61 protein-coding genes, 3 tRNA genes and 1 pseudogene are annotated in these 55,602 nt (G+C 50.9%); 37 read left to right on the top strand and 28 right to left on the bottom strand.

Annotation, left to right across the window (positions count from 1 at the left end; all coding sequences use genetic code 11):
• Nucleotides 1–216: 216 nt before the first annotated feature.
• The 4 genes from N7387_RS15025 to N7387_RS15010 form a co-directional block, all read right to left on the bottom strand.
• Nucleotides 217–292 (bottom strand) — tRNA-Asn (locus tag N7387_RS15025).
• A 241-nt stretch (nt 293–533) separates the two neighbouring features.
• Nucleotides 534–609, bottom strand: a tRNA-Asn gene (locus tag N7387_RS15020).
• 248 nt (nt 610–857) lie between these two features.
• Nucleotides 858–933: transfer RNA gene (locus tag N7387_RS15015), tRNA-Asn, on the bottom strand.
• 129 nt (nt 934–1,062) lie between these two features.
• A complete protein-coding gene (locus N7387_RS15010; protein ID WP_279800011.1) occupies nt 1,063–1,572 on the bottom strand; it encodes a YlaC family protein in 510 nt (169 codons plus the stop codon).
• Nucleotides 1,573–2,032: 460 nt separating this feature from the next.
• Between N7387_RS15010 and cspE the strand changes: the two genes are divergently transcribed.
• From cspE to N7387_RS14935, 15 genes are all read left to right on the top strand, one after another.
• A complete protein-coding gene (cspE, locus tag N7387_RS15005) occupies nt 2,033–2,245 on the top strand; it encodes a transcription antiterminator/RNA stability regulator CspE (RefSeq protein WP_004240014.1) in 213 nt (70 codons plus the stop codon).
• Between the two features lie 103 nt (nt 2,246–2,348).
• The gene (gene dsrB, locus N7387_RS15000; RefSeq protein WP_025152166.1) at nt 2,349–2,543 is read left to right on the top strand and encodes a protein DsrB; all 195 of its coding nucleotides are present in this window, start codon (nt 2,349–2,351) and stop codon (nt 2,541–2,543) included.
• A 348-nt stretch (nt 2,544–2,891) separates the two neighbouring features.
• The gene (locus N7387_RS14995) at nt 2,892–3,587 is read left to right on the top strand and encodes an MgtC family protein (RefSeq protein ID WP_025152167.1); all 696 of its coding nucleotides are present in this window, start codon (nt 2,892–2,894) and stop codon (nt 3,585–3,587) included.
• Between the two features lie 1,714 nt (nt 3,588–5,301).
• Nucleotides 5,302–5,655, top strand: a complete 354-nt coding sequence (gene flhD, locus N7387_RS14990) for a flagellar transcriptional regulator FlhD (RefSeq protein ID WP_025152168.1) — start codon at nt 5,302–5,304, stop codon at nt 5,653–5,655.
• Nucleotides 5,656–5,660: 5 nt separating this feature from the next.
• Entirely contained in the window at nt 5,661–6,242 is a 582-nt protein-coding gene (gene flhC, locus N7387_RS14985; protein WP_025152169.1) for a flagellar transcriptional regulator FlhC, read from the top strand.
• A gap of 99 nt (nt 6,243–6,341) precedes the next feature.
• On the top strand, nt 6,342–7,229 hold the full coding sequence (gene motA, locus N7387_RS14980; RefSeq protein ID WP_107679415.1) for a flagellar motor stator protein MotA: 888 nt from the start codon (nt 6,342–6,344) through the stop codon (nt 7,227–7,229).
• A 7-nt stretch (nt 7,230–7,236) separates the two neighbouring features.
• A complete protein-coding gene (motB, locus tag N7387_RS14975) occupies nt 7,237–8,238 on the top strand; it encodes a flagellar motor protein MotB (RefSeq protein ID WP_279800004.1) in 1,002 nt (333 codons plus the stop codon).
• Nucleotides 8,239–8,314: 76 nt separating this feature from the next.
• Nucleotides 8,315–10,387, top strand: a complete 2,073-nt coding sequence (gene cheA / locus N7387_RS14970) for a chemotaxis protein CheA (RefSeq protein WP_279800002.1) — start codon at nt 8,315–8,317, stop codon at nt 10,385–10,387.
• Nucleotides 10,388–10,403: 16 nt separating this feature from the next.
• The gene (gene cheW / locus N7387_RS14965) at nt 10,404–10,901 is read left to right on the top strand and encodes a chemotaxis protein CheW (protein WP_025152172.1); all 498 of its coding nucleotides are present in this window, start codon (nt 10,404–10,406) and stop codon (nt 10,899–10,901) included.
• Between the two features lie 95 nt (nt 10,902–10,996).
• Nucleotides 10,997–12,682 carry a methyl-accepting chemotaxis protein gene (locus tag N7387_RS14960; RefSeq protein ID WP_279799999.1) on the top strand — a complete coding sequence of 562 codons (1,686 nt, stop codon included), beginning with the start codon at nt 10,997–10,999 and terminating at the stop codon, nt 12,680–12,682.
• Between the two features lie 111 nt (nt 12,683–12,793).
• Entirely contained in the window at nt 12,794–14,368 is a 1,575-nt protein-coding gene (locus N7387_RS14955) for a methyl-accepting chemotaxis protein (protein ID WP_262858761.1), read from the top strand.
• A gap of 117 nt (nt 14,369–14,485) precedes the next feature.
• Nucleotides 14,486–15,349 (top strand): CheR family methyltransferase, encoded by an 864-nt coding sequence (locus N7387_RS14950; RefSeq protein ID WP_262858760.1) that lies wholly within the window; start codon nt 14,486–14,488, stop codon nt 15,347–15,349.
• Nucleotides 15,321–16,388 carry a chemotaxis response regulator protein-glutamate methylesterase gene (locus tag N7387_RS14945; protein ID WP_279799996.1) on the top strand — a complete coding sequence of 356 codons (1,068 nt, stop codon included), beginning with the start codon at nt 15,321–15,323 and terminating at the stop codon, nt 16,386–16,388. The genes N7387_RS14950 and N7387_RS14945 overlap by 29 nt, the downstream gene beginning before the upstream one ends.
• Before the next feature lie 41 nt (nt 16,389–16,429).
• The gene (cheY, locus tag N7387_RS14940; RefSeq protein WP_004236857.1) at nt 16,430–16,822 is read left to right on the top strand and encodes a chemotaxis response regulator CheY; all 393 of its coding nucleotides are present in this window, start codon (nt 16,430–16,432) and stop codon (nt 16,820–16,822) included.
• 25 nt (nt 16,823–16,847) lie between these two features.
• Nucleotides 16,848–17,486 carry a protein phosphatase CheZ gene (locus N7387_RS14935; protein WP_262858758.1) on the top strand — a complete coding sequence of 213 codons (639 nt, stop codon included), beginning with the start codon at nt 16,848–16,850 and terminating at the stop codon, nt 17,484–17,486.
• Between the two features lie 59 nt (nt 17,487–17,545).
• Here the strand turns inward: N7387_RS14935 and N7387_RS14930 are convergent, their stop codons facing one another.
• Nucleotides 17,546–17,869 carry a DUF5339 family protein gene (locus N7387_RS14930; RefSeq protein ID WP_262858757.1) on the bottom strand — a complete coding sequence of 108 codons (324 nt, stop codon included), beginning with the start codon at nt 17,867–17,869 and terminating at the stop codon, nt 17,546–17,548.
• A gap of 323 nt (nt 17,870–18,192) precedes the next feature.
• Here N7387_RS14930 and flhB point away from each other — a divergent pair, with 323 nt between their 5' ends.
• On the top strand, nt 18,193–19,344 hold the full coding sequence (gene flhB / locus N7387_RS14925; RefSeq protein ID WP_279799991.1) for a flagellar biosynthesis protein FlhB: 1,152 nt from the start codon (nt 18,193–18,195) through the stop codon (nt 19,342–19,344).
• The gene (gene flhA / locus N7387_RS14920; protein ID WP_262858755.1) at nt 19,337–21,433 is read left to right on the top strand and encodes a flagellar biosynthesis protein FlhA; all 2,097 of its coding nucleotides are present in this window, start codon (nt 19,337–19,339) and stop codon (nt 21,431–21,433) included. Before flhB ends, flhA begins: the two co-directional genes overlap by 8 nt.
• A 356-nt stretch (nt 21,434–21,789) precedes the next feature.
• On the opposite strand, the gene flgN is transcribed toward flhA, so the two are convergent.
• The 3 genes from flgN to flgA form a co-directional block, all read right to left on the bottom strand.
• Nucleotides 21,790–22,230 (bottom strand): flagellar export chaperone FlgN, encoded by a 441-nt coding sequence (gene flgN, locus N7387_RS14915; protein ID WP_025152180.1) that lies wholly within the window; start codon nt 22,228–22,230, stop codon nt 21,790–21,792.
• Nucleotides 22,223–22,543 carry a flagellar biosynthesis anti-sigma factor FlgM gene (flgM, locus tag N7387_RS14910; protein ID WP_262858753.1) on the bottom strand — a complete coding sequence of 107 codons (321 nt, stop codon included), beginning with the start codon at nt 22,541–22,543 and terminating at the stop codon, nt 22,223–22,225. The genes flgN and flgM overlap by 8 nt, the downstream gene beginning before the upstream one ends.
• Before the next feature lie 114 nt (nt 22,544–22,657).
• Nucleotides 22,658–23,314: a flagellar basal body P-ring formation chaperone FlgA gene (flgA, locus tag N7387_RS14905; protein ID WP_279799987.1), complete on the bottom strand. Its 657-nt coding sequence runs from the start codon at nt 23,312–23,314 to the stop codon at nt 22,658–22,660.
• Between the two features lie 190 nt (nt 23,315–23,504).
• Here flgA and flgB point away from each other — a divergent pair, with 190 nt between their 5' ends.
• From flgB to flgL, 11 genes are all read left to right on the top strand, one after another.
• On the top strand, nt 23,505–23,921 hold the full coding sequence (flgB, locus tag N7387_RS14900; RefSeq protein WP_032098796.1) for a flagellar basal body rod protein FlgB: 417 nt from the start codon (nt 23,505–23,507) through the stop codon (nt 23,919–23,921).
• A 6-nt stretch (nt 23,922–23,927) separates the two neighbouring features.
• Nucleotides 23,928–24,332, top strand: coding sequence for a flagellar basal body rod protein FlgC (flgC, locus tag N7387_RS14895; protein ID WP_004236840.1), 405 nt, complete (start codon nt 23,928–23,930; stop codon nt 24,330–24,332).
• Between the two features lie 11 nt (nt 24,333–24,343).
• Nucleotides 24,344–25,153, top strand: a complete 810-nt coding sequence (locus tag N7387_RS14890) for a flagellar hook capping FlgD N-terminal domain-containing protein (protein ID WP_279799982.1) — start codon at nt 24,344–24,346, stop codon at nt 25,151–25,153.
• 35 nt (nt 25,154–25,188) lie between these two features.
• Entirely contained in the window at nt 25,189–26,400 is a 1,212-nt protein-coding gene (flgE, locus tag N7387_RS14885) for a flagellar hook protein FlgE (RefSeq protein ID WP_279799980.1), read from the top strand.
• Nucleotides 26,401–26,421: 21 nt separating this feature from the next.
• Nucleotides 26,422–27,177, top strand: a complete 756-nt coding sequence (locus N7387_RS14880; RefSeq protein ID WP_004240029.1) for a flagellar basal body rod protein FlgF — start codon at nt 26,422–26,424, stop codon at nt 27,175–27,177.
• Nucleotides 27,178–27,196: 19 nt separating this feature from the next.
• Nucleotides 27,197–27,979, top strand: a complete 783-nt coding sequence (flgG, locus tag N7387_RS14875; protein ID WP_004236835.1) for a flagellar basal-body rod protein FlgG — start codon at nt 27,197–27,199, stop codon at nt 27,977–27,979.
• A gap of 75 nt (nt 27,980–28,054) precedes the next feature.
• Nucleotides 28,055–28,804 carry a flagellar basal body L-ring protein FlgH gene (locus N7387_RS14870; RefSeq protein WP_072871785.1) on the top strand — a complete coding sequence of 250 codons (750 nt, stop codon included), beginning with the start codon at nt 28,055–28,057 and terminating at the stop codon, nt 28,802–28,804.
• 17 nt (nt 28,805–28,821) lie between these two features.
• Nucleotides 28,822–29,928, top strand: a complete 1,107-nt coding sequence (locus N7387_RS14865; RefSeq protein WP_279799973.1) for a flagellar basal body P-ring protein FlgI — start codon at nt 28,822–28,824, stop codon at nt 29,926–29,928.
• Nucleotides 29,928–30,905, top strand: a complete 978-nt coding sequence (flgJ, locus tag N7387_RS14860; protein ID WP_279799971.1) for a flagellar assembly peptidoglycan hydrolase FlgJ — start codon at nt 29,928–29,930, stop codon at nt 30,903–30,905. The genes N7387_RS14865 and flgJ overlap by 1 nt, the downstream gene beginning before the upstream one ends.
• A 149-nt stretch (nt 30,906–31,054) precedes the next feature.
• Complete coding sequence (gene flgK, locus N7387_RS14855) at nt 31,055–32,695, top strand: flagellar hook-associated protein FlgK (protein ID WP_279799969.1); 1,641 nt, start codon at nt 31,055–31,057, stop codon at nt 32,693–32,695.
• A 24-nt stretch (nt 32,696–32,719) separates the two neighbouring features.
• On the top strand, nt 32,720–33,667 hold the full coding sequence (gene flgL, locus N7387_RS14850) for a flagellar hook-associated protein FlgL (RefSeq protein ID WP_279799967.1): 948 nt from the start codon (nt 32,720–32,722) through the stop codon (nt 33,665–33,667).
• A gap of 69 nt (nt 33,668–33,736) precedes the next feature.
• Here the strand turns inward: flgL and N7387_RS14845 are convergent, their stop codons facing one another.
• Nucleotides 33,737–34,690: a LysR family transcriptional regulator gene (locus N7387_RS14845; RefSeq protein WP_279799965.1), complete on the bottom strand. Its 954-nt coding sequence runs from the start codon at nt 34,688–34,690 to the stop codon at nt 33,737–33,739.
• 112 nt (nt 34,691–34,802) lie between these two features.
• Here N7387_RS14845 and N7387_RS14840 point away from each other — a divergent pair, with 112 nt between their 5' ends.
• The gene (locus N7387_RS14840; protein WP_279799963.1) at nt 34,803–35,540 is read left to right on the top strand and encodes an SDR family NAD(P)-dependent oxidoreductase; all 738 of its coding nucleotides are present in this window, start codon (nt 34,803–34,805) and stop codon (nt 35,538–35,540) included.
• Between the two features lie 130 nt (nt 35,541–35,670).
• On the opposite strand, the gene fliR is transcribed toward N7387_RS14840, so the two are convergent.
• The 13 genes from fliR to fliF all read right to left on the bottom strand — a co-directional run bounded on the left by fliR (nt 35,671) and on the right by fliF (nt 46,642).
• Entirely contained in the window at nt 35,671–36,456 is a 786-nt protein-coding gene (gene fliR, locus N7387_RS14835) for a flagellar biosynthetic protein FliR (RefSeq protein ID WP_004236824.1), read from the bottom strand.
• A 3-nt stretch (nt 36,457–36,459) separates the two neighbouring features.
• Nucleotides 36,460–36,729 (bottom strand): flagellar biosynthesis protein FliQ, encoded by a 270-nt coding sequence (gene fliQ / locus N7387_RS14830; protein WP_262858740.1) that lies wholly within the window; start codon nt 36,727–36,729, stop codon nt 36,460–36,462.
• A gap of 29 nt (nt 36,730–36,758) precedes the next feature.
• The gene (fliP, locus tag N7387_RS14825; protein WP_262858739.1) at nt 36,759–37,499 is read right to left on the bottom strand and encodes a flagellar type III secretion system pore protein FliP; all 741 of its coding nucleotides are present in this window, start codon (nt 37,497–37,499) and stop codon (nt 36,759–36,761) included.
• An 8-nt stretch (nt 37,500–37,507) separates the two neighbouring features.
• Nucleotides 37,508–37,975 (bottom strand): flagellar biosynthetic protein FliO, encoded by a 468-nt coding sequence (gene fliO / locus N7387_RS14820; protein WP_279799957.1) that lies wholly within the window; start codon nt 37,973–37,975, stop codon nt 37,508–37,510.
• A 1-nt stretch (nt 37,976) separates the two neighbouring features.
• The gene (gene fliN / locus N7387_RS14815) at nt 37,977–38,387 is read right to left on the bottom strand and encodes a flagellar motor switch protein FliN (protein WP_025152197.1); all 411 of its coding nucleotides are present in this window, start codon (nt 38,385–38,387) and stop codon (nt 37,977–37,979) included.
• Entirely contained in the window at nt 38,380–39,393 is a 1,014-nt protein-coding gene (fliM, locus tag N7387_RS14810) for a flagellar motor switch protein FliM (protein WP_262882988.1), read from the bottom strand. The genes fliN and fliM overlap by 8 nt, the downstream gene beginning before the upstream one ends.
• A 5-nt stretch (nt 39,394–39,398) precedes the next feature.
• Complete coding sequence (fliL, locus tag N7387_RS14805) at nt 39,399–39,884, bottom strand: flagellar basal body-associated protein FliL (RefSeq protein WP_262858737.1); 486 nt, start codon at nt 39,882–39,884, stop codon at nt 39,399–39,401.
• 164 nt (nt 39,885–40,048) lie between these two features.
• Nucleotides 40,049–41,428, bottom strand: coding sequence for a flagellar hook-length control protein FliK (locus N7387_RS14800; RefSeq protein ID WP_279799954.1), 1,380 nt, complete (start codon nt 41,426–41,428; stop codon nt 40,049–40,051).
• Nucleotides 41,413–41,856, bottom strand: coding sequence for a flagellar export protein FliJ (fliJ, locus tag N7387_RS14795; RefSeq protein WP_262858735.1), 444 nt, complete (start codon nt 41,854–41,856; stop codon nt 41,413–41,415). The genes N7387_RS14800 and fliJ overlap by 16 nt, the downstream gene beginning before the upstream one ends.
• Nucleotides 41,857–41,867: 11 nt before the next feature.
• Nucleotides 41,868–43,232 carry a flagellar protein export ATPase FliI gene (fliI, locus tag N7387_RS14790; RefSeq protein ID WP_279799952.1) on the bottom strand — a complete coding sequence of 455 codons (1,365 nt, stop codon included), beginning with the start codon at nt 43,230–43,232 and terminating at the stop codon, nt 41,868–41,870.
• A complete protein-coding gene (gene fliH / locus N7387_RS14785) occupies nt 43,229–43,960 on the bottom strand; it encodes a flagellar assembly protein FliH (protein WP_262858842.1) in 732 nt (243 codons plus the stop codon). The genes fliI and fliH overlap by 4 nt, the downstream gene beginning before the upstream one ends.
• Nucleotides 43,953–44,945 carry a flagellar motor switch protein FliG gene (fliG, locus tag N7387_RS14780; protein ID WP_024473852.1) on the bottom strand — a complete coding sequence of 331 codons (993 nt, stop codon included), beginning with the start codon at nt 44,943–44,945 and terminating at the stop codon, nt 43,953–43,955. The genes fliH and fliG overlap by 8 nt, the downstream gene beginning before the upstream one ends.
• On the bottom strand, nt 44,942–46,642 hold the full coding sequence (gene fliF, locus N7387_RS14775) for a flagellar basal-body MS-ring/collar protein FliF (RefSeq protein ID WP_279799949.1): 1,701 nt from the start codon (nt 46,640–46,642) through the stop codon (nt 44,942–44,944). Before fliF ends, fliG begins: the two co-directional genes overlap by 4 nt.
• Nucleotides 46,643–46,916: 274 nt before the next feature.
• On the opposite strand from fliF, the gene fliE reads away from it, so the two are divergent.
• Nucleotides 46,917–47,228, top strand: a complete 312-nt coding sequence (fliE, locus tag N7387_RS14770) for a flagellar hook-basal body complex protein FliE (protein ID WP_274369095.1) — start codon at nt 46,917–46,919, stop codon at nt 47,226–47,228.
• Nucleotides 47,229–47,490: 262 nt separating this feature from the next.
• Here the strand turns inward: fliE and N7387_RS14765 are convergent, their stop codons facing one another.
• Nucleotides 47,491–48,549, bottom strand: coding sequence for a hypothetical protein (locus N7387_RS14765; protein ID WP_279799945.1), 1,059 nt, complete (start codon nt 48,547–48,549; stop codon nt 47,491–47,493).
• Here N7387_RS14765 and N7387_RS14760 point away from each other — a divergent pair.
• A complete protein-coding gene (locus tag N7387_RS14760; protein ID WP_279799943.1) occupies nt 48,548–48,880 on the top strand; it encodes a hypothetical protein in 333 nt (110 codons plus the stop codon). The genes N7387_RS14765 and N7387_RS14760 overlap by 2 nt on opposite strands.
• Nucleotides 48,844–49,569: a hypothetical protein gene (locus N7387_RS14755; RefSeq protein WP_279799941.1), complete on the top strand. Its 726-nt coding sequence runs from the start codon at nt 48,844–48,846 to the stop codon at nt 49,567–49,569. Before N7387_RS14760 ends, N7387_RS14755 begins: the two co-directional genes overlap by 37 nt.
• A gap of 84 nt (nt 49,570–49,653) precedes the next feature.
• On the opposite strand, the pseudogene N7387_RS14750 reads toward N7387_RS14755, so the two are convergent.
• A pseudogene (locus N7387_RS14750) lies at nt 49,654–49,818 on the bottom strand (cytochrome b/b6 domain-containing protein); the annotation flags it as partial.
• An 8-nt stretch (nt 49,819–49,826) separates the two neighbouring features.
• Here N7387_RS14750 and N7387_RS14745 point away from each other — a divergent pair.
• Nucleotides 49,827–50,018: an MliC family protein gene (locus N7387_RS14745; RefSeq protein ID WP_279799939.1), complete on the top strand. Its 192-nt coding sequence runs from the start codon at nt 49,827–49,829 to the stop codon at nt 50,016–50,018.
• Between the two features lie 62 nt (nt 50,019–50,080).
• Here the strand turns inward: N7387_RS14745 and N7387_RS14740 are convergent, their stop codons facing one another.
• On the bottom strand, nt 50,081–50,581 hold the full coding sequence (locus tag N7387_RS14740) for a DUF4377 domain-containing protein (protein ID WP_279799937.1): 501 nt from the start codon (nt 50,579–50,581) through the stop codon (nt 50,081–50,083).
• A 171-nt stretch (nt 50,582–50,752) separates the two neighbouring features.
• On the opposite strand from N7387_RS14740, the gene N7387_RS14735 reads away from it, so the two are divergent.
• From N7387_RS14735 to N7387_RS14725, 3 genes are all read left to right on the top strand, one after another.
• On the top strand, nt 50,753–51,046 hold the full coding sequence (locus N7387_RS14735) for a hypothetical protein (protein WP_279799935.1): 294 nt from the start codon (nt 50,753–50,755) through the stop codon (nt 51,044–51,046).
• Between the two features lie 162 nt (nt 51,047–51,208).
• The gene (gene crcB / locus N7387_RS14730; RefSeq protein WP_279799933.1) at nt 51,209–51,589 is read left to right on the top strand and encodes a fluoride efflux transporter CrcB; all 381 of its coding nucleotides are present in this window, start codon (nt 51,209–51,211) and stop codon (nt 51,587–51,589) included.
• 10 nt (nt 51,590–51,599) lie between these two features.
• Nucleotides 51,600–51,998, top strand: a complete 399-nt coding sequence (locus N7387_RS14725; RefSeq protein ID WP_279799932.1) for a CrcB family protein — start codon at nt 51,600–51,602, stop codon at nt 51,996–51,998.
• Between the two features lie 94 nt (nt 51,999–52,092).
• On the opposite strand, the gene fliT is transcribed toward N7387_RS14725, so the two are convergent.
• From fliT to fliD, 3 genes are read right to left on the bottom strand one after another with little or no spacing between them, the layout of a single operon-like run.
• Nucleotides 52,093–52,482 (bottom strand): flagellar protein FliT, encoded by a 390-nt coding sequence (gene fliT / locus N7387_RS14720; protein WP_025152211.1) that lies wholly within the window; start codon nt 52,480–52,482, stop codon nt 52,093–52,095.
• Nucleotides 52,472–52,870, bottom strand: a complete 399-nt coding sequence (fliS, locus tag N7387_RS14715) for a flagellar export chaperone FliS (protein WP_262858727.1) — start codon at nt 52,868–52,870, stop codon at nt 52,472–52,474. Before fliS ends, fliT begins: the two co-directional genes overlap by 11 nt.
• A gap of 5 nt (nt 52,871–52,875) precedes the next feature.
• Entirely contained in the window at nt 52,876–54,297 is a 1,422-nt protein-coding gene (gene fliD, locus N7387_RS14710; protein ID WP_279799928.1) for a flagellar filament capping protein FliD, read from the bottom strand.
• A 330-nt stretch (nt 54,298–54,627) separates the two neighbouring features.
• Between fliD and N7387_RS14705 the strand changes: the two genes are divergently transcribed.
• Nucleotides 54,628–55,602 (top strand): flagellin (locus tag N7387_RS14705; protein ID WP_279799926.1); only part of this gene is annotated, 975 nt, incomplete at its 3' end.

Here is a 55,602-nt window from a genome sequence, read left to right as displayed (position 1 = left end):
CGCGGGGTGCATAGTAGTGCGGCGGGGCGTGTTTGTCAAAATGAAAAATGACTTTTTGAATCGTTCGCTTTGTTTGTGATCACTTTGCGGAAAATAGCAGCGAAAAAGTTTAATTTTTCCTGTAAATCAGTCAGTCAGAAAAAATAAAAACGGGCAAACAGAAATTGCCGTCTGGCAGAAACGAAAAAGCCCGCTCAGTGAGCGGGCTCTTAAATATGGCTCCTCCAGCTGGACTTGAACCAGCGACATACGGATTAACAGTCCGCCGTTCTACCGACTGAACTATGGAGGAAGCGTGTTCTCTGTGAGAACGGGATGCATAGTAATGTGGTCAGAACGGATTGTCAAAGCGAAAATCAGTGATTGTGATCTGTTTGCCGCACTTATGAGCACATCGGCGGAATAATCATCAAAATCACAGGGTTAACAGATATAATCCGGTTTTTTTATTCGCCGGACGATAAAAAGGGCAGTACGGAAGAATGAAACAGCGGAAATGAAAAAAGCCTGCTCAGTGAGCAGGCTTTTAAATTTGGCTCCTCCAGCTGGACTTGAACCAGCGACATACGGATTAACAGTCCGCCGTTCTACCGACTGAACTATGGAGGAATTGCGTTCTCGTGAGAACGGGGTGAATCATAGCTATCCTGCGGCAGCTTGTAAAGGGCAAAATGCAAAAAAATGACTGACTGGCGAAGGCTTGAGCAATTGCGGCTGAAACAGTATGGATTCTGCTGTTCTGTAAGTCGTGTCCGGTGCTGTCTGAATAGTTTAATGGCTTTCGTGCAGGAAGGGGCGGTTCCGGTTTCCGGCGGGCAGAAACGAAAAAGCCCGCTCAGTGAGCGGGCTCTTGAATCTGGCTCCTCCAGCTGGACTTGAACCAGCGACATACGGATTAACAGTCCGCCGTTCTACCGACTGAACTATGGAGGAAGCGAGTTCCCGTGGGAACGAGGCACATATTAACGGGGTGCCCCGGTTGTGTCAACGGGAAAAAGATAATTTTATCCTGTTTGCTCAGCAAGTAACCCGGATGAATAAAAAACAGGCATAAACAGTGGCTTAAGCCGCGCCTTTCATCCAGTGAGAGCGTGGTTTCTCCGGATGTGCTTCCGGATACGCCATCAGATGCAGATCATAAAATGACACGGTACCTTTTGTTTCTGTCATATGGCGGACATCCTGTTTCAGTGATTCACTGACCTGCGGGTGGTCAAGTAATACCGCCAGGGTTTCCGGAGGCACTGCTTCACTGACAAACCATTCGCCGTTATAGCACACCCGCAAATCCAGGACACCTATATCCGAAAAGCGGTAAACCGGTTTGACCTCAAACAGCAGAACCGCCGCCATTACCAGAAACAGGGCACTGAAACCGATCAGCCAGTAAAAACCGAAGTAGGGTGCGTAATAAATAAGAACACCCAGCACAAGATAGGACACCACCATCGCCAGACATAAATAAGGATAGGTGCGGATAAAATGACTGCTGAAGCGGGGTTTTCCGTCCCGTTTCTCACGCTGATTAATATTATCAAGGGCGCCGGTAATAAGTGTTCTGACGACATCCATATAAATGACCTCCGCAGGTCTGCTGACTGTTCTGATACATTATATTAACATGTCAGGCATACAACCGCGCAGAACAGTTACAGGGTTTGTGAGGGGGAACTGTTATGGTGCAGGGGTTATTAAGAATAGTCTTATTCGGCTTAAGGCAGGTGTGTTTATCCGTTCAATACGCTGAAATTGCAGGCAATCAGACAAACAAAAATGCATAAATATGAGCGCTTTCACTTTTTTTAAAATTCACGGTAATAAATCAGTTGCTATTCATCCCTACTCATGAGTTAATGTTTGCGGCCCTAAAAAGAGCAGCTTTATGTATGACAACTGAGTTTGAGCGTTTAAGTTGAGTGTTATCCAGGATAGCCTTTGACCGTTTCATATGCTGTGTGCCTCCATTTAGTTTTTGCTTCCGGCCAGTACCTGCCAAAATGGCAATGCATTTATTTATATATAGGAAAGTCACATGTCTGACAAAATGAAAGGTCAAGTTAAGTGGTTCAACGAATCTAAAGGCTTTGGTTTCATCACTCCAGCTGATGGCAGCAAAGATGTTTTCGTTCACTTCTCTGCCATTCAGGGCGCAGGTTTCAAAACCCTGGGCGAAGGCCAGCAAGTAGAATTCACCATCGAGAATGGTGCTAAAGGCCCGGCTGCAGCTAACGTAACTCCGCTGTAAGATATAGCCAAACCGAATTCCAAGCCTGCCGCGTAAGTGGCGGGCTTTTTTTATATCTGATATTTATGCTTATCACCTTATTGTGATCACCGGGAGCGGGTTTATGCAGATTAACGACACGGTTTATGTTAAAACGGATGCAGAAGAGCCCCGCGAAGGCCGGATATTACTGATCGAACCGTTTAGTGAAGGGGTGATGTACCTGGTGGCATTGCCGGAATATCCGGAGGGGATTTGGTTTTTTAATGAAAAAGAGGGCGGGGACGGGGTATTTATCACGCCGAAAAATGATTTCTGACTTTACATATTTTCGCGGACATCCTATACTCCGCGCATCTTTTCTGAACAGAGGACCCGGATTTGGACAGTCACAGTTATAACTCAATTAACTGATCCGGCACACCTTTCTCTTCTGAAACTGTCTGCCGGAATGATAATGGCGGGCAGCACCTCTCTGCGGTACTGCACTTTTTGATTGATACAGATGATCCACCGGTTCCCGGTCGTATCACTGCAACAGGTATGCAGTATGTTTATTGTTTCTCACGCACTCTTTCCTCCCGGTTACTGAGCAGAATTTTCAGTTATTTTTACGTTTTCTGCTGTTAACACCTGACGCCATGGCGTCTTTCGGGTGGAGGTTACTATGTTTGCAATTCCTTATTTACTCAATTTACTGGCGGCGCTGGCTCTTGGCGCACTGATCGGCGCTGAGCGTCAGTGGCGTCAGCGGATGGCCGGTCTGCGTACCAATGCGCTGGTAGCCGTTGGTGCCGCTGTATTTATATTAAGTTCAGTGACCACATCACCGGATAGCCCGGGGCGCATTGCCGCACAGGTGGTTTCCGGGATCGGTTTTCTCGGAGCCGGGGTGATTATGCGTGAAGGCATGAATATCCGCGGACTGAATACCGCTGCAACGTTATGGTGCTCAGCCGGTATTGGTGTGTTGTGCGGGCTGGGCGAATTCGGTCCGGCAGTGACGGCGGCACTGGTTATCTTATGTGCCAATATTTTGCTGCGGGAAGCGGCGCAGCGCATCAATGCCCGGCCGGTTATTCACGCCACGGATCTGGTGCAGGACTATAAAATCCGTGCCGTCTGCAATGAAAAAGATGAGATTCTGGTCAGAACGGTGATCCTCCAGGCGCTGAATGGTTCACATGTCAGGTTGCATTCACTCAGCAGTGCGGATACGTCCGGCGGAAAGCTGGAAGTGTGTGCGGAAGTCCGGGCCACACCGGCGGAGCAAAAGGAGATAGAAGGTATTGTCTGCCGGGTCAGTCTGGAAAGAAGTGTCAGTGCGGTCAACTGGATGATTGCGTCTGAACTGCCCGTCTGAGGATTTTCTGTACGCTGTTCAGCGAACAGCAGCATTATTTTAATAAAGTCTTAAGGTTTGTGCCGGTGGCTCATCCACCGGCTTTATTCTGGGTATCAACAGAATATTTATATTTAGTGATATTTTTTGATGGGAAAGATGAGATGTTTTTTACTCATTTTAAGAATAAAGCACCAAATTCTCAGTTTTCCGCGTGATGGAAAGTGCCTTTTCCGTGTCACACTACAACGAATTTTTTATGGTCGTAAAGCGGGCTCCCGGGGTGGAGAGCATGATTACTGTTATCAGTATCGGCCCGGATTTAAGAAAGTTTTCAGAAAAAGAGCAATTAAACGTGATGGCAGTCACAATCCGGCAACATTCCTGCTATCAGCCGGTGTCAGTATAAAAAGCGCGAAATCGCAAATTTTGATCTGCTTACCGGTCTTCAGCGCCGGGGAATAAAATGCACTGTTCTGCCGGGCAGGATAGCCTGAAATGATTACTCAAAATTCGTACTCAGCCACAGTACACTTCTAATTTGTAAAAAAAAAAGTATATAGTAACTATAAGTTACTATATTTGGGGGTATTACTTCACACATGACCGCCCGAAGCAATGCTACATTTAATTAACGACTGTGCTAATAGGAAAATACCGGGATTGTGATGGCATGATGTCATTTTGGTGACAGCAGGGTATCAATGCGTTTTTCAGAACAGTAACCAGCGTATCAGAGAGGTCGCTGAGTTTATAAAAGTACCCGCGGACGTATATACATAACCTTATCCGCTCCGTAAAGACAAATAAGTGAGCATATAAAAAGAAAGAGACATTATTTTTAATAAGCAATAAAGAGGAGCGAGAATAGAAAATCAGAAAAATAAATTAAATTCATTTAATCTTCAGTTGTTTTCCTGCTGAATAAATAACCTGCCTCAACATTAGATAATTTTATGTTTCCCTGTTCTGAATGGCTATTTTTTATTAAAAATAACTAAACATTGATCCGCAGGGGTATCATGTCATACCCGTCGTTACACTTTGTTATATCCTTATCATAAACCGTGCAAAAAAGGACTAAATCGCACGTTATATCACCATCACGGTGGAAAAAAAGTGTTTTATACCGCTATTTTTGCCATGTATTCTCATTCTGAATGGTGCAGGACGGAGTTTCCTAATAAAACACATTGATCCGGATCAATATATGTCCTCACATTATGTGATTGGTGCAATGGACTTGAGACACACACATTTTGAGTCATATTTACCTGAAGATTATTGGCATTTAGCTTATGGGAGTTATAAGTGCGGTGAGTATTTGGGATATGGTGAGACAAAATATAATTAATAGTAAAATTGTACTAATGCATGCGGGGATGTTTGTCTTTATCAGCCAAAAACAAACATCAGTGGCTTGAATAGTTAAATTTGTGGTGCATAATAAATAACGTCTATAAATGATATAAGATGATTCAGACATTAAATAAGCTGATGCTGATTTTAATCGTTACTTTTATTGTTTACAGGTATTCCTGATATGCATTTAATTTAAGTTTACTTTTGTGTGTTTCGCACGCATGCCGGATATTTATATGGATTGGCAGTAAACAATGGAATGAGCTTCTCCGGTATTTATAACATTACGTAAAACAGGATCTCCGGTATCACACAGCGCCGGAGATAGTTTCTGCTGTACTTTGATGCTGCTGATATTCGGAAAGGAAAAAAAATGAGCCAGACGACTGATTTTCTGAAGCATATTTATGATATTAACCTCTCATACCTGCTGTTAGCCCAAAAACTTATTGCTCAGGAAAAAGCTTCTGCCATGTTCCGCTTAGGCATTAACGATGCAATGGCAACTACGTTAGCAAATCTCACGCTCTCTCAATTGGTCAAATTAGCGGAAACCAACCAGCTAATCTGTCAGTTCAGATTTGAAAGCAGCGATACCATTGAAAAACTCACACGTGATTCCCGCGTGGATGAATTACAACAGGTTCATACCGGAATTTTACTGTCAACCCGCCTGCTGCAAACACACGGCGCGGCTGGCACTGACTCACACGCAAGAAAAAGATAAGTATCATGGCCGAAAAAAGTATCATCAAAGAGGCTCAGGATATCCGTCTCGCGATGGAATTAATCTCTCTGGGTGCTCGTCTTCAGATGTTGGAAAGTGAAACACAAATCAGCCGCGGACGCCTGATCCGTCTGTACAAAGAGCTGCGCGGATGCCCGCCCCCGAAAGGCATGCTGCCGTTTTCCACCGACTGGTTTATGACATGGGAGCAAAATATTCATGCCTCCATGTTTTATAACGCTTACGAGTTTCTGATGAACAGCGGACAGTGCTCCGGTGTTGATGTGATAGTAAAGGCGTACCGGCTCTACCTGGAGCAGTGTCCGCCGGTTCCCGGTGAAGAGCCGCTGCTGGCACTGACCCGTGCCTGGACGCTGGTGCGTTTTGTGGAGAGCGGTATGCTGCAGCGTTCTGTCTGCAGTTGCTGCAGCGGGTCATTTATCACCTACGCCCATATCCCCGAAAACAGCTTTACCTGCAGTTTGTGCCAGCCGCCGTCACGGGCAATAAAAAAACGTAAACTTTCCGCGCTTCCCGCCGATATTACGCTATATCGAGAGGATGGCATTGCCAAAGCGGTAATGTGACCGGATTGAGTTGGTAAACAGGCAAACCCGTTTTGCCTGTCTTTCCTTAAAATTCCCTTTGACAGCCATCCGATACCTAACTGAGTTAAAGGGAATAGTGTGTTAATACTCATCGGATACATCATTGTTACGGGCACGGTCATCGGCGGCTATCTGATGGTTGGCGGCCATATGGGCGCACTTTATCAACCCGCTGAATTTGTTATTATTTTAGGTGCCGGTTTTGGTGCATTTGTCGTCGGTAACAGCGGGAAATCCATTGTTGCCCTGGGTAAAGTGCTGCCGCGTCTGTTCCGGCGCTCCTCCTACAACAAAGCGATGTCAATGGATTTGATGGCGCTGTTGTTCCAGCTTCTTAATAAATCCCGCCAGCAGGGGCTGCTTGCCCTGGAAAAAGATATCGAAAATCCGCAGGAGAGCGATATTTTTTCCCAGTACCCGCGCATTCTTAAAGATCAGACCGCACTGATGTTCCTGGTGGATTATCTGCGTCTGATGATCACCAGTAACCTGCAAAGCCATGAAATCGAAGCCCTGATGGATGAAGAGCTGGAAACCTTCCGCCAGGAGAGCGAAGTGCCTGCTTCCGGCCTGAATATGGTCGGGGATTCCATGCCGGCATTCGGTATTGTTGCCGCCGTTCTCGGGGTGGTGAATGCGCTGGGTTCCGCTGACCGTCCGGCCGGTGAGCTGGGGGCGCTGATTGCCCATGCCATGGTCGGGACATTCCTCGGTATTCTCGTTGCATACGGCTTTATTCTGCCGCTGGCGTCACTGATCCGCCTGCGCAGCGGTGAACAGCTGAAAATGCTGGAATGCATCAAAGTCACTTTCCTTTCCTCTTTACAGGGTTATCCGCCGCAAATTGCGGTTGAATTCGGGCGTAAAGTCCTGTTCAGCGCCGATCGTCCGTCCTTTACCGAGCTGGAAGACAAAGTCCGTGAAGTAAAAGTCAGCCACCGTACCGAAGCACAGGACGGGGAGTAAACCGACAATGAAACCGGGCAATACGCATGTTATCCGCGTCAAAAAGCGGGGCGGTCACGGGCACGGCGGCGGACACGGCGGGTCATGGAAGATTGCTTACGCTGACTTTATGACCGCCATGATGGCGTTCTTCCTGGTGATGTGGCTGATTTCTATCTCCAGCCCGCAGGAGCTGACGCAGATCGCGGAATATTTCCGCACGCCGCTGAAAACCGCCATTAATCCGGGAACAAAAACCGGGGATGCCACCAACCCGATTCCGGGCGGTGGCAAAGATATCATTTATAAAGACGGTGATACCCTGCCGGACCCGGACAGCATGCAGGAGGAGCAGGGACAGGATGAAGCCGGTCGTTTTGAGAAACTGAAACAGGATCTGGAGCAGGCCATTCTCAAAGACCCGCGTCTGAATGAACTGAAACCGCATCTGCTGATTGATACCACCGATGACGGGCTGCGCATCCAGATTGTCGACAGTGCCAACCGCCCGATGTTTATGGTCGGCTCCACCCATGTTGAGCCGTATATGCGGGACATTCTGCGCGCTATCGCACCGATCCTCAATGACGTACCGAACCGTATCAGTATTTCCGGACACACTGATGACCTGCCGTATGCCAACGGCGGCAATTACAGCAACTGGGAGCTGTCTGCTGAACGCGCCAATGCCTCGCGCCGTGAACTGGTACGCGGTGGTATGGCCGAAGATAAAATTCTGCGGGTGGTCGGCATGGCATCCTCTATCCATCTGGATAAAAACGACGGGCTTGCGCCGGTGAACCGCCGCATAAGCATCATCGTTCTGAATGAGTCAGAGATGGAAAATATTCTTCATGAGTATGAGGGGGCTGTTCCCATTACCGATTTACAGCAGCTGAAGCAGCTACCGGCACCGCATACCGGGATACCGGCTCCGCCGGCGATCCCGCCGGAAAGGGTGCCGGAACCGGCGGTACCGGATCAGACACCGCCGCAGAACAGCGCTGCGGCGGCAGAGACAACACAATAAACAGGATGGACAGATACTGCCGGATTGCCGGCAGTATCTGTCAGCCGTAACACAAGAAAAAAATTGGATAACCGCGATGGATATAACCGAGTTTTATCAAACGTTCTTCGATGAAGCCGACGAGCTGCTCCGGGATATGGAACAGCACCTGCTGGAGCTTGATCCCCGGGATCCGGACAGTGAACAGCTCAATGCTATCTTCCGCAGCGCGCACTCCATTAAAGGTGGTGCGGCAACATTCGGATTCACGCTGTTGCAGAAAACCACACACACCCTGGAAAACCTGCTTGATAAAGCCCGCCATGATGAGCTGACGCTGACGCCGGATATCATTGATGTCTTCCTTGATACCAAAGATGTGATGGGCTCACAGCTGGATGCCTATAAGAGTGACACACTGCCGGATGAAGAAAGTTTTAACCGTATCTGTGAAGTGCTGGGGCATGTGGAGCAGAGTGTGGCGGATGCCGCTGTTGTCACGGAAACCACGGCACCGGAACCGGTCAGTGAAACTGCAGAAATTACTGCCGCGTCAGAAGAGAACAGCACAGCACCGGAAACCGGTTTTTCACATCATTTCACGTTTACACTCAGTAAGTTAAAGGAGAGCGAGGTCGCTCTGCTGGCTGATGAGTTGTCACTGTTCGGCACGGTATATAAAACCGAACAGGGCACCGATACACTGAAAGTCTGGCTGGGCACCAATACCGCAATTGATGATATCAGCGGCGTGCTCTGCTTTGTGGTGGATGAATCGCAGATTGCGTATGAGGAAACCCCGGCAGCAGAATTAAGCGCCATGCTGGCAGCAGACAGCACCCCGGCAGAGCCGGCAGCGGAAACGGTCAGTACGACGGTTTCCGCACCGGTACCGGCAGCCGCGCCGTCATCTGCCCCGGCAACCCGTAAAGCACCGGCAGCGGCGGTGAAAAACAAAGGTGACAGCGGCAGTATCCGTGTGGCGGTGGAGAAGGTGGATCAGCTGATCAACCTCGTTGGTGAACTGGTGATTATTCAGTCAATGCTGACCCAGCACAGTCAGCAGGTGGATCAGACCGAATATGCGGATCTGCTCAGTTCGATTGTCCAGCTGGAGCGTAACTCGCGGGCGTTGCAGGAATCTGTCATGTCTATCCGTATGATGCCGATGGATTATGTCTTCAGCCGCTTCCCGCGCATGGTGCGCGATATCGCCTCAAAACTGAATAAGAAAATCGAGCTGAAAGTGGAAGGCAGTTCGACAGAACTCGATAAGAGCCTGATCGAGCGGATTATCGACCCGCTGACCCACCTGGTGCGTAACAGTCTCGATCACGGTATTGAGAAACCGGACGTCCGTGCCGCAAACGGCAAACCGGAATCCGGAACACTGACGCTGGCGGCGGAACATCAGAGCGGCAATATCTGCATTGAAGTGCGGGATGACGGGGCCGGTCTGAACCGGGAACGGATCCTGGCCAAGGCACGCCAGCAGGGCATGGATGTGCACGACAACATGACCAACGATGAAATCGCGATGCTGATTATGGCGCCGGGTTTCTCCACCGCCGAAGTGATCACCGATGTGTCAGGACGTGGTGTGGGTATGGATGTGGTGAAACGTAACATTCAGGACATGGGCGGTCGTATTCAGATTGGTTTCACCGAAGGGCGCGGTACCGTGACCCGGATCCTGCTGCCGCTGACCCTGGCTATTCTCGACGGTATGTCCGTCAAAGTGGCGGATGATGTCTTTATTGTTCCGCTCAGTGCCATTATCAGCACACTTCAGCCGCGCCAGGAAGACATTTACCGCCTTGCCGGTGAGGAAAAAATGCTGCTGGTGCGGGGAGAATATCTGCCGCTGGTGGAAATGCATCAGGTCTTCGGCATTGAAGAGGCGGAGCGTGATCTGGCGAAAAGTATCGCCCTGATTGTACAGAACGCCGGTAACCGTTACGCCCTGCTGGTGGACAGACTGATCGGACAGCAGCAGGTGGTGGTGAAAAATGTGGAAAGTAATTACCGCAAAATCCCGGGGATCTCTGCCGCCACCATTATGGGCGATGGTTCTGTTGCACTGATTATTGATGTGGCGGAATTACAGCGGATGAACAACGAAATTTTGTGCCAAAAGAAACTGAACACGTCACACGTTGTGATGCAATAAACAAAGGTAAATAACCATGTCGATGATGGATGAAGATTTAAACAAACTCGATGAAGAGAAAAACGGCGAAGGGTATCTGATTTTTACCCTGGGCGAAGAAGAGTACGGCATTGAGATCCTGAAAGTACAGGAAATCCGTGGTTATGAGCAGGTCACCCGTATCGCGAATACTCCGGATTTTATCAAGGGTGTCACCAACTTACGCGGCGTGATTATCCCGATTATTGATCTGCGCGTGAAGTTCTCCCATCAGAACGTTACATACAACGACAACACCGTGGTGATTGTGGTCAATCTGAAAGATCGCGTGGTGGGAATTGTGGTGGACGGCGTGTCTGACGTACTGGTACTCAAAGATGAGCAGATTGCCCCGGCGCCGGATTTCGCAGTCACGTTATCGACCCGTTACCTGACCGGCCTGGGCACTATCGGTGACCGGATGCTGATTCTGGTGGATATCGAAAAGCTGCTTTCCAGCGAGGAAATGGCACTCATCGACAGCATGGCTGAATGATAATTCAGCCAAATGGTTTTGGTTAATCCATCACTAAAGTTTTTTGTCGTGTGACCGATATCAAAAATACAATAACACTATGCCAGTAGAAAATTATGTATAGCAGAATTAAAATTGTATCAGGGCTTTTATCCGTTATTCTTATATTTGTACTGTTACAGCTGGCATCCAGCGGGCTGATGTTCAGCAAACTGGGTGAAAACCGCGACAGTATTCACTTTCTGGACTCACTTCAGAGCCAGCGGCAGGTGCTTACCCAAAGCTGGGTTAACCTGATCCAGGCCCGTGCCAATCTGAACCGGGCGGCAAACGGCTTTTTGCTCAGAGAACACACCTTTAAAGACGATGCCACCCCGGATGAGCTGATCAAACAGGCCACCCGTCAGTTAGCGGATGCAGATGCCGCGTATGCCCGCTATATGAAAATGATGGAGGGCACCAGTTACGACAAGGCGAAGTTTGAAAAGCTGCTCTCCACCTATGAAACCTACCGTAATGCACTGACCAGGCTGATGTCCTATGTCCGGGAAGATCAGCTGGAACAGTTCTACACCTATGCCACATCCGGCTATCAGATGAAGTTCGAAGAGCAGTTTAATTCATATTTCGACAGCATTTCGGTGGCGTTCCGCGGGGAAGTGCAGAATGCGGAAGATAACTTCAGTGAATCCCTGTATATGCTGATTATTCTGGCTGTTATCCTCGCGCTGATCAGTCTTATCAGTTACCGCTATGTACAGCGCGGCATTATTCATCCTCTCAATGGCTTGATTGACCGTATCAGAATCTTTGCTGCCGGTGACCTGACCCCGACAGTGACAGTGAACGGTAATAATGAAATCGCTGATCTGGGCCGGGGTGTGCAGCACATGCAGCAGGAGCTGATTAATACGGTGCGCGGTGTGCGTGACGGCAGCGAAAACATCTATCAGGGTACCAGTGAAATCGCCGCCGGTAACAATGATCTGTCTGCCCGTACCCAGGAGCAGGTTGCCTGCCTGGAAGAAACCGCTGCCAGCATGGAAGAGCTGACCGCAACGGTGAAACAGAACACCGAATATGCCCATCAGGCCAGTGAATTCGCCGGTCAGGCGTCCGAGATTGCCCGTGAAGGCGGCAAAGTGGTCTCCAATGTGGTGAATACCATGCTGAATATCGCTGACAGTTCACAGAAAATTTCTGATATCACTGCCGTTATCGACAGCATTGCGTTCCAGACCAACATTCTGGCTCTGAATGCGGCGGTTGAGGCTGCCCGTGCCGGTGAACACGGCCGTGGTTTCGCCGTGGTGGCGGATGAAGTCCGTAACCTGGCACAGCGCAGCGCCGATGCGGCAAAAGAGATCAAAATCCTCATCGAAGACTCGGTATCCCGTACCGGAACCGGTGCCCGTCAGGCAGAAGATGCCGGTGAAACCATGACCAAAATCGTGGAATCCGTTACCCGCGTTACCGACATTATGGCTCATATTGCCACCGCATCCGATGAGCAGAGCAAAGGTATTTCACAGGTCAGTATTGCAGTTGCTGAAATGGACAAGGTGACGCAGCAGAACGCTTCACTGGTTGAGCAGTCTGCGGTGGCGGCAAATGTGCTGGAAGAACAGGTGGCAAAACTGTCACAACTGATAGCTATTTTCCGCTTACCGGCCCTGAAACACAAGGACGATAAACACACTGAACCGGCGGCAAGAACGATTTCCAATGTCGTGAAAACCCCGGATCTCAGCAAAATATCATCGAAGAATCATCAAGATGATGACAATTGGGAAACTTTTTAACGACGCGTCTTCGCCTTGCGCTGTCAGGGAAACCTGACAGCGCTTTTGTGCATCACAGCGATAACAATAACCGAAGCAGGTGAGCCCGGCCGGACGCAGTGGGGATAGCATATGTTTGGTAAGAGAATACGGATTTCTGTCAGTTTATATCTGTTGCTTATTTTCTTTTGCGGCATGCAGATAGTGTCCAGCGGATTATCGCTGGGGATTGTTTCATCTGAATTATCGTCACTGGAACGGGTCGAACTCGGCTCAAAAAAACGGGCATTGCTGGTGTCTTCCTATGAAGATCTGATGCAGGCCCGTAACCTGCTTACCCAGGTTGTTGTTCATATTAAAGTCGGTTCTGAAGAGAGCGATATCCGCCAGGTTAAAGCGGCATTTGATTTGCTGCTGGAGAAAGCGGCGGAAGATTACAGCAATTTCAAATCTCAGCCGGTCCTCAGTGACAAAGAGGATTTTGCCGGTATTGAGGAGCAGTACCAGTCTTACCTTGGTGTGATCAAAGAACTGCGCGGTTACATTGATCACGCCAATATCCCGGCGTATGTGGAACACCCGACCCAAATGTATCAGGACAGAATGGGCGCGGTGGTGAATGACTATCTGGCCCTGCTGGATGAAGAGAGCCGCAGTGCGATTGAGTCCGGCACCTTCTATAACCGGCTGGCGTGGATCATGTTCTTCGCGGTGACCGCCACCATTCTGCTGATTTCCGGCCTCGCACATTTCTGGATGCGTCACAAAGTGATCAATCCGCTCATCAGCATGAGTGAGCATTTTATGCAGGTGGCACAGGGCAAACTGAACCAGAAGATAGAAGTGACCACCCGCGACGAAATCGGCGTGGTATTCGGCCAGCTTAAGCTGATGCAGGAATCACTGGCAGAATCTGTCTCAAACGTTCGCCTGAATACAGACCAGATGTATACCGGAATTCGCGAGATTGCCCTGGGTAATAATAATTTATCATCGCGGACAGAACAGCAGGCTGCATCACTGGAAGAAACCGCCGCCAGCATGGAAGAGCTGACCGCAACGGTGAAACAGAACGCTGATAACGCCCGTCAGGCCAGTGAGCTGGCAGTGACGGCCTCGAAAACCGCGAGCCGCGGTGGTCAGATCACCGACAGCGTGATCGAAACCATGACCTCGATTGCCAACAGTTCGCAGAAGATCAGCGCCATTATCAGTGTTATCGACGGTATTGCCTTCCAGACTAACATTCTGGCACTGAATGCCGCCGTGGAAGCCGCCCGTGCCGGTGAGCAGGGACGCGGATTCTCAGTGGTCGCCGGTGAGGTGCGTGCGCTGGCACAGCGCAGTGCGGAAGCCGCGAAAGAGATTAAGTCCCTGATTGATGAGTCGGTTGACCGCGTCGGTCAGGGAACGCAACTGGTGGACAGCGCCGGTAAAACAATGGAAGAACTGGTCACCGCCGTGAACCAGGTGACGGAACTGATGAGTGAAATCGCGTCTGCCTCCAACGAGCAGAGCCGTGGTATCGAGCAGGTGGCAACCGCCGTCAGCCAGATGGATCTGGTGACCCAGCAGAACGCCGCACTGGTTGAGCAGTCAACGGGTGCAACAGCCGCACTGGAAGATCAGGCGAATAACCTCGTCGATACGGTCGCTTTCTTTGAGCTGCCGGATAACAGGGGCACTCAGTCCGGCTTTGCCGGCTGACAGTCCCGATCATCGCCTGCCGCCGGCCCGTATCGCAGAGCCGGTGGCGGGGGGTAACTGATCGGTTTGTATTGAAATTGTCACTGAATCGTTTTTACCGAAAGGACAACAAGTACGATGCTTTTTGCGCCACAGATAGAACCACTCACAGATGATGAGTTTGGTCGGGTGTGCCGGTTTATTCATAAAAAGTCAGGCATCGTCCTTAGCATGAATAAAAAGAATATGGTCTACAACCGCCTGTTAAAGCGGCTCAGAGACTGCAATATGAGCACATTCGCCGAATACCTGCGTTTGCTGGACCGGGAGCCGCTGCATCCGGAATGGCAGGCATTTATTAACGCAATGACCACCAATTTAACCGCATTTTTCCGGGAGCCTCATCACTTTCAGACACTGACTGACTTTATCCGTCCCCGACGTAACCAGCCGGTCACTATCTGGTGCGCGGCGGCGGCGACAGGGGAAGAACCGTATTCGATCGCCATGACACTCAGTGATGTTCTCGGCGCTAACGCCATGAATGCCAAAGTGATCGCCAGTGATATCGATACCGACGTTCTGGAGAAGGCCCGTAAGGGGGTCTACCGTATCGAAGAGCTGAAAAATCTCAACGCCCTTCAGCGTCAGCGCTATTTTATGAAGGGGGTAGGGGAATATGAAGGCTATGCCCGGGTGAAACCGGCGCTCGGCCGGATGATTGATTTCCGTTATCTGAATCTGACGGACAACGACTGGCAGTTTCAGGGGCAGTTCGATGCCATATTTTGTCGTAATGTCATGATTTATTTCGATAAGGATATGCAGAAACAACTACTGGAACGTTTTGTTCCGCTACTGAAGCCTGACGGGCTGCTGTTTATCGGGCACTCGGAGAACTTATCACAGTTATCTTCGCGTTATGTCATCAGAGGACAGACCGTTTACAGCATTCAGGCGGCCGGGAGAAGTGATGAAAAAAATAAAAGTGCTTTGCGTTGATGACTCGGCGCTGATGCGCCAGTTAATGCGTGAAATTATTAACAGCCATCCGGATATGACCGTGGTGGATGTGGCGCCGGATCCGTATGTTGCGCGTGATCTGATTAAACAGCATGAACCGGATGTGGTGACGCTGGATGTGGAAATGCCGCGGATGGACGGTATCGATTTTCTGGAAAAACTGATGCGGCTGCACCCGGTACCGGTGGTGATGGTCTCCACACTGACGTCCAAAGGCTCGGAAGTGACGCTGAAAGCGCTGGAACTGGGCGCGGTGGATTTTGTCACCAAACCGCAGATCGGGATCCGCGAAACCATGATGAGTTACCGCGATCTTATCGGTGAAAAAATCCGTGCGGCGGCGATGTCAAAAGTCACGCAGAGTAACCGCTTCCGCCGTCAGGAAAAAGTGACGACCACACCGGCGGCGCTCAGCAAACCACTGTCATCGTACGTTTGCCATAACCGCCTGATTGCGGTCGGGGCATCGACCGGCGGTACCGAGGCTATCCGTCAGTTTCTGGAGATGCTGCCGCCGGCGTGTCCGCCGGTGGTGATCACCCAGCATATGCCGGCCGGGTTTACCCGTTCATTTGCCGAGCGCCTGAACAAGCTCTGTGCGCTGACGGTAAAAGAGGCGGAACACGGTGATGTGCTGCTCAAAGGGCATGCCTACATTGCGCCGGGTGATGCCCATATGCTGATCGCGGATAAAGGCCAGGGTTACCAGGTGGTGCTTCAGCAGACACCGCCGGTCAACCGTCACCGTCCGTCTGTCGATGTGCTGTTTGACTCCGTGGCTGAGTGTGCCGCCCGCAAATGTATCGCGGTCCTGCTGACCGGAATGGGGATGGACGGTGCGCGCGGCATGCTGAATCTGCGGCAGAAAGGTGCGGTCACCTATGCCCAGGATGAGCGCAGTTGTGTGGTTTTCGGTATGCCGAGAGCGGCGATTGAACTGAATGCGGTCGATGAAATTCAGGATCTCGTCAAAATTGCCCCCAGTGTGCTGGGCAGACTTGCTGCCGTTTCCGCCTGACGGAACCGGCAATTATTCATTGTATTGTTGCAGGAGTGGTTATGGCCGCTAAAGATTTGAATTTTCTGGTAGTTGATGATTTTTCCACCATGCGCCGTATTGTGCGTAATCTCTTAAAAGAGTTGGGCTACAACAAAATTGAAGAGGCGGAAGACGGTGTGGATGCGCTGGAGAAAATCCGTGCGGGTCAGATTGATTTCGTGGTGGCGGACTGGAACATGCCGAACATGGACGGGCTGGAGCTGCTGAAAACCATCCGTGCGGATGACGCGCTCAAACACATCCCGGTCATGATGGTGACTGCCGAAGCGAAAAAAGAAAATATTATTGCCGCCGCTCAGGCCGGTGCCAGCGGTTATGTTGTCAAACCGTTCACCGCCGCGATCCTCGAGGAAAAACTGAATAAAGTCTTCGAAAAGATGGGTCTGAACTGAGGGGCTTCAGCAGAAGGAAAGCAGGATGACGGAAAATAAATCAACGGACAGAAACAAAAACAGTGATGATGACTTAAAACAGATCATCACCCGGGTTGGTTTTTTAACGAGGATGTTAAGAGAAAGCATGCGTGAACTGGGATTAGAAAAGGGCGTGCAGCAGGCGGTCGCGACAATTCCGGACGGAAAAGACAGACTGCGTTACATCGCTCAGATGACCGCACAGGCGGCGGAAAAGACGCTCAACGGTATCGATACTATCAAGCCGTTACAGGTAAAAATGCATGAGGATGCGCTGGATTTACAGGCGCGCTGGCAATCCTGTCCGTCAGCGGAGGTCGATCCGGCTCTGCAGGAATCCACCCTGGCCTTTATCCGCCGGGTGATTGACGGCAGCGCGGTGACCAAAAGTGAGCTGCTGGAAATTATGATGGCACAGGATTTCCAGGATCTGACCGGTCAGGTTGTGAAAAAAATGATGGAAGTGGTGGAAGAAACAGAGAAACAGCTGCTGTTTCTGCTGATGGAAAACACCCCGGCAGACATCCGTGCAAAACATCCGGCCGACAGTCTGAAAAACGGACCGCAGATTGATCCGAAAGGGACAAACGTGATGGCATCACAGTCACAGGTTGATGATCTGCTCGACGAGCTCGGTTTCTGACATAAAAAACCGCAGCAGGGACGCCGCGGTTCAGATCTGTCAGTCCGTCACAACGGAAATCAGAGACCCATTGCCTGCTTAACCTGAGCCATTGCGTCGCTGCCGGCTTTACATGCGGCATCCTGCTGGTCAGCAGGCATTGCGGCGATTTGTTTTTTCGCATCTTCATACTGCTTGATCATCGGTTCTAACTGCGCTTTAACCGATTCGTTATTACCGGCTTTTTCGGTTGCTTTCTTCATTAAATCATCGACTTCAGCAAAGTATTTGTTACAGGTTTCAGTTGCACCCGGAACAGATGATGCTGATTTTTCTTCGCCGGAACAGGCTGTCAGAGCCAGAGCCATTAAACCCAGAGAGCAGGCTAAAATAGTTTTTTTCATCAGTGAGTACCTTGTGATTATCGTGGAATAAAACAGTGGCAAATTATAAAGTACGGGTAATACCTGCCTATCGGAATTGTTCCTAATTTAACACGCCGTGCGAAATACGGGCTTTCATCAGGTTCAGCGGCGTTATTTGACGATATTGCGTTGCGGACCACTGTCCGCAGGTGCCACTGAGTGATTTTCTGCTGATAAATCCGCCACTCCTGCTTTAATCAGGGAATTACACCGTTAAGACCGGTCATTTTCCACCATTGAATTTTCCGCACTCTGTCATGCTATAGCCATAAGCAAAATCCCGGCAGACGGCGGAGGCGTGTGTGTCTGATGAAAGTGATGTAGAAAAAACAGAAGAACCCACCCCCCATAAAAAACAGAAAGCCAAAGAAGACGGACAGATTGTCCGCTCCAAAGAACTCAGTTCACTGATGATGATGCTGGCGGGTGTCAGCCTGCTGTGGTTAAGCGGCGGTCATCTGGCGGAACAGTTGCGCGGTATTTTTCGTCAGGGATTTATCTTCGATAACTTTTATCTGCAGAACCCGGGGCTGATGCTGAGTTTTCTCGGCAAAGTGCTTGGTGAATCGTTGTTTGCCCTGCTGCCGGTTGTCGGCGGACTGGCGCTGGTGGGTATTTCCGCCTCGGCGCTGGTCGGCGGGCTGGCGTTTAACACCAAATCCATCAAGTTTGACCTGACAAAACTGAGCCCGCTGAAGGGCTTTAAACGCATTTTTTCCATGAATGTGCTGGCCGAACTCTTCAAGGCGATTCTTAAATCCCTGCTGATTGGTCTGGGCGCATGGATTTTTTTATGGCAGGCGTGGCCGTCATTGCTGCATCTGGCGATGGAATCGCCGGCAACGGCAATGACGAATGCCATGCAGAAAGTGATTTTTGCCGGTTATCTGATCATCTTTATGCTGATCCCGATGGTGGCGTTTGATGTGTTCTGGCAGCTCCGTTCGCACCTGAAAAAGCTGCGGATGAGCCGTCAGGAAATCAAGGATGAATTTAAACAGCAGGAGGGTGACCCGCAGATAAAAGCCAAAATCCGTCAGCAGCAGCGCGCCATGGCGCGTAACCGCATGATGGCGGATGTGCCGCAGGCGGATGTGATTGTGACCAACCCGACTCACTACGCCGTTGCCCTGAAGTATGACGATAAAAAAATGACCGCGCCGAGAGTGCTGGCCAAAGGTGCCGGGGTGCTGGCACAGCGGATCAAAGAGATAGGTGCGGAAAACCGCATTCTGCTGCTGGAGGCTCCGCCGCTGGCACGGGCACTTTACCGCCATGCCGAAGTGGGGCAGTCAATTCCGGCTGCACTCTATGCTGCGGTGGCGGAAGTGCTGGCATGGGTGTTTCAGCTGCGCCGCTGGCGGCGTGAAGGCGGCCTGAAACCGAAAAAACCGAAGAATTTACCGGTGCCGAAGGCACTTGATTTTGTTGGAGAAAATACCCGAAATGGCTAATCTGGCTGCACTTCTGAGATTACCGAAAACGATGCAGGGAGCACAATGGCAGTTACTTGCCGGGCCGGTCCTCATCCTGATGATCCTGTCAATGATGGTACTGCCGCTGCCGGCGTTTGTGCTGGATTTGCTGTTTACCTTTAATATTGCGCTGTCCATTATGGTGCTGCTGGTGGCAATGTTCACCCGGCGTACCCTCGATTTTGCCGCCTTCCCGACTATCCTGCTGTTCTCCACCTTACTGCGTCTGTCACTGAACGTGGCCTCCACCCGTATCATCCTGATGGACGGTCACACCGGTCCCGCCGCAGCGGGCCGGGTGGTGGAGGCATTCGGGCACTTCCTCGTCGGCGGTAACTTTGCCATCGGGATTGTGGTCTTTATCATTCTGGTATTAATCAACTTCATGGTTATCACCAAGGGTGCGGGACGTATCGCTGAAGTTGGTGCGCGCTTTGTACTCGACGGAATGCCGGGTAAACAGATGGCGATTGATGCGGATTTAAATGCCGGGATCATCAATGATGAAGAAGCCAAACGCCGCCGTGCGGAAGTGACTCAGGAATCCGATTTCTACGGCTCAATGGACGGGGCCAGTAAGTTTGTCCGCGGTGATGCTATCGCCGGGATTATGATCATGGTGATTAACGTGATCGGCGGCCTGATTGTCGGTGTGGCTCAGCACCATATGCCGCTGGGCGATGCGGCCAGCACGTATACCCTGCTGACCATTGGTGATGGTCTGGTGGCGCAGATCCCGGCACTGATTATCTCAACCGCAGCCGGTGTGATTGTCACCCGCGTGGCAACCGATGAAGATGCCGGGGAGCAGATGGTCACCCAACTGTTCAATAACCCGCGCGTGATGTGGCTGAGTGCCGGGGTTCTCGGTCTGCTGGGGCTTATCCCGGGCATGCCGAACTTTGTGTTCCTGTTATTCACGGTGGCACTGGCCTCACTCGGCTGGTATCTGGTGAAAAAAAGCAAGGAGCCGGTCAAAGAAACCGACACAAATATCCAGGCACAGCAGTTCCGTGAGGCCAATAAAGTCACGGAAGCGACCTGGGATGATGTGGTAGCGGAAGATCTGCTGGCGATGGAAGTCGGTTACCGGCTGATCCCGCTGGTGGATAACGACCAGCAGGGCGAATTACTCGGGCGTATCCGCGGACTGCGCAAAAAATTTGCCGGAGAAGTCGGCTATCTGCCGCCGGTGGTGCATATCTGTGACAACCTTGAGCTGGCACCGACCGCCTACCGTATCCTGATCAAAGGGGCGGAAGTCGGACGCGGCGAAGCTCAGCCCGGCCGCTGGCTGGCGATTGATCCGGGTAATGCGGCGGGCTCTCTGGAAGGGGATGCCACACAGGAACCGGCATTTGGTTTACCGGCGGTATGGATTGATGATGACCTGCGTGAACAGGCACAGATTCAGGGTTACACGGTAGTCTCAGCCAGTACCGCAGTGGCGACTCACTTTAATCAGATCCTGCTGGAATACGCCAGTGATCTGTTTGGTCGTCAGGAAGCGCAGATGCTGTATGACCGCGTGAAAAAAGAGATGCCGAAGCTGGCGGATGACCTGATCCCGGAGACGTTATCACTGACAGTTTTCCACCGCGTGCTGCAAAACCTGCTGACTGAAAATGTCATGATCCGCGATATCCGGACTATTATTGAAACCCTGGCAGAGCAGGTTGGTGAAAATGGTGAGCAGAAAGATACCGATGTTCTGACCTCGCAGGTGCGGATAGCACTGGGCCGTGCCATCACCCAGCAGTGGTTTGGTTCGTCCGGTGAAATTCAGGTTATCGGGCTTGATGCGGGTCTGGAACAGATTCTGTTACAGGCCGCGAAAAGCGGCGGTGGTCTGGAGCCGAACCTGGCGCAGAATATCGAAATGCAGGCAATGAATGCCGTTCAGCACCAGGAGGCCATGGGGGCACCAACGGTATTGCTGGTCAATCATTCACTGCGTCTGATTTTGTCCCGCTTCCTGCGCCGCAGTCTGCCGCAATTGGCGGTAATGTCCAACCTTGAACTGAATGATCGCCGCCAGATACGGATGACCTCCATGATTGGCGGCTGAGGCCGGACAAGATAATCACGATAAGAGGAACCCGCGCAAGCCGGTTCCTTTTTTTTATGTTCAGTGATCCGTTTTTGTCCCCGGGTGTGAATCTCAGGTAAAAGACCGTTACGCCCCGTGATATCCGCAGCCTCTGTCAATGGGCTGAGCGGCACATTATCAGTAAAATCTTACCGCATTGTGCCCCGGAGAGTCGTGTTTCCCCGGATAGCGCGGCGTTACCGGAAAATAAAGACATGATGTGAACAAATTCCGGTCTGAGTGATATCAGCAGGATACCGTGCAGTAACGCAGGATGATAAAACAGGAGAATGTTATGCAGAGGGGATTAACTGCCGGAGAAGGGCAGTTAATGATCAGACAGAGATTTTTTTACCGAGTACCGGTGTGCGGGATTCCTGACCATCAGCGCCGTAAGTCGCCTGGTTATTATGTTTTTTCATAAAATCCAGCTGTTCCTGATTAAACTGCATATGCAGCTTCAGCATCTGATGATTGCGGTAATTCATCTCTTTCAGCGTGAGGATAAGGTCTTTAATCGCAGTCCAGACAGTGTGCATGGTTTCATTATTGTCATAGGGCGCACACAGACCGCTTTCCTGCTCAAGTGCCAGACGGCGGGTTTCATTATGGCCGATAGCGGCAACCAGAAACCGTTTTTGTTCCGTGGCTTCCTGAAACGGAGACTGCGGAACACGCGGGTAGCCGAGTAACAACTCTTCATTTTTCATCACCTGATGCAGTGACTGTAAATGAGAGAGTTGTTGATCCAGCAGCGGCAGAAGTTGATCAGTCATTTTTATCGGCGCTGTTCATGGATAACATACATTCATGTGCATCACGCAGCAGGCCGTCAGCGACTTTACCGGCATCCATCCGTAATGTGCCGTCTTTCAGTGCCTGTTTGATTTCTGCCACTCTTGCAGCATTCATGTCGTTTTTACCCGGTGCAAGCAGCTGCTTCTGAAGCTCGCTCGGCGAAAATGCGCTTTCACGGACAGTCTCTTCGGCCTGAACTTTTTTATCGCGCACCGGTGCGGTCAGCTCTTTCGGGTCGCGGTTAGTCACTTTGGTCAGTGCTGAAATCGCGGATGTTTGCTCAATTGCCATATCTGTTTTCCTTTTCCCGATCTGTATGAGATGGAGGGGTGCCTCCCTTATGCTCATTATTTATCGGCAATCTTATCTGAAACTTTATAACTAAATTTATCACTCAGCATATTACTACAGTGACACTTTCACACTGCCGTTTTCAAGGGCTTCACCGCTGACCACCTGACCATTTACCAGCCGGACCCGGATAGTGGTGCCGGCGGCGGCATTATTAATGGCACGGCCTTCATATTTTACCGAGAAATTATCACCGCCCGCCATAACAAACACACTTTGTCCGGCTTTTATAGCCCAGGCTTTGCGGGTCATGGCGGCGGCATAGGTCTGTCCGGCCTCAATATTGCGCAGGGCAATGGCACCACGGAGTGTCATTTTATCGGTAACGGCGCCCGCAGGCAATTTGTGGAGTAAACCGCGCTTTGTGCCGATATCCACAAACTGAATCGTCTCACCGCGCTGAATCCGGCGGGTTGCCACGTAATACTGACCGGTGACATTCACGGTCAGTTGCATAAATGTGCGCTTTTTACCGCATAACACCGGCAGTGAAACATTGCCGGTGTTGCGTCCGCCTGCCGGCAGTTGCAGAACCGGGTCTGTACAGGCGGGCCAGCGGTCGATCGGCGTTTTTATCTCAACAGACACCTGCAGCGGCTTCGGATGTAACTGCCGGAAGTAACGACTGATATCGTCCGGTAACCCGGCCTGTGCGGAGGCGGAAAACACCAGTAACACGCTGATAAATAAGGTGCGGAAACGGGATGTCATGCTTTTCTCCTTCACAGGCGGTTTATTTCTGATGGCCGCAGTTTACGCAATTTCCGCGTTGTTGAATCCGGTAAATAGGTCGGTTATTTCGCGTTTATCCCGCCATTAGATTTTCACGGGGCGGATAATATACCGTTCACTAAAACAGACGTAACACACCACAGGCGTAACACATCAACAGAGGGCAGACATGCTTGATAAGTTAAATGCCACGTTTGCATTTCAGCAGCAGGCGCTTTCGCTGCGGGAAACGCGTCAGACAATCCTGGCATCCAATATTGCCAATGCCGATACCCCCGGGTATCAGGCGCGGGATATCGATTTCAGCCGTCAGCTGAAACAGGCGATGAATAACGGCACGGTGAAAAACGGCGGCCTGGCAATGGCGGTGACCGCGAAAGGTCATATCAGCGGACACGGTGCCGCAACACCATCAGCGGTTGATCTCAAATACCGGGTTCCGTATCAGACATCAATGGACGGTAATACCGTGGATATGGATGTTGAACGCAGTCAGTTTGCTGATAACACCCTGAAATATCAGGCTGACCTGACCTTTATTAACAGCCGCGTGAAAAGCATGCTGGCTGTCTTACAGCAAGGGTAATTTTCCATGGCATTACTGAGTATTTTTGACATTTCCGCCTCCGCACTGACCGCGCAGTCCCAGCGGCTGAACGTCAGCGCCAGTAACATGGCGAACGCCGAAAGTGTCGCGGGACCGGACGGCGAACCGTACCGTGCGAAGCAGGTGGTATTTCAGACCGCACCGCAGGGGCGTTATGACATCGGCGGCGTGAAAGTCAGCCAGCTGATTGAAGACCCGGCACCACCGCGTCTGGAATACAAACCCGGACACCCGCTGGCGGATGAAAAGGGCTATGTGCGCATGCCGAACGTGGACACCGTGGGTGAAATGATCAACACCATTTCCGCCTCCCGCAGTTACCAGGCAAACCTGGAAGTGATGAACACCGCCAAGGTGCTGCTGCAGAAAACCTTAACCCTCGGACAGTAACGGAGTGAGTCATGGGGATTAATGCCACAACCAATGATCCGGTCAATAACGACATTGATGCGCAGAAAAAGCCGCAGAAAAGTCAGAGTGACGATATGCGGGACACCTTTCTGCAGATGATTGTCACGCAGATGCAGAACCAGGATCCGACCAAACCGATGGATAACACGGATCTGACCAGTCAGCTGGCGCAAATCGCCACCCTGGAAAGTATGAATAACCTGAATGACAGCGTCAGCGTTATATCAAAACAGATTAACTCCGGCCAGTCCATGGCTGCGGTTGAATATGTCGGAAGAGGTGTACTTATTCCCGGAAGTGACATCGCACTGGTACCGGTCAGCGACGATAAAAACAACACCCGTGTGAAAGCAGATAATCCGCTGCCGGGTACAGATCAATCTATTCAGCAATATTCGGATAGTGATGACGGTCATGATGAACCGGAAAAAAGTGGTTTTGAATCAACACCATTTGGTTTTTTCCTCTCCAAACCGGCGGACAAAATAGAAATCACTATCCGTGATAAAAATAAAGGGATTGTCAGAACTATTACAGTTGAAGGTGAAACGAAAGTGGATATCTACGACAAGATCTGGGATGGCCGCAATGACAATGGTGAGTTGGTTGCCGATACCAAAGGAAAATACACCTTTGAAGTCAAAGCCACCATGAAAGGCGAAGAAATCCCGCAAACCAATATCTTCAGGCTGAAATACGCGACAGTGCATGGGATAACGCCCGGAGCAGGTGCACCGCTGCTGGATGTGGGGATCGGTAATAGTGTGCCGCTGTCGGATATCTATAAAGCTTATCTGTAGGACTAATAAATGAACCCAATTGTCATGGAGGTGACATGTCTTTTTCACAAGCAGTCAGCGGTCTGAATGCCGCTTCATCCGGTCTTGATTCGATCGGTAACAATATTGCCAACTCCGCAACCAACGGCTTTAAAGGGGCGCATGCGTCTTTCGCTGATATGTTTGCCGGTTCCGGTGTCGGTCTCGGGGTTAACGTTGCGGCGATATCCCAGAACTTCAAAGACGGTGCTATTACCCGTACAGACCGTGCCACTGATGTGGCGATTTCCGGTAACGGTTTTTTCCGTCTGCTGGATGGTAACGGTGATGTGGTTTACAGCCGTGACGGTGAATTTCACCGTGACAAGAGCGGTAATCTGGTCAACAACCAGGGCATGACAGTGACGGGTTTCCCGGCCGGTATTGATGCTAACGGCAATGTTGTGATTCAGACCGGCGGTATTCCGCAGGCACTGAATATCCCGACCGATATGATGGATGCCAAAGCGTCCGCCAAAGGTGAATTAACCATGAACCTGAACTCGGATGATAAAGCAATTACCGCTGCGTTTGATCCGGACAACCCGGACACCTACAACTTCAGCACCACCATGACCACCTACGACAGCCAGGGTAATACCCATGAGGTCGCGGTTTACTTTATCAAAACCGCTGACAACAAATGGACGGTCAAAGCCAAAGACAGCAGTGATAAAACAGCGGCTGTTCAGGATCTGGGCAACATGGAATTTGACGGTAACGGTAAATTAAAAGGCAGCGCCGACTTTAAATTCAACTATACCGGCTTGAACGGTGCGAATAACAGCACGATTGACCTGAGTTTCAACAAAACCCGTCAGCAGAAAGTCACTGAGTCATCAGTCAGCAAAATCGATATTGATGGTTATCAGTCCGGTGAATACACCAGCTTCAAAATTGAGAATGACGGCACCATCACCGCCAGCTATTCCAACCAGCAGAAGCGGACTGTCGGCAAAATCGCACTGTCTACGTTTGCCAACAATAACGGTCTGGCATCCCAGGGCGGTAACGTCTGGAAAGCGACCAATGCCTCCGGTAACCCGATGGACGGCGTTCCGGGCACCGGGCAGTTCGGTAACCTGACCGGCGGCGCGGTGGAAGCCTCCAACGTAGACATGAGTCAGGAGCTGATCAACATGATTGTGATGCAGCGTAACTATCAGTCCAACTCGCAGACCATCAAAACGCAGGATCAGATGCTGCAGACGCTGGTTAACTTACGTTAAGCATAAAGACAGAAGGTGGCCATGGATCACGTCATTTATACGGCAATGGGCGGCGCTAAACACGCGCTGGAAAATCAGGCCATTGTCTCGAACAACATTGCCAACGTCTCGACATCCGGGTTTAAGGCACAGTTATCCGCCATGCGGGCTGTGCCGGTAAACGGTGATACAGAGCAGACCCGGACACTGGTGGTCTCTTCGACCCCCGGGGCGGACATGACTCAGGGGCCGCTGAACTACACCGGTCGTCAGATGGATGTGGCGCTGAATGAAGGCCATTTCCTGGCGGTGGCACTGCCGGGCGGGGAAGAAGCCTATACCCGTAACGGCAGCATTCAGATTTCAGCGGACGGTCAGCTGATGCTGGGCGAACACCTTCTGCAGGGTGACGGCGGCGCGATTGATGTGCCGCCGCACGCGGAACTGACCATCGGTGGTGACGGTACGATCACCGCGCTGATCCCGACCGATCCGCCGACCATGCTCGGCCAGATCGGACGCCTGAAAGTGGTGGAGGCAAAACCGCAGGATGTACTGCGCGGCGAGGACGGGCTGTTTCATCTCACGGCGGCAGCGCGTAATGCCAATGGTAACGAACTGCCGCTGAGTGAACGCGGCAAAGTATCGTCCGGTGTGCTGGAAGGCAGTAATGTCAACCCGGCCCAGGCGATGGTGGAAATGATTGCCAATGCGCGTCATTTCGAGATGCAGATGAAAGTGGTTCACAGCGCGGATGAAAATGCCCAGCGGGCCAATCAGCTGCTTGCGGTGAGTTAATATTCAGTAAGGAATTATCATGATCCGTTCATTATGGATTGCCAAAACCGGGCTTGAAGCCCAGCAGACGAACCTGGATGTTATTTCCAACAACCTGGCTAACGTCAGCACCAACGGTTTTAAACGCCAGCGTGCGGTGTTTGAAGATCTGCTGTATCAGAACATCCGCCAGCCGGGTGCCATGAGCTCCGAACAAACCTCTCTGCCGACCGGCCTTCAGCTGGGTACCGGTGTGCGTCCGGTGGCGACCACCCGTATTCACGCCCAGGGGGCGCTGAACAAAACCGGTACCTCGACCGATATCGCCATCAGCGGACAGGGTTTTATCCATGTCCAGATGCCGGACGGTTCTGATGCCTATACCCGTGACGGCTCATTGCATCCGGATCAGAACGGTCAGCTGGTGACCTCATCCGGTTATCAGATTGTCCCGGCCATTATGATCCCGGAAGGGGCGCAGAAGATGGAAATCGGCCGTGACGGTACCGTGTCTGTCACCATGTACGGTGAAAGCCAGCCGCAGCAGATCGGGCAAATCACCCTGACCACCTTCATCAACGATGCGGGTCTGGAAAGCATCGGCGAAAACCTTTACATGGAAACCGCCAGCTCCGGCGCACCGACAGAAAGTGCCCCTGAAACCAACGGCGCAGGCCGTCTGTATCAGGGCATGGTGGAAACTTCAAACGTCAACGTGGCGGAAGAACTGGTGAATATGATCCAGACGCAGCGCGCGTACGAAATCAACAGTAAGGCCGTTTCCGCCTCTGATCAGATGTTACAACGTCTGACACAACTGTAATCCCCGTCCCGGCGCTGAGGTTATCGCCGCCGGGGCTTTTTACTGAGACACGCACAGAACAGCAAGAGTATTAAGATGACTGAAAGCGGCATTGTTCCACGGCAGCAGGATTGCGCAAGTTCTCCTGCCACTTCTGTTTGCGGGCGCGGACTGGTGACAGCGGCAGTGCTTGCCGTATCACTCAGCGGCTGTGCTTACATCAAACCCAAACCGCTGGTGGATACCCATACCACCGCGCTGCCGGTCGCACCGACTGCCCCGGCCGCGAACGGTGCTATTTTTCAGAGTGCGCAGCCTGCCTACTACGGCTACCAGCCGCTATTTGAGGACAGACGTCCGCGTAATGTCGGCGATATCCTCACCATCAATCTGCAGGAAAACGTCAGCGCCAGCAAAAACTCCTCCGCCAATGCCAACCGTGCCGGGAAAACCGGTTTTCTCGCCGCGATTCTGCCCGGCTTTATGCAGGGCTGGCTCGGCGGCGGTAACACGGAACTGGACGTAAAAGGTAACAGTGAGTTTACCGGCAAAGGTGGCGCCAACGCCCAAAACACCTTTAAAGGCACGATTACAGTCACGGTCGATCAGTTACTGGCAAACGGTAACCTGCACGTGGTGGGTGAAAAACGGATCGCCATCAACCAGGGCACGGAATCTATCCGCTTCTCCGGCGTGGTCAACCCGCGCACCATCGGCGCAGATAACAGTGTCAGCTCCACTCAGGTGGCAGATGCCCGTATTGAGTATGTCGGTGACGGCTATATCAACGAATCGCAGAATATGGGCTGGTTACAGCGTTTCTTCCTGAATGTGTCACCGTACTGAGCAGAGGTAAAGTGAGAATGAAAAAAGTACTGACCGGCCTGCTGATTGCGGTTTTAGGTGTGGCGAGTCTCCCCGCACACAGTGAGCGGATTAAGGATCTGACCACCGTACAGGGCGTGCGTGAGAATGCGCTGATTGGTTACGGGCTGATTGTCGGCCTCGACGGTACCGGTGACCAGACCATGCAGACGCCGTTTACCACGCAGAGTCTGAATAATATGCTGTCGCAGATGGGGATCACCGTCCCGCCGGGCACCAATATGCAGCTGAAAAACGTGGCTGCGGTGATGGTTACCGCCAAAATGCCGCCGTTTGCCCGCTCCGGTCAGGCAATTGACGTGGTGGTGTCCTCGATGGGTAACGCCAAAAGCCTGCGCGGCGGCACACTGCTGATGACCCCGCTGAAAGGCGTGGATGGTCAGGTGTATGCGCTGGCGCAGGGCAATATTCTGGTCGGCGGTGCCGGTGTCAGTGCCGGGGGCAGCAGTGTCAAAGTGAACCAGCTGGCCGGTGGCCGGATCAGCGGCGGAGCGACGATTGAGCGTGAACTGCCGGGCGCATTCGGTCAGAGCGGCGTGATTAATCTTCAGCTGAATGAAGACAGTTTTGCGCTGGCGCAGGATATCAGTGATGCCGTGAACCGTATGAACGGCTTTGGTACCGCAACGCCGCTGGATTCCCGCACCGTGCAGTTACGCGTACCGCAGAGCAGCAGTGATCAGGTCCGTTTCCTAGCGCGGGTACAGGATCTGAATATCCGTCCGCCGCAGAACGAAGCCAAAGTTATCCTCAATTCACGGACCGGTTCGGTAGTGATTAACCGGACAGTGACGCTTGACAGTTGCGCGGTTGCCCACGGCAGCCTCGCAGTGATGGTCGATCGCCAGACACAGGTCAGCCAGCCGGACACGCCGTTTGCCGGTGGTCAGACTGTCGTGACCCGCAATACCAATGTCGGCATCCGCGAGCAGGATGGCACCCTGAAAAAAGTCAATGCCGGGGCGAATCTTAATCAGGTTATTCAGGCGCTCAATGCATTAGGTGCCACACCGACTGACCTGATGTCTATTTTACAGGCGATGGAAAGTGCCGGTTGCCTGCGGGCGAAACTGGAGATCATCTGATGAGCGACATACAGTTGATGCAGAGTGCAGCCTACGATGTGCAGTCGCTGGGCAGCCTGAAACAGCAGCTGAATGAAAAACCGCAGGAGGGGCTGCGTCAGGTGACGCAGCAACTGGAAGCGACGTTTGTTCAGATGATGCTGAAAAGCATGCGTGCCGCACTGCCGCAGGACGGATTGTTCTCCAGCGATCAGACGCGGATGCTGACCAGTATGTATGACCAGCAGATAGCCCAGAACCTGTCAGAAAAGGGGCTGGGCTTCGGCGATATGATGTTTAAGCAGCTTTCTGCGGATAATGAACCGGATCTGCCGCTGCGTTCATCAATGATGGCGCTGGATGATGCCACGGTGATCCAATCGATGCCGCAGCAGGCCATGGCGCAGCTGATGCGAAAATTCAGTTCCGCGGGGGATGCACTGAGTTCACCGCTGAAAAAAGTGCGCGAATTGGGGCTTAACAGTCAGAATTTTATTGCCAAACTGACAGAACCGGCGAAAGCCGCATCTCAGAAAAGCGGCGTACATCATCTGCTGATCCTGGCACAGGCTGCACTGGAAAGTGGCTGGGGTAAGCGGGAGATCCTGACCGCTGACGGCAAATCCAGTCACAACCTGTTTGGTATCAAAGCCGGGAAAGGCTGGGAAGGGCCGGTCACCAATATCATGACCACCGAGGTTATCAACGGCAAGACGGTCAAAATGCGGGATAACTTCCGGGTTTACGGCTCTTATGAAGAAGCGATTGCTGATTACACCCGTTTACTGACCGAAAATCCGCGTTATCACGGTGTGAAACAGGCGGCCAGCCCGGAGCAGGCCGCACAACGTCTGCACAAGGCCGGATATGCCACCGACCCGGGATATTCCGGCAAGCTGATTGTCCTTATTAATCAAATCCGCGGTACCCCGGCAGCCGCACCGGTCGCTTCACGGGCGGTACAGGCGTACACCCTCGACTTGAGTGACATTTTCTGATCATTTCCGGCGTAAAAAAATGCAGTGAACACTAAATTTTTGCGCCGTCTTTCCGATAACAAGGTAAGACATAATTTTAAACGGATGCTATCTGCGCTGCATTTTCAGCAAGTCGCCGGGAAAGCAGTCGCCAGAGAAAGGAAAAGCACATGCTGAATAATGTAATGAATAACGCATTAAGCGGAATTAACGCGGCCCAGGGCGGGCTGAGTGTTATTTCCAACAACCTGGCCAACGCCGGGGTGGGTTATTATCATCGTCAGAGCGCGGTCTTCGGTGAAAACCCGGGCACCATGACAACCAACGGCTACTTCGGTAACGGCACCTATTTCAGCCACGTCCGCCGTGAGTTCGATGAGTTCGTCAACATGCAGTATAACAATGCGCGTTCCCGCAGCGGCGACTACGAAGCGTTTATGAAAAATGCCTCCGGGGTGGATGACCTGTTATCCAACAGTACCGATGATATCGCCGGCATGCTGGGCAGCTTCTTCACCTCACTGGATGAAGCCGCCAGTGATGCCAGTGACAAAACGCTGGTGGACGTATTCCTCGGCAAAGCCAAAACCATGGTCAGCCAGCTGAAGGAGGCTGATCGCCGTCTGCGTGAGATGGACAGTGACGTTAACCATCAGATTGATAACAAAATCAAAGATATCAATACCTACGCCGAAAAAATTGCCAAGCTGAATGAGCAGATCAGCAACTCCCGCGCGGTGAACGGCGCAGAGCCGAATGATTTGCTGGATGTGCGTGACCGTCTGGTGAATGAGCTCAATTCTGTTATCGGCATCAAAGTGATCGAGCAGAACGGCAACTTCAACGTCTCGTTTGCTAACGGCCTGCCACTGGTGACAGGCGGCCGTGCTAACCACCTGGAAGCAGTTGCCTCCGGGACGGATGACAGCCGTCTGAGCATCGGTTTTGTTGATTCCGCCGGTAATGTCCGTGAAATCAAAGATGACCAGATTCGCGGTGGTGAACTGAGCGGCGTTCTGCGCTCACGCCGTGAAATTATCGACCCGGCAAGACAAAAACTGAACCAGATGGCGCTGGTTTTCGCGGAGAAATTCAATGAGGTTCACCGCAAGGGTTATGATGCCAACGGTAATACCGGTAAGGATTTCTTTGCGGTCGGCGGTGGCAGTATGGTGAGCAACACGCACAATAAAGGCAACGCTGATTTTGACATTAAATATAACGATGTCTCAAAAGTGACCGGCAATAATTATGATGTCAGTTATGACGGTACCAACTGGAATGTGACCAAATTACCGGAAGGTACGGTTGTGAATGCGAATTTTGATGCCGCCTCCGGAACATTAAGTTTTGATGGCATGGATATCAAAATCAGCAATAACACGGCACAGGCCGGTGACAAATTCCTGCTCAAGCCGGTGGATAATGTGATCGGCGGTCTGAACACGCTGGTGACAAATGCGGCGGATTTCGCGGCGGCAGACAGCACCGGTGGCGCCAGCAACAATGAAAACATCAAAGAGCTGGTAAAACTGCAGGATCAGAAACTGGTCGGCGGCACATCCACACTGTCTGATTTCTATGCATCAGTCGTAAATGAGGTGGGCAGCAAGGCCAGCCAGGCACAGATTGATTCTGAGGTTCAGAACAAACTGACCGTCAACCTCTATGAGCATCAGCAGAGCATCTCCGGTGTTAACACCAACGAAGAAAGTGTGCAGATGCAGAAAATGCAGCAGTTCTTTAATGCCAACGCCAAAGTGCTGTCAACCGTTGATGAATTATTCAACGTTCTGATGCGTGCATTCTGATTTTGAGTTAAGAAGGAAATTATCATGCGTTTCAGCACCAATTTAATGTTCAGTCAGCGTGTGTCGGATATGAACAATGCCACGGCCCGCTGGATGGAAGCGGGCAGTAAACTGGCTTCCGGTAAACGTGTCAGTAAACCGTCTGATGACCCGCAGGCATCCGCACAGGCGGTGCGTGTCACTCAGTCTGAGAACCGTAATCAGCAGTATGCATCCACACGGGGGTATGCCAAAACCGGGATGACACTGCAGATGAGTATTCTGACGCAGATGAACAGCGTTTCCACACAGATGGATACCACGATTATTCAGGCATCCAACCAGGGCTCACTCAGCGATAACGACCGTGCCTCACTGGCAGAACAGTTGCAGGGTCTGAAAGATCAGCTGGTGTCGCTGGGCAACACGACTGACGGTAACGGCCGTTATATTTTTGGTGGTTATGAATCAGACACCCCGCCGTTTGAAGTGGATGTAACGACCGGTGATGTGCTTTACAAAGGCGGCGATAAATCCATTACCCAGAACGTGGGCAGTGACCGTGAAATGACCAGCTATTTTGCCGGTTCGGAAGTGTTTGCCACCACGACAAACGCGAAAGGTGAAAAAGTCGCTGATATGTTCACCGCGATCAACAAAGGCCTGGAAGCACTGAAAATTCCTCAGCAGAATGCCTCACAGGCGGATCTGGACAGAGCCAAAGCCGGGATGGATGAAGCAAATCGCGGTGTGAAAGCAGGGATGGATAAAATCTCCAATATTGAAGCGAAACAGGGCTTACAGTTACAGGAAATTGACAGTCTGGATTTCCTCTCCCAGACCCGTAAAATCCAGAATGAAAGCCGTCTGAGTGGACTGGTCGATACTGACTGGACCAGCACGGTATCGGATTACCAAAAAGAAATGGCGCTGTTCCAGGCCTCACAGGATATCTTTAAGGATCTCAACAGCATGTCGCTGTTCGGTCGTTAAACTATCCGGATGCAGTACTGAATTCCTTTGGCCGTCATTGCGACGGCCTTTTTTTATACCGGACACCGGTCAGCGTACCGGGGCTATCACCCAGTGATCCGGAAAACTCCCTTCCGGTTTCAGTTCTTCAGCCAGAAAATCCATAAAAGCACGGATACGCGGTGAATGGCGGGCATCCGCCGGACAGGCCAGGTAATAGATGTGCGAGACATTGGCGTAATCTTCCAGCACCCGCACCAGTTTTCCGCTCTCCACCGCCTTATGGGCAATAAAATCGTGCATCATTGCCGGGCCGTTACCGTCAACCGCCATGTAATAGGCTGCCATCACATCCTCAAAAAACGCCATGTCGCCGGTGGTTTCAACATGCACAACCTCACCATTGATCACCAGCGGCCACGGCAGCGGGCGGGTATGTTCCGGCAAATGCATCTGGAGGCAGTTATGATGTACCAGATCATCCGGGGTGTTCAGCGGCGGCGCATGTTTCAGATAGTCCGGTGAGGCCAGGATCCAGAACCGGGCATAATCTATTTTGGTGGCAATCCAGTCCGGCAGCCGGTCAATCCAGCTGGTGACCACCACATCACACTCGGTGGTTTCCTGGCTCAGAATACGGAAGCGCAGGTGGAAATCGACCTCAATCTGCGGGTAACGGTGGCGGAATTTCGGCATCAGCGGAAACACCTTGCGGTATGCATAGTCATTCGGCAGGCTGACGCGGATTTTCCCGGCCGGGATGGTGCGCATATCCAGCAGCGTTTCTTCGGCGGTGTACATGGCCTGTAATGCCGTTTTGCAGTAACCGAGATATTGTTCACCGGCTTCTGTCAGGCGGATATGCCGTGTGGAACGCAGAAACAGGGTACTGCCGAGCTTCTGCTCCAGCCGTAAAATGGTTTTACTGACCGCCGCCGGTGAAATATTCATGGCTTTGGCAGCGCCGGTAAAGCTTTTCAGTTCCGCAGCACAGCAAAACAGCTCCAGCGTTCCCAGCATCAGGTCATCAAAATGGCGTGGCATTATTAACCTCAGGTTGGTAATGAAGTGATATCAGAGTAGTTTATTTCACGCAGCGAAGAAATATAATAATTTACATCAATTACAGGTATTAAATCATAACCACAGGCTATTTATGAAACCACAACAGCGAACTGCCATCATCACTGATGCAGAAAGTTGTCTGGGGAAAGCATTAGTCAGGACACTGCTTGATGACGATTATAACGTGATCGGTATATTCAGCAGTGATGAAAACAAACAACATTTTTTACAGGAATTGGATAATAAAACCGCATTTCTGCCCGTGACCGGTGAAAGCCATTGTGTCGATTTCGCCGGACAACTGATACAACAGGGAATTATTCATTTCGGGAATATCGATATTATTATTCATAATTCCGGTGCTTTTCTCAGCAAAACTTATGAAAAAACGACGCCGGATGATTTCATGCATTTAATAAACAGCAATATTTATAGTTTATTTAATCTGAGTCAATTGGCGATTAAAAACATGTTGAAAAATCACGGTGGTAAAATTATCGTGGTAACCTCCTGTATTGCCCTGCAGCCGTCACAGAAAATACCGGCCGCACTGAGTGTTCTGGCAAAGGAAGGTGTACACGGGCTGGTCAGAGCACTGGCGCTGGAGTACGCGAAGAAAAATATCCGTGTTAATGCCGTGGCACCGGGGTATATTGAATCCCCGCTGAATACAGAACTCAATCAGGATTTTATTAATTTAGTCTCACCGGCGGATAAAGTCGGCACCATTAATGATATTATAGAAAGTATTCGTTTTCTGCTGAAGTCTGATTATATTAACGGCACTGTTATGCCGGTTGACGGAGGCTATTCAGCAGGAAACTGGTAACCGTGTTATTTCTCAAGTCGTTTTCCGGATTATACACAGCAATATTCATTTGTACGCCATTACCGGTTTTTTATTTCCGGGATATACGACTATTTATGCTGTTATGACATCAGAAAGGTGTGAAAGCCGGTTATGGTGAGGCAAACAGATTAAAAATCAGTGAGAGCTGCTCAAACGCCTGATGGATCACGCGTTCGGTAAAGCCCGGCAGAACGGAAATGATCAGACCCAGCATACTGATACCGACAGTCAGCGTCAGCGGGAATCCCACCACAAAAACAGAAAGCTGCGGCGTCATCCGGTTCAGAATCCCCAATGCGAGGTTAAGAATCAGGAACAGCGTGATAAACGGCAGTGCCAGCATTAATCCGTTGAGAAAGATATGGTTAGCCGACTGCACCAGCATACGGAACCCTTCACGGTTAAGCGGGGTGACCTGCACCGGGATAAGATCAAACGAACTTATCACAATATGGATAAGCCACAGGTGCCCGTCAAACGCGAGAAACAGCAGCAGGGTGATAAGGTTGAGTATCCGCGCCAGAATCGGCATGTTCGGTCCGCCGCTCGGGTCAAAGAAGGTGGCGAAGGATAAACCCATCTGAAGACCGATCACTTCCCCCGCATGACGGACGGCGGCAAATGCCATCTGCATGGTCAGCCCCATCGCCACACCAATCACCACCTGCTGTAAAATCACCCACAGACCGGGAGCGGAAAACAGCGGGATATTCACCACCGGCAACTGCGGGGACACAATCAGAACCGTGAAAAAAGCCAGCATCACCCGCACCTTGCTGATCGACTGTTTTTCATTGAAAAACGGCGCGGTACCCAGCAGCGCCAGCACCCGGATAAACGGGTAAAATCCCTGGCTCAGCCACAGTGTCAGTGTTTCACTGGTGATACTTAACATAGGTCAGCCGATAATAAACGGCAGATTGGTTAACAGTGTGCGCATGTAGTCAGTAAGCAGATTCAGCATCCACGGACCGGCAATCACAATCACACTGATAACAGACAGAATTTTCGGAATGAATGACAGGGTCATTTCATTCACCTGGGTCGCCGCCTGTAACAGACTGATCAGCAGACCGGCTGCCAGCGCCGCCAGCAGCAGCGGGGCGGCCAGCATCAGGGCGATTTTCATGGCTTCGGTGCCCAGCGCCATTACGGATTCCGGTGTCATACTTTCTCCTGACTCATATTATTTTCCGGCTAAAAAAAGCTTTGTGATAACGAACCGAGCAGCAACTGCCAGCCATCCACCAGCACAAAAAGCATCAGCTTAAAAGGCAGGGAAACCGTGGCGGGCGGTACCATCATCATCCCGAGTGCCATCAGGACACTGGCCACCACGAGGTCAATAATCAGGAACGGAATAAACAGCGTGAAACCAATCTGGAAGGCGGTTTTCAGTTCGCTGGTGATAAAGGCCGGGATCAGAATGCGCATCGGTACATCTTTGGCCTCCTGAATTTCACCCACTTTGGCGATACGGGCAAACAGTGCCAGGTCGTTTTCCCGTGTCTGACCGAGCATAAAGGTGCGCAGCGGTGCGGTACCGCGATCCAGTGCCGTTTCCAGACTGATCTTGTCTTCACTGAACGGACGGTAAGCCTCGTCGTAGACTTTATCGAACACCGGCGACATCACAAAAAACGTCAGAAACAGCGCCAGTCCGAGCAGCACCTGGTTCGGTGGTGCGGACGGTGTGCCGAGGGCGTTGCGTAATAAGCCCAGCACAATAATGATGCGGGTAAAACTGGTGGTCATCAGCAGCAGAGCAGGGATAAAGCCCAGCAATGTCAGAAACAGCAGGGTCTGAACCGGCAAAGACCAGCTCTGGCCGCCATCCGGCAGCACATGGCTGACAACCCCCGGCAGTGAAGCCTGTGCCTGCGGAACCAGCAGAAACAGAGCGAGTGCGGGAAGGGCGCGTTTGAGCAATGACATCATGAAAAATCTCAGCGTGGTTCGTCAGCCGGTACCGCATCGTGATTGGCGGTACGTTTGGTTTTCAGCAGTGCCTGAAAGGCGGAAGGGGCATCGGTCACCGCTGCCGGGTCAGCCGGACAGCGGTGCAGCAGATTCACCGACTGCGTGGTCACACCCAGTACCAGCCATTCGCCCTGAATTTCCGCCACCACCAGCCGTTCTTTGTTGCCCAGAGAACAGGTGCTTCTGATCCGCAGCAGCGGGTTTTTACCGGCCAGTTTTGCGGTAAAACCGAATTTGCGGACAAGCCAGGTCAGTCCCAGGATCAGCAGAATAATGCCGCTGAGGGCACCGGACACCTGAAGCAGACTGTCCGTGCTGTTAATTGCCGGAGAACCGGCAGCGGGCGGCGGCAGGGTCACGGAAGAAAAAACGGCATGGTCTGCCGTTTTTTCTGCGGCCGGTAAAACGGGGGTGCCGGATGCGGTCGGTGTCATATTAGCGGCTCAGGCGGCGCATACGTTCAGACGGGGTGATAATATCGGTGATGCGGATCCCGTAATTATCGGAGACCACCACCACTTCCCCCTGGGCAATCAGATAGCCGTTGATCAGAATATCCAGCGGTTCACCGGCCAGTCCGTCCAGTGCCACCACGGAGCCCTGGGATAAACTCAGCAGCTTCTTGATGGTCATTTTTGTCCGGCCCAGTTCCACAGAGAGACGGACAGGGATATCCATAATCAGATTGATATCAGACAGCTGATTCAGCGGATTCTGGCTGTCGAGATTATCAAACGCCTGACTGGTCCCGGTTTCTGCTTTTTTTTGTTGTTCCATTGCCTCTGCCCACAGAGACTCGCCATCGTGTTCCGGGTTCATATCAGGAGTGTTGTTCGCCTCACTCATTGGTTTTTTCCTCGTCCAGAGTGTTTAATACAGGATTAATCAAATGTTCCACACGCAATGCATACTGGCCGTCGCGGGTGCCGTACTGACTGGTCAGTACCGGTACGCCGTCCACACTGACGATCAGGCGATCCGGTTTCTCCACCGGGATCACATCCCCTTTCTGCAGTTGCAGTAATTTTGAAATCCGCAGCGGGATTTCAGCAAAATTCGCCACCAGCTCCAGTTCGGAGTGTTTCACCTGGGTCACCAGACTGGACACCCAGGCTTCATTTTCCTGGTGACCGTGCTCCATCGGCGGGTTAATCAGCCGTTCACGGACAGGTTCAATCATGGCGATCGGAATACAGATACTCAGCTCACCCACGGTATTGCCGATTTCCACCAGGAAGGAGGTGGTGACCACGATATCGTTAGGGGAGGTGGTGATATTGGTGAATTTCACCTGCATTTCCGAACGTACATATTCCACATCGACTTCGGCAATCGGCTTCCAGGCATCACGGTAGGCGTTCAGTGCCAGTTTCAGCATGCGGTGGATAATGCGCTGTTCGGTGTTGGTAAATTCCTTTCCTTCGGAACGGACCGGAAAACGGCCGTCCCCGCCGAACAGGTTATCGACAGCGATATAAACCAGTGCCGGCTCAAAGGTGAACAATGCGGTTCCGCGCAGCGGCGGCATATGCACCAGGTTCAGGTTGGTCGGCACCGGCAGATTCCGGGCAAATTCATGATAAGGCTCAATTTTGATACCACCGACCGTGATATCAGGACTGCGGCGCAACATGTTGAACAGACCCATGCGGAACTGACGGGCAAAACGCTCGTTAATAATTTCCAGGGACTGCATACGCTCGCGGATAACGCGTCGCTGGGTATTCGGATCATAAGGACGGACGTTGTCCTTACGTTTATTGAGTGCGGTATCGGCAGGCTGCGGCTCTGACGGCGAGTCACCATTGAGCAGCGCGTCTATCTCTGCCTGAGATAAAATATTATCGCTCATCAGTTTTACCGGAGAATAAAGGTGGTGAATAACACATCCGAAATTTCCTGATCCGGCTGTCCCTGTACCACGGTCGGCGCTAAGGTGGTTTTCACTGCCTTCATCAGCTGAAGTTTGCCGTCATGGGTACTGAGCGTCTGCGGGGACTGCTGTGAGAGCAAAAGTAACAGGCGGCTGCGGACTTCCGGCAGATATTCATGGAGTTGTTTGCGGGAACGTTCGTTGGCCAGACGCAGTGTCATATCAATATACAGCACACGATCACGGCCGTTGTTCATACCGGGAAGATTCACGGTAAACGGTTCAATGCCCATAAAGATAGGCTCAGGCATATTGGCCCGTTTTTCGTCTGCGGTACCGGCAGTGGTGCTGTCCTGCTGAGAAGACCACCAGCTGTACCCCCCGAAACCTGCTCCTGCGAGGGCAATCAGGGCAAAGATAACCAGTAACCCGGTATTGGAACCTTTTGAGGCATTGCGTGAAGACGACATGTTAACTGAATTCCTATTTCTTGATAGCGAACCCCGGCAGGGGGTTCATACTCTGTAAGCCCGTCCATTATGGCGTGCTTCTGAAGGACTAAAGGGGGGAAAAACGAAGCAAAAAGGCGGTAACTCGGGGCTTTAGTCCCCTGTACCGCCGTTATGCGCAGGGATCAGGCGAAGGTATCGATCCCGCCGCGGGCGCGGGCGTCATGAAGTGCCGCCGGGCGGACAAGGTTATCGGTGCTGATATTCACGCCGCTGATACTGCCGCCGGAAGCAATACCGTCAGCACTGCCGCCGCTGTGGCGATCATCACCGGGGCCTTGCTGATTACCGTGATATTCCTGCCCGACAGAGCTTTGCGCCAGGTGAATTCCGCTCTCCTGAAGGGCGTTGCGCAGCACCGGCATCATGGACTCCATCGCCGCGCGGACGTGGCTGTGCGGGGAGACAAAGTGCATCACCGCCTGATTATCCTCAATTTTAAGATGGATATTCAGCGAGCCCAGCTCTTCCGGATGCAGACGCAGCTGTGCCTGCTGTAATCCCTGACGGGAGAAATAGATCATATTCTGGCTGACCTGCTGCTGCCACAGTTCGCTGCCGAGCTGCGCGGTCAGCTGCATGGCAGGCTGAGCCACCGGCGCATTGGTCTGCGCGGCGGTGCTTTGTGCCGCTGCCGGCATCAGCGCCGGGCTCTGCACGGCAGTATGGCTGCCCGGCGCGGTTACCGTCTGAAAGGCGCTGCTTTCTGTTTTGATGCTGAATGCGCTTTTGCTGTTATCGGCACTGTTATCAGCGGCGGAAGCCAGCGATAACGGCACGGAAGTATCAGCGGGTTTCTTATTCAGCGGTAAAAAATCATCCGGCAGGGCTTTCTGATCCGGTTTTTGGGCATCGGTCAGTGAAAAACGCGGCTGATCCACACGCGGTTTGGACTTGTCATCAACAAACAGGGTGCGGGCATCGTTATTTTCATCCGTAAGCAGAGGCTTATCACCGGTCTTCGTCAGCGTGTCCTGCGGCAGTTCTGTGGTTTTGGCGCTGTTTTTTCCGCTGTCATCAATATGCAGCTTTGTATCGGCAGCCGCTTTCTCCACAGTGCGGCTTTCTTTCCCGGTCAGGCGTTCTTTCAGCAGTGCAAGCAAGGCATTGTCCGCTTCACCTTCCGTCTGCGGTAATGCAGGTGCATCATCCCCGGTGGTCAGCAATTTTGCATCCAGCGCCGGTGAGGCTGTATCCCCGGCAAGGCGGCGGGAGAAATTCAGCTGTGCCATGGTGTCGGCACCGGTCTGTTTTTCCTGTGCGGAGACCGTTTTACCCTCTGCGGCCTGTTTATGCGCGGCAGTGTCATTGCGGGTTTGTTTCACCGCATGTACCGCCTGTGCCGGTTTTTCCGGGCGCGGCTGCTGTGCATCCATCACCGCCTGAAACGGCAGGACGGTTGCCTGTGCATCTTCCGCACGCGGGGATCCCTGTTTATTCAGTGTATTGTCAGCTGAACTGACTGCTTTGCTACCGGCGTTGACATCCATTAACGGGTTCTCCATAAAGTCGCGCGCTGGGCAAATTCATCCATCTGCTTTTGCTCCAGCCGGTTTTGTCGTTGATTTTTTGCATGATCCGCACGGCGGATCAGGGTATCGAAGGCATTGACGCGCTGCTGTTTTTCCTGCCAGTGACGGTTGGCATCACTGACGCGCTGCTCCCACAGGTTCAGCTGACCCTGCTGCTGTTCAATGGTCAGTTCGAGGGTGACCAGAAACTGCTGATAGTTCTGCCACTTATCGGCAGCCATTCCGCTATACAGTGTCTGATTCAGTTTCTGCCGGTAATCGGCCTGATAATTCTCCAGCATGGTCAGCTGCTGACTCATCTGTGTGTGGGTCTGACGCACCTGTGCCAGCACTTTAGCCGCCTCTTCGGCGGCTTCTTCAGCTAAATTTAACAACGTGGTGAGTGCATGCGTATTTGACATTGACGACCTCGTTATGCGTCCGGTATCACCTGACTGAGCTGCTCACAGGCGGCCGGGTAGTCACAGCGCTCATCGATATCCTGTTGCAGGAACTTCGCCATAGACGGGAACAGCTGAATGGCCTCATCCAGCATCGGGTCACTGCCCGCCGCGTAGGCACCAACGTTAATCAGGTCGCGGTTGCGCTGGTAAGCCGAGGTCAGCTGTTTGAAACGCTGAATTTTCCGGTAATGGCTTTTCTCAATCAGCTCGGTCATGGCACGGCTGATGGAGGCTTCGATATCGATAGCAGGGTAGTGTCCGGATTCCGCCAGAGATCGTGAAAGCACGATATGACCGTCAAGAATGGCCCGCGCGGAGTCAGCGATCGGATCCTGCTGGTCATCCCCTTCGGTCAGTACAGTGTAAAATGCGGTGACAGAGCCGCCGTTTTTACCGTTGCCTGCCCGTTCGACCAGTGCCGGTAATTTTGCGAACACCGACGGAGGATAGCCTTTTGTGGCAGGCGGTTCTCCGATGGCGAGCGCAATTTCACGCTGTGCCATACTGTAACGGGTCAGTGAATCCATAATTAACAGCACATTGCGGCCCAGATCACGGTAATATTCCGCGATCCGCGTGGCATAAGAGGCACCCTGCATCCGCAGCAGCGGGGAAACGTCCGCCGGTGCCGCGACGACCACGGCACGCTGAAGTCCTTCCGCGCCGAGGATGTTCTCAATAAAGTCTTTGACTTCGCGACCGCGCTCACCAATCAGCCCGACCACAATAATGTCCGCCTGCGTGAAACGCGCCATCATGCCGAGCAGCACACTTTTCCCGACACCGGAACCGGCAAACAGGCCCATACGCTGACCACGTCCGACGGTCAGCAGGGCATTGATAGCGCGGACACCGACATCCAGCACGTCTTTAATCGGCGAACGTTCCAGCGGGTTGATCGGCGGCGTGGTCAGCGGAGCCCGGGTTTTGGCGTCCAGCGGCCCTTTGCCGTCCAGCGGATTGCCGGAGGCGTCAAGAATACGGCCGAGCAGCTCATCACCCAGCGGCAGCATACGGCTGGTCTGCCCGCCGCTTCCGGTGGATTGTGCATACACGCGCGCACCCGGCGCGATACCGTCCGGCTCTGCCAGCGGCATCAGCAGCATACGCGGACCGTTAAAACCGACCACTTCACAGATAACTTCTTCGGTGTTGCCGTTGATCACGCGCTCGATAAAACAGGTGGCACCGAGCGGCATTTTGATACCTTCAGCTTCCATCACCAGCCCGGTGATTTTGGTCAGGCGCCCGTAATGGCGGGTCATCACCACACCGGACATCCGGGACTCAACGCTGTCCAGCGCGCTTATCCAGCGGCCGATCCGCGCGGTCATGATAACGTCTCCGGCGCGTATAACCGGCACAGCTCCTGCCAGCGGGTGGCAACACTCATATCTATTTCGCCGTCATCCGCTACCACACGGCATCCGCCCGCATGCAGCTGCGGATCCGGTACAAGCTGCCAGCCGTTCAGACTGAGCTGGGTGCCGATATGCTGCTCCAGCATCTCAATATGTACCGGGTTAACCCGCAGTTCCGGCTGACCGGCAAACAGTGGTTTCTGCTGAAGCAGACGGCTGATCTCTTCCAGCAGCGCGGTACCGTCACAGACGGCAGGCTGACCAAGCACCTGACGGGCGGCGGTCAGGGCAATCTGCAACAGTTTGGTGGTCACCACGCTGTCAAAACTGTCGAGGGAATAACTGAACTCGGACAACAGTTTCTGCCACGCTTCCGTGAGCGGCTGCTGTTCTGCCAGTACCTGCTGACGGCCCTGTTCCGCACCGTCCTGCAGACCCTGAGCAAACCCGGCGTCATAACCGGCTTTTTGGCCCTGTTCATGACCGGATTGAAAACCGCTGCGCTGCGCCTCTTCTTTCAGGTTATCCAGCAGATTGATCTGCTCGAGCACTTCCTGAGGTTCGAGGCAGGGCACTTTGGGCTTTTCCGGCTCCGGCTCATCGGACAAAGCAGGGAGCACCGAAGAATTTAAATCCCACTGATTCAGTTCCCGCGGCTGCCAGCGCTTCCACGGCAGTGTGGTGTTTTCTTTATCAGACATAGACATCGTCGCCACCACCAATCACAATTTCACCGGTTTCCATCAGACGGCGGACAATCAGCAGAATGGATTTCTGTTCATTTTCAACCTGCGACATGCGCACCGGTGAACGGGATTCCAGATCATCACGGACAATCTCAGCCGCACGGGTGGACATATTGCGCAGGAAGTGTTCGCGCAGCTCTTCGTTGCAGCCTTTCAGTGCAATAACCAGCGAGTCGTTGGACACATCCTGGAGGATGCGCTGGATACTGCGGTTGTCCACTTCGATAAGGTTCTCGAACAGGAACATTTCGTCGATAATGCGTTGCGCCAGTTCGCCGTCGTAATCGCGCATTGCCCCGATAACACCTTCTTCCTGCTGACTTTTCATCAGGTTGATGATCTCGGCTGCGGTTCTCACGCCACCCATTTTGCTGCGCTTGAGGTTCTGACCGTCCAGCAGGTTGTTGAGAACTTCGGTCAGTTCCGCCAGTGCCGCAGGCTGGACACCACCAAAGGTGGCGATACGCAGCATAATGTCGTTGCGCTGGCGTTCGTCGAACAGCTCCAGCACATCGGCAGCCAGGTTGCGTTTTAAATGCACTAGGATGGTGGCGATAATCTGCGGATGTTCGTCGCGGATAATATCGGCCACAGTCTGCGGCTCCATATAGTTGAGGCTTTCGATCCCTGACGCACTTTCGTGTTTCTCGAAGATATCTTCCAGCAGGCTGGCGGCGCGGTCTTCACCCAGCGCCTTGACCAGCACGGAACGCAAATAATCATTGGTATTGATGTTCAGCGCCGCATACTGAATCGCCGCTTCCTCAAACTCCGTCAGGACTTCCGCCAGCTCGGCATTGGAGACCTGGCGCATGTTGGACACCGCCATACTCAGCTGCTGAACTTCTTTATTGTTCAGGTGTTTAAAGACCTCGGCGGCCTGGTCCTCACCGAGCGTCATCAGCATGACGGCGCTCTTTTCTGTTCCGCTTAAATTCATTGTGCTTTTCCTAACCACTGACTGATAACCATTGCCACAACCTGCGGATCTTTATCCGCCATCTCACGGATACGCTGGCTCTGAATTTCGGCGCTGACACGCTGACGGGTCAGGCGGCGGCGGGTTTTCTCGTCCATATCGTCACTGATAGGCTCATCAGCCACGAGCGGGGTTTTCATCTGCGTTGCCTTAAACATACGGGCTTCCGCTTCCGCCTGCTGTGCTTTGCGGTAGCGCTGCCACTGCGGTCTGATACCTTTACGCCATAACAGCCAGCCCACCAGTAACAGCAGCAGGATCTTGCCGTACTCCAGTACCTGCGCAATGATGACCGGGCTTGTGAAGAGCGACGGCTCTTCGGTCAGCTGACCTTCATCAGTAAAGCGGGAGTTGGTGATGCTCAGCGTGTCGCCGCGATCGGCGGAATAGCCCATTGCCTCGCGGGTCAGCGCTTCAATCTCTTTGATCATCTCCGGCGGCAGCGGCTGCATTTCCTCAGTGCCGTCTTCTTTCTTCTGCGGCAGCCAGTTAATAATTACCGCGACAGAGAGACGGTCAACCACGCCAATCTGGCGCTGGGTATGACTGATTTTGCGATCCACTTCGTAGTTTGTGGTCTCATCGCTCTGTGAATTAATGTTGCTGTTGCGGTTATTATCGGCAGGGGATGCTGTTTTATTATCTTTTGTATCCGCTTTTGCTGTTTCAACAGGGGCGGAAGGGGCACTGACCGGCTGATTGGATAATGCCCCCGGTACGCCGCCCGGGCCGCCGTTGCTGTTCTGCTGACTCTGGCTGCTCTGACGCGAGCGGACAGCGGCGGAATCCGGCTGCTGGTTTGGTTTGTATTCTTCAGCGGTCTGCTCGACTTTGGAGTAATCCACCTGCGCGGTGACCTGCGCCTGTACGTTGGTACGGCCGACCAGCGGCGCAAGCAGATCTTCAATACGCTGTTTAAGGCGGGCTTCCGTTTCCTGAGTCAGGCGCATCTGGGATGTGCTGACAGACTGCTGGCTGTTATCATTGTTTGTCAGCAGGCGTCCGGTCTGGTCAACAATAATGACGTTGGATGAGGTTAATCCGGACACACTGCCGGAGACCATATGCACAATCGCGCTGATCTGACCTTCATCCAGTGCGCGGCCCGGCAGCAATCCGACGGTGACGGAGGCGGTCGGTGATTTCTGCTCGCGGACAAACAGGGTCGGCTTCGGGATCGCCAGATGCACCCGCGCGGTCTGAACCGGGCTGAGTGATTCAATCGTGCGTGACAGTTCCCCTTCAAGGGCGCGCTGATAGTTCACCTGCTCACTGAACTGACTGATACCGAACTGCTCTTTATCCAGCAGTTCAAAACCGGTGTTACCGCCTTTCGGCAGACCGGCCTGCGCCAGTTTCAGCCGCAGCTCATGTACTTTATCAGCAGGCACCAGAATGGCACTGCCGTTATCCGCGAGCTGGTAAGGCATATTCATCTGTGTCAGCTGGCTGACAATATCGCCGCCGTCTTTGGCACTCAGATTACTGAGCAGAACGCGGTAATCCGGGCTGCGCATCCAGAGGAACAACGCAACAATAACGGCGATTGCCGCCGCGCCGGCGACCATCAGCGGAACCTTCGGATCAGCCTTAATACGGTCAATAATCAGGGCGAATCCCTTTTTGGTATCTCCGGTGTCTTGTGGTGCGGCACTCATAAACATTCCCTGCCTTGCTGATTTGACGGGTGAAAATAGTTTTGGCGAAACAACGTAATTTCCCTCTTTGTAACGTCACTTTTTTACGCTGCTATTATTCCCCGCGGATAACCAATCTAATGACAGAATCAGCCCGTGATTTTGGTGTTATTTACGGGCTTCAAGTTAAAAAGGGTGTGTTAGGGTATGCAGGCAATAGGATGTGGCCGGTGCCTTTTTCAGCAAAAAGCGGTTTCCGGGTTACACATTAATCCCTGTTAACGGAAGAAAAAACATGACAATTCAGGCAATTGAGGGAGTCGTCTCCCAGCTGAATGTAACAGCAGCACAGGCAGCAAACCAGACCAGGCCGGTCGTTGATGCGCCGGGGTTTGGTGATCACCTGATCTCAGCAGTGAATGAGATCAATACCACCCGCATTAATTCCGCAAAAAAAGTGGAAGACTTTACACTCGGCAAAGCCGATATTTCCCTTAATGATGTCATGGTGGATATGCAGAAAGCGAGCCTGAGCCTGCAAATGGGTATTCAGGTGCGTAATAAACTGGTGGCGGCGTATCAGGAAATTATGTCAATGCCGGTGTAGAAGTATTAACACATTGATATGAAAGGTTAAATGGCTTTCCTGTATCTTGATTGGGGCATGGGTGGGGCATTGTTGTTCATAATGGCTATCTGGTCGGCATCATTTTCCTTCATCCATGCTCCGTATACATCGTGGATCATCTTTGAAGATAGGTGATCCGTTTGCAAACCGGTTAAAGTAGTCAAAATGAGGGTAAGCAGGAAAAATGACGACGTTACCCTCATTCACAGGTTTTTTATAAAAATGACTATTCAAATATAAGCTATTCATTCATCTTGAATGAAGTTTCATTCTTATCAAAAGACGCAAATAATGTTTTATTATTGCTCTCAATAAAGTAATCCTGTAATTTTTCTATACTTACATCATAATCGGAAATAAAAAACTTCATACCAAGTTGTTCACGATTATTTAGTTTTTCAATATACTTATCAAAAGCGTTGCCAACATGACGTAACTCAATTTTCTTCTGTGTCGGATTGGACGTTTTACTGAGAGAATCCAAATAGGGTTTAGTTTCATTATTTATAAAACGACCTGTTTCAGATGGACTAACGTTAATCTCATAATTCCCTTGTTTATTGATTAAGCATTTTAGCGCACAGTTAAGAACAATAAGCTGGCTCCCTTCAGATAAGACGAGTGGAATTTGATCTAACATTTCTTTATAATTTGGTGGTACAACAAACAAATAAATCCCATTTGCTTCGCTAACGTCCTCGACAGACCTTCCTTTGAGAACCATACTATCGGGGTCGCAGCTTACTTCAGGTAATACTGTCGGAGGGAAAATAGATAAGATGACAGTGGCTCCGTGATTTTTATCATTTTCAGCTAACCCGTAATGTCCGGGTGACTCGTTTAAATATGCCTGCTCCGTTGTAAATGCCATGACGTTATTATTGACTCGTTGTTTAAATTCGTTCCGGCACTGTGCATATCCATTATTTTGGTAGTCTGGGTCTATGACTCTCCAGTTAAGGTCTTTATAGCCTGAGTTTTTAAGTTGTTCATCTATAAATGATTCTGTCAGTAAGCCACCTGAACCTAATGATATCAATGTTATTGGTGTATCCCGCAACGGAATTTTGTCTGTAATATAAGATGTGACTTTATTTATAAAGTCAATTCTGTCATGAAGTGATGCAAGATGTTCATATTCACCCCAAGAGAGATGTCCCATGGAACGAGAACTACATTGATCCTTCTGTATCAGGTAAGAATTTTGTATCACACGCTCGGTTGTTAATGGGGCCGCCTGATAATTATGATGAGAAATATGTGCTGAAGTATCTGTATTTATGGATACTGGCGGGAGCATGGCTAATTACCTCTACTTTATTCGTTACGGTTTGATTTATTATTCGATTCTGCAATATTCGGTGGTGTGGTTGTATCAATGCCACCGTCACACAGTGAACGAAACCCGATATACTTTATTGCATAACGCCACCACCTGGCCACCAGGTGAATCCTTGATCTCCCCGGCCGATCCGGTCACCATAGCCATAGAAGTAAGGCATCTCCCGGTTGTAACGCTTTCAGACAAGCCTCCGTATAAGTATTCCGGCAAAAATCCCCCGGATCTCTGTCATTTCACTGCCGGTGTGTTTAAATGGATGCATCCGAAACACAGAGTGGTGAAAAAATGAAAAAAATCCTTCCTGTTCTTATCCCGGTTGTCTTACTGGCAGGCTGTAAAGCAGATGTTGAAACCACGGTAAATACAGATGACCTGATATCACATGAGCATAAACTGGTTGCCGGTAATATTAATGTGGAAGTACCGGCCTGCAATGATTTTGAGGATTCACGGAAAGAATCGAAAAGTCTGATCAAAATTAAAGAGCAGTTGCCGGCGGTCTTTTCCGGTGCAGAGTATAAAGAGTGTTACAAAGAGAAGTTTAATTCCTATGCCCGCTTTACCGTTCCTGTCGGGGTCGGGTTTATCGCGGATGATATGAAGGCGGTAAATGCTGAGATTTATATCTTATCAAATGATGAGCTCTATGCCGGTGTGATGATCACCCCGGAAGCGATTAAACGCCTGCAATCAGCGAAAAAATCCGCTCCCGGTGACCTTAAGCTGCAAATGACATTAGTGCTGGAAAAAGGCAAATTACCGGTCCCGAATATTGCGGCGATGAGTGTGTTTATGACCGGTACGGAAACAAAAAATACCCCACTGGTTGCAAGCCGTGTGAGTATTGAAGGGAAAGCTGTCCGCTTTAAGTTATCTGATGTGTCTAATGCCTTAATTGAGAGCGGTAATATTGCACCGGTATTATATAAAGCAGAGTTGCTGGAAAAATTAGTGGCGAATCTGAAAAAGAATAACTAGCTGCTGTTGCCGTAAAAATAATAAGCCCCGGCGGGCTTATTATTTTACAGCGGTGCCGGAGAGACATTATCTCCTGACAGAACATTAACGGGTCTGATTATTATCAGAAACTGATTTTTTCCGCAGCCAGACGATAAAATGCAATAACCCCATTGCACCGTGACCAATAATATAGGCTTCAATCAGTCCCGTCAGGGTTTTATGCAGATTTCGAATCTCACCGGCATAAGCGGAACCCCGGAGCCACAACCGCTGTAATGGTATACAGCGATGAGATTATTGTTCTGAAAGAAGCGCCTGCGGCCAGTGGTGCCCGTTATGTCGGGGAAAATTTCCAGCTTTGGTCAAACGGAAAAAATGAACTGAACCTGGCCACCATCTCAGAAGATGATGCGGTGAAAGGCAAGGTTGCTGAAGATAAAGGCCGTACCTGTCAATTAGTGAAATAACAAAAACAGTTTTTATACCGGATAAATAAAGAGAGCGGGTTGTCCCGCTCCTTTTGATCGGCTTACTTATGATTTTTGCGGTAGTAAGTCCATTCTTCAACCCGTTCACCACCCGGTAAATTACAGTAACCGGTCCAGCCTGATTCTGCTTTCACGATTTCTGTTTTACCGCCGGATTGTTCACAATACACCGATGCCGGGTTCGCCATGCCAATGTTTGCCTTCGCCGCTACCGGATCTTTATTCAGTACGGAGATTAACTGATAACGGATATTGGGTGCATCGGCAGGCGGATTCGGAATATGGGTGGTTTTGACGGATACCCGGTACTGGTATCCCGGTTCGTAAGTAAAACCGTCAATATTCTGATAGAAAAATTCCCAGTCTGCCTCCGGAGATTCTTTTATTTTCATGCACTTCATCGGTGCGACACCTGTGCAGTCGGCCAGCTCAGAATCGATGTAAAGTGTTTTGGTATTATCCGTTGCCGGTGTTGTCAGGGTATTCTGACTGCATCCTGCCATTAATAAGAAGAGCGGAGCAATAACATAGGCTGATTTCATCAGTTGTCCTTAATGTGTATAGTAAAACAGTGTGTTTTTACTCTGTTTATGACAGCATAAAAACGGAGTTAGTTCCGTATTGGCGCTTTTTTATCTGTAAAAAGAGTACAAATGAAGAGATATAAAATATCAGTGACAAGTGTGATAATACTGGCCGGTTTTTATTTCCGGGTGTGGTTATATACAACAACCGGCATAATACTGGTTAAATGGATAAATAATAATCTGCGGGAGCCGCCGGTTTCCGCTGGTTTTTGGGATTCGGTATATCTGGTCAGTAAATTTCTGCTGGTCATTCTGCTGCTGATATTGTCGGGGGATTTACTCCGTGTTTACCGCAATATCCGGCGTAACCCGGTAATAACCGTACCCCGGTACCGTTTTTATCTGATGGCTGCCGCGCTGGCAGGCGGAGTGGCTATTTTTCTGCTGACTGTCAGTTATTGGTATCCGTTCTCCGTATAATCACAGAATATTACAGGGCATAACCTGTAACCGGACTTCCGATCCGGTATCTTTGTACAAATTCAGCATGTTTCATTCCGGTAATTGTGAAATAAAGAGAGAGGATCTACACTATCAGCGGTACGTATTTCTCCTGGCAAAGGTATTTACAGGTGAGGCTATATGACAGTAATTGATATTTTCTGGGTCGGTATCGGTGGCGGCAGCGGTTCATTACTGCGCTGGTGGGTCGGTAAACTGACAGGCGAACGTTATCACGGCCATTTTCCGCTGGGTACCTTTATTATTAATATCTCGGGTGCCTTTATTATCGGTTTTTTAAGCACGTTATTCGTGATTGACTGGCGTGACCGTTTCGGTTCATTCCTGCATGCGGCTGTTCTGACCGGTATTCTCGGCGGTTACACCACATTCAGCAGTATGCAGCTGGACGCGGCAAAACTGGTGAATTCCAAACAGCGGATGCTGGCTTTCGGGTATTTGCTTATCTCTGTTGTGGCGGGTCTGGCGGCTGCCGCACTGGGTGTCTGGCTGGCGGCATAAGGATAACAAGATGAATATGGTGATTCTTATTTTTATTGGCGGAGCCTTCGGTGCAATCTGCCGCGAATTACTGATGCTCGGTGTGCCGTCTCTGAGTGACGGGTTTCCGCTTGATATTCTGGCGGCCAATATTATTGCCTCATTCCTGCTGGGAATAACGGCAGCGTTATTACAGCGCAACCGGATTAATCAGTATGTTAATGCACTGGTGGCAACCGGTATTATGGGCGGGTTATCCACATTCAGCAGTTTTGTGTACGGAACCTTTGAAATTATGTCATCCCCGGCGTTATTAGGTACCGGAATAGCGTATTTACTGGTCAGTGTGATCGGCGGATTTGCAGCCGTTATGGCGGGGTTATACCTGGGAAATTGTGTGAAACCCGGTGTAAAAAATACCGCAGAATAGCAAAAGGTTCCGGCCGGACAGAGAACGACTGTCCGGCCGGAACAGATCAGGCCATTTTTTCATTATTTTAAGACACTGCGCTGATCAGAAAAACTTATTCTACTGGTTTAATATTAATGGAATAATCCGGGTCACTGAATTGCCCGTAACTTTTATTAATCACCCGTTGTTGGTCAAGCTGTTTTATTTCTTTACTCAGAAAGTTGAGGTGATCCTGTAAACAGATTTTTGTTACCCGTTCATTTTCAATAATAGCCTGCAGTATTTCCACCAGTTCGCCGGTGACCGGCTGTTCTTTTTCCAGTTCATGAGATAACTGTGTCAGGTGTTCAACCGCGCAAACATAATCCGTTTCACGGGCAATCAAATCATCCCATTCACTGTTTCTGGCCAGGGTAACGAGTTCTTCACTCAGTGTCAGTACATGTTGATATATATCGTGTAAATTGATGGTTGTTTGAATACTCACCTGATTATCTTTCATCCACATTTGCCCCGATTTGTTGCCATGTTGCCGCGAGATCGGAGAGCAGTTGATAGACCTCTTTTACGTAGGCCACGTTATTGTCGATATTTGCGTTGAGTAACCGCATAATCATATAGTCATACAGGGAGGCCAGATTATGCGCCAGCTCACCGCCGGCATCATAATCCAGAGCCTGTTTCAGGCCATTTTCAATAATATTAATGGCCTTCGACAGCTCATTACCCTTGGCGGCAATATCATGTTGTTCCATAAAGATTTCGCTGCGGCGAAGGGCGCTGAGCGCCCCGTTAAACAAAATCCGGATCAACTGATAAGGCGAGGCATTGGTAATTTCGCTTTCAAGATTAACCTGCTGGTAAGCCTGATTTGCCTTGCGCTGATACATTATTTTTAACCTAACATTCTGCCGAGTGCTTGTGTGGTGCCACTCAGGGAGTTCATCATTTTGTCCAGATTCTGGAACTGACGGCGATACAGATCCATGGTGTTTTCGATCTGTTTATTGGTTTGTTCGATACGTTTATCGATACCTTTTTTCTTTTTCTCCAGGCCGTTGGTCGCGTTATGAATCGTACCTTCACGGCTGTCTAATGTCTTTTTCAGGTAATTAAAGTTTTCGGTGGCAAAACCGGTCTCTTTTCCGTCACCGGCAAAGAATTCTTTGACACTGGAGCCATTCTCTTTCAGTGCCTTATCCAGCACTTTGTCATCTATTTCCAGGGTACCGTCTGTCTTTTGCTTAATACCCATCTTGTTCATGGTGTTAATTTCACCGTTGCCGTTAGGTGTTCTGATCTGCGCACGGATAGTATTCTGAATACCGCGCAGGGTAGAGTCACCAATCAGCGGGCCATTACTTTTATCAGCAGCCTGGCCTTTTTCCGTCTGGGTATATTTGGTCAGATCTTTACAGAGTTTCTGATACTCGTTATAGGCATCCACCCATTCTTTAATTTTCTTTTTCGCCGGTTCACTGTCAGACGTTACAGACAAATGTTCTTCTTTGCCGTTTTCACTTTCTTTCTTCAGTGTCAGGGTCAGGCCGGGGAATTTATCTTTAATGGTGTTGGTCTGCTCTTCGAAATCAAAACCGTTAATGGTGAATTTTGAGTTCTGTGGTGCAACTTTTTCAACCATCTTACTTTTTGTGGTATCCAATTTGCCGGATGCGTCATATTCAACATGTAAAATAGCATCCAGCTTCTGATCATCCGGGACACTGACGGAAATATGACTTTCAGTTCCTTCCGTCTTAGAAGACATGGACAGGGTATATTTGCCATCAGCGGTTTTTATTACTGCCGCAGTGACACCTTTATCCGCTTTATTAATCGCATCGGCGATTTCAATTAATGACGTATGATCTTTATCCAGTTTAATACTGAATGTTTTCTTCGGATCACTGCCGTCACCCTGTGTAATGGTGATGGTCCGTTCATCACTGTTACTCCCCAGATTGGCCGTATTGCTGTCCTGGCCTTGGGTGGCAATCGTCTGGGATTTGGCTAATTGCTCCACTTTAACGTCGTAAACGCCGGGAACTGCTTTGCCGTCGGTCGTGACATCAAAACTTTTATATTCACCGCTGACTTTGGTGGTGCTGATATCTTCGTATTTCTTCAGACCTTCAGACGCGGACTTTAATTTTTCCAGTGAGGCCTGTAATTTCCCGAATGCGCTAATTTGTGCATCACACGCTGTTTTTTGGGCAGTTAACGGCTCCAGACGGCGCATTTCTGCTTTCTCCAGCATGTCCAGTTGCTGATTAAGATCCATTCCGGCGCCGACGCCTAACGATGCTATGCCTGCCATGTACTTCTCCTGAATTTAATTGGTTTTACATAGTTATCGGTTGGCAGCGGAAGAATTTTAGCGTTAACGGCAAAAAATGATGGGCAGAGTTGCGCAGGGAAAGCAGGGTTATTGTCACCATTAAGATAAGGAAACAAAAAAGGGCTCCGGAGGCAGCAATTTAGTTACAAATCTTACAAGATGCGCTGTCCGGATAAATATGCCTGATATTGACAATATGGCGGCGTTTTGTCTGTAAATAAAGTGAATTACTTCCCGTTAACAGTATTAACCCGCAGCGGCGGAAGAAAATAATTCACATTATTTCATACAAAAAAAGGAAGTATCATTATGGCACAAGTTATTAATACTAATGTTCTGTCACTGGTTACCCAGAATAATTTAAACCGCTCACAGGGCGCGTTAGGGACTGCGATTGAGCGTCTTTCTTCCGGCTCCCGCATTAACAGTGCGAAAGATGATGCAGCGGGCCAGGCGATTGCCAACCGTTTCACCGCTAACGTTAAAGGTCTGACTCAGGCTTCCCGTAATGCCAGCGACGGTATTTCACTGGCGCAGGTAACAGAAGGCGCGGTGAATGAAATCAACGACAATATCCAGCGTATCCGTGAACTGACGGTACAGGCACAAAACGGCACCAACTCTGAAAGCGATATCAACTCTATTAAAGAAGAAGTTGATCAGCGCATGAAAGAGATTGACCGTATTTCAGAGCAGACGCAGTTTAACGGTATTAAAGTGCTGTCCTCCGATAACAAAATGACCTTCCAGGTCGGCACCAACGACGGTGAAACCATTGATATCGACCTGAAGAAGGTTGATCGCGAAGCGCTGGGTCTGGATAAACTGGATATCGCAGCCTCCCGGTTCGGGCCAACACTGTCTGCGGGTGATTTTGTTGCGGATCTTCAGGGAACAGGTACTGAAGAGGATGCACAAAAAGTTGCAGAAAAAGCACTGAAAGAGATTACGTTTAATGGTAAAGATGTTGAAGGTGCAAAAGTATCTTACCAGGTGGCCGCAGATGGTTCAGTTGATAAAACCAACGTGTATATCCAGGGTAAGGTTGACGGTAAAGATGTCACGTTAAAAGCAGAAGTTACTGTGACTGCGGCGACAGGTACAGCGGGTGCAACACCGGCAAAACTTGAGTTTAAAAAAGTGGCAGAATTAGATGCGGCTGATCAGAAAGTGCTTGATGCCAGAAGCCCGCTGGGCACACTGGATAAAGCACTGTCAAAAATTGACAGTCAGCGCAGTCAGCTGGGTGCATTCCAGAACCGTATGCAGTCCACTATCAATAAC

Origin of the sequence: Morganella sp. GD04133 (assembly GCF_029835375.1) — a bacterium.
Classification (GTDB): Bacteria; Pseudomonadota; Gammaproteobacteria; order Enterobacterales; family Enterobacteriaceae; genus Morganella; species Morganella morganii_B.
This window is presented reverse-complemented; position numbering and strand designations above follow the sequence as displayed.

Excerpts from the sequence above, each read along its gene's own strand:
- N7387_RS14760 (WP_279799943.1), top strand. The coding sequence starts at position 48,548 with ATGGCTAATTACCTCTACTTTATTCGTTACGGTTTGATTTATTATTCG.
- flgB (WP_032098796.1), top strand. The coding sequence starts at position 23,505 with ATGCTTGATAAGTTAAATGCCACGTTTGCATTTCAGCAGCAGGCGCTT.
- fliG (WP_024473852.1), bottom strand. The coding sequence starts at position 44,945 with ATGAATTTAAGCGGAACAGAAAAGAGCGCCGTCATGCTGATGACGCTC.
- N7387_RS14935 (WP_262858758.1), top strand. The coding sequence starts at position 16,848 with ATGACGGAAAATAAATCAACGGACAGAAACAAAAACAGTGATGATGAC.
- cheA (WP_279800002.1), top strand. The coding sequence starts at position 8,315 with ATGGATATAACCGAGTTTTATCAAACGTTCTTCGATGAAGCCGACGAG.
- flgN (WP_025152180.1), bottom strand. The coding sequence starts at position 22,230 with ATGACTGATCAACTTCTGCCGCTGCTGGATCAACAACTCTCTCATTTA.
- N7387_RS14960 (WP_279799999.1), top strand. The coding sequence starts at position 10,997 with ATGTATAGCAGAATTAAAATTGTATCAGGGCTTTTATCCGTTATTCTT.
- N7387_RS14950 (WP_262858760.1), top strand. The coding sequence starts at position 14,486 with ATGCTTTTTGCGCCACAGATAGAACCACTCACAGATGATGAGTTTGGT.
- fliH (WP_262858842.1), bottom strand. The coding sequence starts at position 43,960 with ATGTCTGATAAAGAAAACACCACACTGCCGTGGAAGCGCTGGCAGCCG.
- N7387_RS15010 (WP_279800011.1), bottom strand. The coding sequence starts at position 1,572 with ATGGATGTCGTCAGAACACTTATTACCGGCGCCCTTGATAATATTAAT.
- N7387_RS14930 (WP_262858757.1), bottom strand. The coding sequence starts at position 17,869 with ATGAAAAAAACTATTTTAGCCTGCTCTCTGGGTTTAATGGCTCTGGCT.
- fliD (WP_279799928.1), bottom strand. The coding sequence starts at position 54,297 with ATGGCAGGCATAGCATCGTTAGGCGTCGGCGCCGGAATGGATCTTAAT.
- flgE (WP_279799980.1), top strand. The coding sequence starts at position 25,189 with ATGTCTTTTTCACAAGCAGTCAGCGGTCTGAATGCCGCTTCATCCGGT.
- flhA (WP_262858755.1), top strand. The coding sequence starts at position 19,337 with ATGGCTAATCTGGCTGCACTTCTGAGATTACCGAAAACGATGCAGGGA.
- motB (WP_279800004.1), top strand. The coding sequence starts at position 7,237 with ATGAAACCGGGCAATACGCATGTTATCCGCGTCAAAAAGCGGGGCGGT.
- fliQ (WP_262858740.1), bottom strand. The coding sequence starts at position 36,729 with ATGACACCGGAATCCGTAATGGCGCTGGGCACCGAAGCCATGAAAATC.
- flgM (WP_262858753.1), bottom strand. The coding sequence starts at position 22,543 with ATGGCAATTGAGCAAACATCCGCGATTTCAGCACTGACCAAAGTGACT.
- flgJ (WP_279799971.1), top strand. The coding sequence starts at position 29,928 with ATGAGCGACATACAGTTGATGCAGAGTGCAGCCTACGATGTGCAGTCG.
- N7387_RS14755 (WP_279799941.1), top strand. The coding sequence starts at position 48,844 with ATGGATGCATCCGAAACACAGAGTGGTGAAAAAATGAAAAAAATCCTT.
- N7387_RS14890 (WP_279799982.1), top strand. The coding sequence starts at position 24,344 with ATGGGGATTAATGCCACAACCAATGATCCGGTCAATAACGACATTGAT.
- N7387_RS14765 (WP_279799945.1), bottom strand. The coding sequence starts at position 48,549 with ATGCTCCCGCCAGTATCCATAAATACAGATACTTCAGCACATATTTCT.
- crcB (WP_279799933.1), top strand. The coding sequence starts at position 51,209 with ATGACAGTAATTGATATTTTCTGGGTCGGTATCGGTGGCGGCAGCGGT.
- flgG (WP_004236835.1), top strand. The coding sequence starts at position 27,197 with ATGATCCGTTCATTATGGATTGCCAAAACCGGGCTTGAAGCCCAGCAG.
- N7387_RS14845 (WP_279799965.1), bottom strand. The coding sequence starts at position 34,690 with ATGCCACGCCATTTTGATGACCTGATGCTGGGAACGCTGGAGCTGTTT.
- fliI (WP_279799952.1), bottom strand. The coding sequence starts at position 43,232 with ATGACCGCGCGGATCGGCCGCTGGATAAGCGCGCTGGACAGCGTTGAG.
- flhC (WP_025152169.1), top strand. The coding sequence starts at position 5,661 with ATGGCCGAAAAAAGTATCATCAAAGAGGCTCAGGATATCCGTCTCGCG.
- N7387_RS14945 (WP_279799996.1), top strand. The coding sequence starts at position 15,321 with ATGAAAAAAATAAAAGTGCTTTGCGTTGATGACTCGGCGCTGATGCGC.
- fliR (WP_004236824.1), bottom strand. The coding sequence starts at position 36,456 with ATGTTAAGTATCACCAGTGAAACACTGACACTGTGGCTGAGCCAGGGA.
- cheW (WP_025152172.1), top strand. The coding sequence starts at position 10,404 with ATGTCGATGATGGATGAAGATTTAAACAAACTCGATGAAGAGAAAAAC.
- N7387_RS14725 (WP_279799932.1), top strand. The coding sequence starts at position 51,600 with ATGAATATGGTGATTCTTATTTTTATTGGCGGAGCCTTCGGTGCAATC.
- flgK (WP_279799969.1), top strand. The coding sequence starts at position 31,055 with ATGCTGAATAATGTAATGAATAACGCATTAAGCGGAATTAACGCGGCC.
- N7387_RS14865 (WP_279799973.1), top strand. The coding sequence starts at position 28,822 with ATGAAAAAAGTACTGACCGGCCTGCTGATTGCGGTTTTAGGTGTGGCG.
- flhD (WP_025152168.1), top strand. The coding sequence starts at position 5,302 with ATGAGCCAGACGACTGATTTTCTGAAGCATATTTATGATATTAACCTC.
- fliO (WP_279799957.1), bottom strand. The coding sequence starts at position 37,975 with ATGACACCGACCGCATCCGGCACCCCCGTTTTACCGGCCGCAGAAAAA.
- N7387_RS14880 (WP_004240029.1), top strand. The coding sequence starts at position 26,422 with ATGGATCACGTCATTTATACGGCAATGGGCGGCGCTAAACACGCGCTG.
- N7387_RS14870 (WP_072871785.1), top strand. The coding sequence starts at position 28,055 with ATGACTGAAAGCGGCATTGTTCCACGGCAGCAGGATTGCGCAAGTTCT.
- fliS (WP_262858727.1), bottom strand. The coding sequence starts at position 52,870 with ATGTATCAGCGCAAGGCAAATCAGGCTTACCAGCAGGTTAATCTTGAA.
- fliM (WP_262882988.1), bottom strand. The coding sequence starts at position 39,393 with ATGAGCGATAATATTTTATCTCAGGCAGAGATAGACGCGCTGCTCAAT.
- N7387_RS14955 (WP_262858761.1), top strand. The coding sequence starts at position 12,794 with ATGTTTGGTAAGAGAATACGGATTTCTGTCAGTTTATATCTGTTGCTT.
- fliN (WP_025152197.1), bottom strand. The coding sequence starts at position 38,387 with ATGAGTGAGGCGAACAACACTCCTGATATGAACCCGGAACACGATGGC.
- N7387_RS14800 (WP_279799954.1), bottom strand. The coding sequence starts at position 41,428 with ATGGAGAACCCGTTAATGGATGTCAACGCCGGTAGCAAAGCAGTCAGT.
- fliJ (WP_262858735.1), bottom strand. The coding sequence starts at position 41,856 with ATGTCAAATACGCATGCACTCACCACGTTGTTAAATTTAGCTGAAGAA.
- fliF (WP_279799949.1), bottom strand. The coding sequence starts at position 46,642 with ATGAGTGCCGCACCACAAGACACCGGAGATACCAAAAAGGGATTCGCC.
- dsrB (WP_025152166.1), top strand. The coding sequence starts at position 2,349 with ATGCAGATTAACGACACGGTTTATGTTAAAACGGATGCAGAAGAGCCC.
- flgL (WP_279799967.1), top strand. The coding sequence starts at position 32,720 with ATGCGTTTCAGCACCAATTTAATGTTCAGTCAGCGTGTGTCGGATATG.
- fliE (WP_274369095.1), top strand. The coding sequence starts at position 46,917 with ATGACAATTCAGGCAATTGAGGGAGTCGTCTCCCAGCTGAATGTAACA.
- N7387_RS14740 (WP_279799937.1), bottom strand. The coding sequence starts at position 50,581 with ATGAAATCAGCCTATGTTATTGCTCCGCTCTTCTTATTAATGGCAGGA.
- fliL (WP_262858737.1), bottom strand. The coding sequence starts at position 39,884 with ATGTCGTCTTCACGCAATGCCTCAAAAGGTTCCAATACCGGGTTACTG.
- N7387_RS14995 (WP_025152167.1), top strand. The coding sequence starts at position 2,892 with ATGTTTGCAATTCCTTATTTACTCAATTTACTGGCGGCGCTGGCTCTT.
- N7387_RS14840 (WP_279799963.1), top strand. The coding sequence starts at position 34,803 with ATGAAACCACAACAGCGAACTGCCATCATCACTGATGCAGAAAGTTGT.
- flgC (WP_004236840.1), top strand. The coding sequence starts at position 23,928 with ATGGCATTACTGAGTATTTTTGACATTTCCGCCTCCGCACTGACCGCG.
- cspE (WP_004240014.1), top strand. The coding sequence starts at position 2,033 with ATGTCTGACAAAATGAAAGGTCAAGTTAAGTGGTTCAACGAATCTAAA.
- flgA (WP_279799987.1), bottom strand. The coding sequence starts at position 23,314 with ATGACATCCCGTTTCCGCACCTTATTTATCAGCGTGTTACTGGTGTTT.
- fliP (WP_262858739.1), bottom strand. The coding sequence starts at position 37,499 with ATGATGTCATTGCTCAAACGCGCCCTTCCCGCACTCGCTCTGTTTCTG.
- cheY (WP_004236857.1), top strand. The coding sequence starts at position 16,430 with ATGGCCGCTAAAGATTTGAATTTTCTGGTAGTTGATGATTTTTCCACC.
- fliT (WP_025152211.1), bottom strand. The coding sequence starts at position 52,482 with ATGAAAGATAATCAGGTGAGTATTCAAACAACCATCAATTTACACGAT.
- N7387_RS14745 (WP_279799939.1), top strand. The coding sequence starts at position 49,827 with ATGGTATACAGCGATGAGATTATTGTTCTGAAAGAAGCGCCTGCGGCC.